The following is a 42800-nucleotide window of genomic DNA, read 5'->3' on the forward strand; positions in this document are numbered from 1 at the left end:
TTCGCGGTGATGGTGTCGCTGGCCGCGCTGTGGCGCGCCCACGGGGTCGAACCCGCCGCGGTGGTGGGCCATTCGCAAGGGGAGATCGCCGCCGCCCAGGTTGCCGGGGCACTCGACCTGGCCGACGCGGCGAAGGTGGTCGCCCTGCGCAGCAAGGCCATCCTGGCGCTGTCCGGCGCCGGTGGCATGGTCTCGGTCGCCCGGTCCGAGGACGAGATCGCCGAACGGCTGCTCCGATGGGCCGGCCGGCTGTCGATCGCGGTGGTGAACGGCCCAGGCGCGGTCGTCGTGGCCGGCGACCCGGACGCACTGGACGAACTGGTCGCCGAGTGCGAAGCCGCCGGGATCCGGGCCAAGCGGCTCCCGGTGGACTACGCGTCGCACTCGGCCCAGGTGGAGCGGATCGCCGACGAACTGGCCGGCGTGCTGGCCGGATTGGCCCCCCGCCCGGCGGCGATCCCGTTCTACTCGACGGTGACCGCCGGCCTCCTCGACACCACCGGCCTGGACGGCGAGTACTGGTACCGCAACCTGCGGCAACGGGTCCGCTTCGCCGAGACGCTCGGCGTGCTGGCCGAACGCGGACACACGGTGTTCGTCGAGGTCAGCCCACACCCCGCGCTGACCTCGGCGGTCGAGGACGTGGTGGAACACGCGGTCGCGGTCGGCTCGCTGCGCCGCGAGGACGGCGGCCTCGAACGATTCCTGACCTCGCTGGCCGAGGCATACGTGCGCGGGGTGAGCCCCGACTGGCGGGCCGTCTTCCCCGGCGCCCGGCATGTCGACGTGCCCACCTCGGTGTTCCGCCGGCGGCGCCTGTGGCTGGACCCGACACCGGCCGGCGCGTCGGCGGACGTCGAGGCGGCGGGACTGACCGCGGCGGACCACCCGCTGCTCGGCGCGGTGGTGGAACTGCCGGACTCCGGCGGCCTCCTGCTCACCGGACACCTGTCCCGGCAGGCCCAACCGTGGCTCGCGGAACACGGGCTGGGGGAGACGGTGCTGCTGCCCGGCGCGGCGTTCGTCGAACTGGCGATCCGCGCGGGCGACGAGGTGGGCTGCACCGAGGTCGCGGAACTGACCTGCGAGGTGCCGCTGGTGCTGCCCGCGCACGGCGGGGTCGCGGTGCGGGTCACGGTCGGCGAGCCGGACCAGTCCGCACGCCGCGCACTGGCCGTGCACGCCCGCCCGGCGGACGGCTCCGGCGGCTGGACCCGGCATGCGAGCGGCGTACTCGCATCCGGCCCGGCCGAGGACTTCGACCTGACCGTCTGGCCGCCGGCCGGCGCAGTCGCAGTGCAATGGGACGGCGACTACGACCGCTGGACCGCACTCGGCTACCACTACGGCCCGGCCTTTCGGGGCCTGCGCTCGTGGTGGCGGCGCGGTACGGAGATCTTCGCCGAGGTCGCGTTGCCCACCGAACTCGCGCCCACCGCCGGGCGATACGGGCTGCATCCGGCGCTCCTGGACGCCGCCCTGCACGCCGCGGTTGCGGACGGACCGCACTGCCGGCTCCCGTTCTCCTGGCAGGGCGTGTCGTTGCGGGCCGGCGGCGCATCCGCACTGCGGGTGTGGATCACGCCGGACCCGGACGGCACGGACACCGTCTCGCTGCGGCTCGCCGACGCCACCGGGGCGCCGGTGGCCTCGGTGGCGTCGCTGGCGCTGCGACCCCTCCCGGCCGGCCCGCCGACCGCCGGCCCGCCGGACGCACTGTTCCGGGTGGACTGGGTCGAGGCACACGTACCGGAAACCGCCCCCGCACCCCGGCCGTGGGCGGTCGTCGGCGCCGACGAACTCGCGGTCGGCGGGCCCGTACATCCCGATCTCGGCGCGCTGACCGCCGCCGGACCGGTGCCCGAGACCGTGTACGCCGCGCTGACCGGCGAGCCGAGCGCGGCCGGCGCGCATGCCGTGGCCGGCCGGGCACTGCGCCTGGTCCAGGAGTGGCTCGCCGACGAACGATGCGCCGGATCACGCCTGGTGCTGCTCACCCGCGACGCGGTGGTCGTGGAGCCGGCCGAGCCGGACGGGCTCGGCTCGGCCGGCGCCGCGGCCTGGGGCCTGGTCCGATCGGCACAGCGCGAACACCCGGACCGGTTCGTCGTGCTCGACCTGGACGATCACGACGCGTCGATCGCGGCCCTGCCGATCGCCCTGGCGACCGGCGAGCCACAACTCGCGCTCCGCAAGGGCCGGCCACTGGTACCCAGGCTGGCCAGGGTCACCGCCCGCCCGGCCACCCGGCCCGACCTCGCGGCCGGCACCGTGCTGATCACCGGCGGCACCGGCACCCTCGGCGCGCTGTTCGCCCGGCACCTGGTGTCCCACTACGGAGTGACCCACCTGGTACTCGCCGGACGGCGCGGGCCGAACGCCCCCGGCGCGGCCGAACTCGCCGCGGAACTCACCGCATCGGGCGCCACCGTCACGGTCGCCGCGTGCGACATCGCCGACCGCGACGCGCTGGCCGCACTGCTCGCGTCGATCCCGGCCGAACACCCCCTGACCGGCGTGCTGCACGCCGCCGGGCTGCTCGACGACAGCGTGCTCGAGGCGATGCGACCCGAGCAGCTCGAACGGGTCCTGCGGCCCAAGGTCGACGCCGCGCTGCACCTGCACGAACTGACCCGAGGGCTCGACCTGTCGATGTTCGTGCTGTTCTCCTCGGTCGCCGGCATCCTCGGCCTGCCCGGGCAGGCCAACTACGCCGCGGCCAATACATTCCTGGACACCCTCGCCCAACACCGCGCGGCCCGCGGACTGCCCGCCGTGTCGCTGGCCTGGGGCCTGTGGGCGCAGGGCAGCGGGATGACCGGGCACCTCGCCGACGCCGACCTGAGCCGAATGCGCCGAGCCGGCCTGGCCGCGCTGTCCTCGGCCGACGGCCTGGCCCTGTTCGACGCCGCGCTCTGCGCCGGCACCCCCCTGCTCGTCCCGGCCCGACTCGACCCGGCCGCCATCCGGGCACACGGCGCGGTACCGGCCCTGCTGCGCGGCGTGGTGCGCGAGCGGGTCCACCGGGCGGAGGCCGGCACCACCGGACCGGCCGCCGGCGGCGCCTCGCTCGCCGACACCCTGGCCCGGATGCCCGACGCGGACCGCGCACCGGCCCTGCTCGACCTGGTCCGCGAGCACACCGCCGCCGTGCTCGCGCACGGCACGCCCGGCACCATCGCCCCCGATCGCACCTTCAAGGAACTCGGGTTCGACTCGCTGACGGCGGTGGAACTGCGCAACCGGCTGGGCACGGCGACCGGACTGCGGCTGCGCGCCACCCTGGTATTCGACTACCCGACGCCGTCGGCACTGGCCGGCCGGCTCGGCGAAGCCCTCGCCCCCGCGCTCGGCACCGCGGCGAGCTCCGCCGAACCGGCCGCGAAGCTCACGCACCCCGCAGCCGAGCCGGGTGGACCGGATGAATCGGATGAACCGGATGGGCTGGCCGGGCTGGAGCTCGACGAGCTCTTCGACCTCATCGACGGCGAACTCGGCACGACCTGAACGGAGCCCCTGTGCGCAACGAAGACAAGCTGGTCGACTACCTCAAGCGGGTCACGGCCGAACTGCAGCAGACCAAGCAGCGGTTGCGCGACGCCGAGGACGCGAGCCGGGAACCGATCGCCATCATCGGCATGGCCTGCCGGTTCCCCGGCGACATCGACTCCCCGGAAGATCTGTGGCGACTCCTCGACGCCGGAGGCGACGCGATCGGCGAGTTCCCCGCCGACCGGGGCTGGGACGCCGAGTCGCTCTACGACCCGGACCCCGACACACCCGGCCGCACCTACACCCGACGCGGCGGATTCCTGCGCGGGGCCACCGAGTTCGACCCGGAGTTCTTCGGCATCTCGCCGCGCGAGGCGGTCGCGATGGATCCGCAGCAGCGACTGCTCCTGGAAACCTCGTGGGAGGCCCTGGAACGGGCCCGGATCCGCCCCGGCACGCTGCGCGGCGCCCGGGTCGGGGTGTTCGCCGGAGCGATGGCACCGGACTACGGCCCCCGGCTGCACCAGGCCACCGGCGGCGCCGAGGCACACCTGCTCACCGGCACTGCCAACAGCGCCGCCTCCGGACGCATCGCCTACACCCTCGGATTCGAGGGGCCCGCCGTCACCGTCGACACGGCCTGCTCGTCCTCACTGGTCGCCCTGCACCTGGCGGTCCAATCGCTGCGCCGCGGCGAATGCACCCTGGCCCTGGCCGGCGGCGCCACCGTGATGTCCACCCCGGGCATGCTCGTCGCGTTCAGCCGGCAACGCGGCCTGGCCCCGGACGGGCGGTGCAAGTCCTTCGCCGACACGGCCGACGGCACCGGCTGGGCCGAGGGCGTCGGGATGCTCCTGGTGGAGCGGCTCTCGGACGCCGTGCGGCTCGGCCACCCGGTGCTGGCCGTGGTCCGTGGCAGCGCGGTCAACCAGGACGGCGCGTCGAACGGGCTGACCGCGCCGAACGGCCCGGCCCAGCAGCGGGTGATCCGCCAGGCGCTCGACGACGCCGGCCTGTCCCCGGCGGACGTGGACGCGGTCGAGGCGCACGGCACCGGCACCAGCCTCGGCGACCCCATCGAGGCACAGGCGCTCCAGGACACCTACGGCCTCGACCCCGACCGCGAACGGCCGCTGTGGCTCGGCTCGTTGAAGTCCAACATCGGGCACACCCAGGCCGCCGCCGGAGTCGGCGGGGTGATCAAGACGGTGCAGGCGCTGCGCCACGGCGTGCTCCCGCGGACCCTGCACGTGGACACCCCGTCCTCGCATGTGGACTGGACGGCGGGCGCGGTGGAACTGCTGACCGAGCGGCGGGACTGGCCGGCGACGGGCGCGCCGAGGCGGGCGGCGGTGTCGTCCTTCGGGATCAGCGGGACGAATGCGCACCTGATCCTGGAACAGGCGCCGCAACCGGCACCCGTCGCGCAGACCGAGCCGGCCGAGCCGGCCGAGCCGCGGCAGGCACCGGCGTCGCCGCCGGCGCCGCCACTCGTGCCGCTGCTGCTGTCCGGGCACACCCCCGAGGCGCCAGCCGACCAGGCCGGGCAACTGCTGGCCACCGCAGGCTCCTTGGACCCGCTCGACGTCGCATTCTCGCTGGCGACCACCCGGACCGCGTTCGAACACCGGGCCGCGGTGGTCGCCGGCGACCGGGACGGCTTGCTCGCCGGCCTGCGGGCGCTCGCCGCCGGCGACCCGGACCCCGGCGTGCTGCGCGGCGTCGCACACCCCGGCCGTACCGCGTTCGTGTTCGCCGGGCAGGGCACCCAACGGTTCGGCATGGGCCGGGAGTTGTCCGCGGCGTTCCCGGCCTACGCGGCGGCTCTGGACGAGGTGTGCGCCGGCTTCGACGGGCTGCTCGACCGGCCGCTGCGCGAGGTGCTGGTCACCGATCCGGACTCGGCGGCGGAGCTGCTGGATCGGACCGGGTGGGCACAACCCGCGCTGTTCGCGATCGAGGTGGCGCTGACCCGATTGCTCGGCTCGTGGGGCGTGCATCCGGAGGTGCTGGCCGGGCACTCGATCGGCGAGCTGTCGGCGGCGTTCGTCGCGGGACTGTGGACGCTGGAGGACGCCTGCCGGGTGGTGGCGGCGCGCGGCAGCCTGATGGAACGCCTGCCCGAGGGCGGCGCGATGGTGTCGATCCGGGCCACGGAGGACGAGGTCGCGTCGGCGCTGACCGGCACCGCGGCCGGGATCGCCGCCGTGAACGGCCCCGAGTCGGTGGTGGTATCGGGCGAGGAGGACGCGGTGTCGCGGCTCGCCGAGCACTTCGCGGCACTGGACCGACGCACGAAGCGGCTGCGGGTCAGCCACGCGTTCCACTCCCCGCTGATGGCTCCGATGCTCGCGCCCTACCGCGCGGTGCTCGCCGAAGTGACCTACCACGAGCCGGTGTTGCCGATCGTGTCCACGGTCACCGGCGAGCCGATATCGGCCGAGTCGTTGGCTGCGCCGGACTACTGGGTGCGCCAGGTCCGCGAGCCGGTACGGTTCGCCGCCGCGGTGCGTCGGTTGCAGGGCGACGGGGTCACCCGGTTCGTCGGCGTCGGCCCGGATGCCGCGGTGAGCACGATGGCCGAGGGGTGCTTCCCGGACCGGGATTCGGTCTCGGTCGCCATACCCGTACTGCGCGCCGATCGCCCGGAACCGGCCACCGCGCTGGCCGCGTTGGCCGCGGCGCATGTGCACGGCGTGGCGGTGGACTGGCCGCTGGTGTTCGCCGGAACGGGGGCGAGTGCCGTCGAGCTGCCGACCTACGCCTTCCGGCGCGACCGCTACTGGATGGACTCGCCGGCGCAGCCAGGCGACCTGCGGGCGGTGGGACTGGCCGCCGGGGAACACCCGTTGCTCGGCGCGGTGTTGACGCTGCCGCAGTCCGGCGGGACGGTGCTGACCGGGCGGCTCTCGGTGCAGACCCAACCGTGGCTGGCCGACCACGCGGTGCTCGGCCGGGTGATCGTGCCCGGTGCGGCGTTCGTCGAACTGGCGCTGCGGGCCGGCCGTGAGGTCGGCTGCGAACTGCTCGACGAACTGACCGTAGCCACGCCGCTTGTGCTCGCGGAGCGCGGCGGGGCGCAGCTCCAGGTCGTGGTCGAGGACGCCGACGCGGCGGGACACCGGGCGGTGTCGGTGCATGCCCGGACCGAGGACGGCGAGTGGGTCCGGCACGCCGACGGGTTGCTGGCCGAGCGAGCCGAACCGGCCGGGTTCGACGCCGAGGCATGGCCGCCGGAGGGGGCCGCCGAGGTCGCGATCGGCGACGTGTACGCCGACCTCGCCGCGCGCGGCTACGACTACGGCCCGGCGTTCCAGGGGCTGACCACGCTGTGGCGGCGCGGGGACGAGGTGTTCGCCGAGGTCGCCCTGCCCGCGGAGCAGGCGGCCGACGCGGATCGCTACGGCCTGCATCCGGCGCTGCTCGACGCGGCGCTGCACGCGGTCTGGTACGGCTCGTTCCTGGACGGAACGGACGGCGCCGTACTGCCGTTCGCCTGGTCGGGCGTGTCCCTGTCGGCGGTCGGCGCGACCGCGCTGCGCGTACGGATGTCGTCCGCGGGCGCCGACGAGGTGTCGATCGGGCTCGCCGACCCGGCCGGCGTGCCGGTGGCATCGGTGGCCGGCCTGCGCTTTCGGCGGATGCCGACGAGCGGGCCCGGGACACCCGCCGAGTCGTTGTTCCGGGTGGACTGGTCGGCCGCGCCCGCCGAACCGGCCGAGCGGGTGCGCTGGGCGCTCGCGACCGGGCCGGCGGAACTGCCCGCCGACCCGGGGGTGGTGTTCCTGCGCTGCCCGACCGGGCCGGACGCCCGGCAGGTCACCGGCGCGGTGCTCACCGTCATGCAGGAGTGGCTCGCCGACGAGCGATTCGCCGCCGGCACCCTGGTCCTGGTGACCGAGGGCGCGGTCGGCGTCGAGCCGGGGGAGCCGATCGGCGGCCTGGCCCAGGCGGGCGTGTGGGGCCTGGTCCGGTCCGCGCAGACCGAGAGCCCCGGCCGGTTCGGCCTGGTCGACGTGGACGCCGAGACGGTGCCGTGGGACGCGGTCGCGGCGCTGATCGCCCGGGAGCCGCAACTGGCGGTCCGATCCGGCCGGTTGCTGGTACCCGGGCTGATCCGGGCCGAAGTCGGCGCAGCCGCCGCACCGACGGCGGCATTCGGCGCCGGCACCGTGCTGGTCACCGGCGCGACCGGCACACTCGGCGGGATCGTGGCCCGACACCTGGTGACCGCGCACGGCGTGCGGCGGCTGCTCCTGGTCAGCCGCGCGGGCGCGGATTCCCCCAAGGGCGCGCGACTGGCGGCCGAACTGACCGAACTGGGCGCCGAGGTGGTACTGGCCGGCTGCGATACCGCCGACCGGGCCGCGCTGGCCCGGTTGCTCGCCGGCATCCCGGCCGAGGCCGCGCTGACCGCCGTCGTACACGCGGCCGGCGTGCTCGACGACGGCGTGCTGACCGAGCTGACCACCCGGCGGCTCGACGCGGCGCTGAGCCCCAAGATGGTCGCCGCCTGGCACCTGCACGAGTTGACCCGCGACCTCGACCTGTCCGCGTTCGTCCTGTTCTCCTCGATGTCCGGGCTGATCGGCCCGGCCGGCCAGGCGAACTACGCGGCGGGCAACGCCTACCTGGACGCGCTCGCGCACCACCGGCGCGCGCAGGGGCTGCCCGGACTGTCCCTGGCGTGGGGCATGTGGGCCGAACGCAGCTCGATGACCGAGCAGTTGACGGATGTGGACCTGGCCCGGCTGGCCCGACTCGGGGTGACCCTGTTCTCCTCCGAACAGGGCGTCGCACTGCTCGACGCCGCACTCGGCCTGGACCAGGCGGCGCTGGTGCCGGCCGCACTGGACCTGACCTCGATGCGCGGCGGGACGGACGTACCGCCGATCATGCGGCGCCTGGCCGGCCGCGGCGTGCTCTCCCGCGCGCCGCGCCCGGTGTCGGCCGGTTCGGGCTCGGTCCGGGACCGGCTGGCCGGGCTGCCCGAGGAGGATCGCTACGAGGTCCTGCTCGACCTGGTGTGCACCCGGATGGCCGACGTGCTCCAGTACGCGCCGGGCCGGTCGGTCGATCCCGACCGGGCCTTCTCCGACCTCGGCGTCGACTCGGTCTCCGCCGTGGAGTTTCGCAACCGGCTCGGCGCCGAGACCGGCCTGCGACTCGCCCAGACCTTGGTCTTCGACCACCCCACGGCCGCCGCCGTGGCCCGCGAACTGATCCGTCAGTCGGCGTTCCGGACCCCGGGACCGACCGGTTCGGTGCTCGCCGAGCTGGACCGGGTCGAGTCGGCGCTGACCATGTCGTCGGCGACCGGACCGGACGGGGACCAGATCGCCGACCGGATCGAGGGCCTGCTGGTGAAGCTGCGGGCGTTCCGCGACTCCGCCGACCGCTCCGAGGCCGCCCGGCTCGACGTCACCGACGCGACCGACGAGGAACTCTTCCAATTCCTGGACCGCAGCTGAACCCGCCCGCGCCGGCGACGGATCGCCGGCGCGGCAGCCGGAAAACCCGAAGGGCCGGCTGGGCGACCCGCCCAGCCGGCCCTTCGGGGCTCTCGCGCACCACTCCTCGGCGCTACCCGAGCTGCACCGGCGCCGGGAAATAGCCGGCGGCCCTGAAGAACTCCGTGTACCTGCCGAACAGTTCGGCGTCGATCTCCGGACACGCGATCCCCGTGCCGGCCAACGCGGCCTCCGTCGCACTCACATCCATCCGCATGTACAACGCCTCGCCCGCGGTCATGTAGCTCCGGAAGATGTCGATCGTCGGGAAGAGCGCGTTGTCCCGGTCGGCCCGAACCCCGGCGACGAACTCGTCCCAGGACACGTCCTCCAACACGTAACCGGACTCGCGCAACCGGGCCACCATCTCGGCGTAGCCGAGCGCCACCGGATTGAACAGGTGGAAGGTCTCGCCGGCCGTCGTACGGGACAGCGCCAGGATCGCCGCGCTGACGTAGTCCACCGGAACCATCGGGAACAGCGCGTTCGCACCCACCGGCATCGCCCGCGCCTGCAGGCTGCCCTTCAGGCTCAGCCAGACGAAGTCGCGGGCCTGGCAGGCGCCGTTGGTCTGCGCGCCGGAGACCACGTCGGCGCGGTAGATCGACACGGGCAGACCGCGCTCGCGGGCCAACCCGATGATCTTCTCCGCGACGTACTTGCTCTGCCGGTAGCCGTTGGTCAACTGCTCCGGCGGCCCGGTGGGATCCTGCGGGGTCAGCCCGGCGCCGTCGGGGGCCGGCCCGGCGAAGACACCGGTGCTCGACACGTAGTGCAGCGGCACCGTGCGATGCCGCGCGGCGAGCCGAAGCGCCTCCTCCGTACCGGTCACATTGGCCGCCTTCAACGACGCATACGGATGCAACCAGTTGACCGTGGCACCGGCGTGATAGACCACGTCGACCTCGCGGGCGAGCCGGTCGAACCGCTCGGCGTCGAGGCCGAAACGCGGCGCGGCGAGGTCGCCGGTGACCACCGACAGCCGGTCGGCGTCGATCTCGTCCCAGATGCCGTACCAGGTCAGATTGGCCCGCAACCGGTCCAGCGCGATGCTCTCGTCCGCGCCGCGAATCAGGCAGTGCACGGTGGCCCCGGTCGAGCGCAGCAGATCCCGGAGCAAAAACGCGCCGACGAACCCGGTCGCCCCGGTCAGGAACACCTGCTCGGGATCGGTGACCACGGTGGTGACCTGCTCGGCCGGCAGCACATCCGCGGCGAGCCGCACCTCGGCCGCGAAGTCCACGGTGGACCGCGCGGAGGTCTCGCTGCGCCCGGCGAGCTGCACGGACAGGTAATCGATCAGCGCCGCGGGCGTGTTGTGATCGAACAGCAGTGTCGGCGGCAGCCGCAGGCCCGTCTCGCCCTCCAGCCGATTGCGCAACTCGACCGCGGTCAGCGAGTCGAACCCCAGCTCGGTGAAGACGGTGCCGTCCGTGATGTGGTCGGTACCGCTGTGCCCGAGAATCGCCGCCACCGCGGTGCGCACCAGGTCCAGCAGCAGTTCCCGCCGACCGGCCGCATCGAGCGGCGCGAGTCGCTCGGCGAGCAGGCCGCCGCTGTGCTCGGCCGCCGCGGTGACCACACGCCTGACCGACTTGCGGACCAGAGCGCGCAACACGGGCAGGACCGGGCCGGGTTGCCGCTCGATCAGCCCGACGTCGAGGTGCATCGGCACCGTCGTCGGGTGGTCCGCGGCGAGCGCCGCGTCGAACAGGGCCAGGCCCTCGGCCGGCGAGATCGGCCGCAGACCCGCCTGCGTCGCCCGGCCGCGGTCCACCTCGGACAACCGCGATGCCATGCCGCGCTCCTGCGCCCACGCCGCCCACGCGAGCGAGTCGGCCGGCCGCCCGTTCGCCCGGCGGTGCTGGGCGAGCGCGTCCAGGAACTGGTTGGCGGCCGAGTAGTTCGCCTGCCCCGGCGAGCCGACGACACCGGCCACCGAGGAGAACAGCACGAACATGGCGAGGGGTTGGTGGTGGGTGAGTTCGTGGAGGTGCCAGGCGGCGTCGATTTTGGGGCGCAGGACGGGGGTGGTGCGGTCGGGGGTGAGTGCGGTGAGGATGCCGTCGTCGATGATGCCGGCGGTGTGCACGATGCCGGTGAGGGGGTGTTCGGTGGGGATGGTGTCCAGGAGGGCGGCGAGTGCGGTGCGGTCGGCGACGTCGCAGGCCACTGTTCGTACGGTGGCGCCGAGCGCGGTGAGTTCGTCGGTCAGCTCGGTGGCGCCGGGGGCGTGGGGGCCGCGGCGGCCGGCGAGTACGAGGTGCCGGACGCCGTATGCGGTGACCAGGTGCCGGGCGAACAACGCGCCCAACGCGCCCGTACCACCGGTGACCAGAACCGTACCGTCGGGCTCGAGTTCCGGCCCGGCCGCGCCGGCGGTCCGTACCCTGGCCAGCCTGGGGGTGCTCGCCCGGCCCGCGCGGATGGCCAACTGGTCGTGGCCGGACCCGATCGCGCCGGCGAGTCGCTCGGCGCTCGCCGGGCTGCCGTCGAGGTCGATCAGCGTGATCCGACCCGGGTTCTCCACCTGCGCCGATCGGACCAGACCCCACACCGGCGCCGAGCCGAGCCGGACGTCCTCGCGGTCGTGGGTGGCGACGGCGTTGCGGGTGACCAGGACGAGCCGGGAGGTTCCGTACGCCAACGCATCCTGTACCAACTCCAGCGCCCGTACCGTGCTTTGGTGCGCGGCGGCCACCGGGTCGGCGGCGGCCGGCTCGTCCAGCACGGCCACCAGTACCTCCCCGGCGGCGTCCGCGACCCGCTCGACCCGGCGGCCGAGGTCGACCGACGGGATGTCGCCGAGCACGGCCCAATCGGTGGAGGTGAGGTCCGCCGGATCGGGGAGGGTGACCGGCGACCAGACCACGTGGAACAGCGAGTCGCCGACCGGGTCGGCGCCCTGCCCGGTGGGGGGCGCCGGGCGCCGGCGCAACGTACGGACCTCGGCGACCGGTTCGCCGGTGTCGTCGGCCAGCCACAACCGGAACGTGTCCGGCGCCGTGGGCCTGATCCGGACCCGGAGCGCGCGCGGGCCGGCCGCGTACAGGTCGAACCCGTGCCAGGACAGCGTGGTGAGGTCCTGCCCGGCGGCGAGCAACGGGTGCAGCGCGGCGTCGAGCAGCGCGGGATGGATCCCGAATGTGTCCGGGTCCGTGTCGTCGGGGAGCGCCACCTCGGCGAACAGCTCCTCCCCGCGCTGCCACAGCGCCCGCAGCCCCCGGAACACCGGCCCGTACGTGTGCCCCTGCTCGGCCGAGTGCCCCTCATCGGCCGGCCGCGGGTAGAAGTCGTCGAGTGTGGTCGGGGTCGCACCGGGCGGCGGCCAGTCGGCCAGGGAGATCGCCGGCGCCGGCGCCGACTCGGTGAGCAGGCCGGTGGCGTGCACCTGCCAGGGGGCGGCCGGGTCGTCCCGGTCCGACCGGGAGGCCACGGTGATTCGCCGGTGCCCGTCCTCGGCAGCCGCCCCGACGGTCACCTGCACCCGGACTCCGCCGCCGGCCGGGACGGTCGGCAGGGTGTCCACGGTCAGGTCGGCGATGCCGGCGCAGCCGACCTCGTCGCCGGCCCGGACCGCCAACTCGACCAGGGCCGCCGAGGGCAACGTCGCGACGCCGTCGATGCGGTGGTCGGCGAGCCACGGGTGGGTGTGCAGGGAGAGCCGGCCGGTGAGTACCGCACCGTCGTCCCCGACCAGCTCGACGGCCGTGGTCAGGAACGGGTGTCCCGGGTCGGTCAGGCCGAGCCCGGCGGTGGTCTTGCGCCCGCCCGGCGAATTGCCGTCCAGCCAGTAACTCTGGTGTTGGAAGGGGTAGGTGGGGAGGTCGATCAGGGTGGCGGTGGTGTCGGTGAACAGGTGGGGCCAGTCGACGGGGTGGCCGGTGGTGTGCAGGTGGGCGAGGGCGGTGAGCGCGGTCCGGATCTGCGGTCGGTCGCGGCGTTGCAGGGCGGTGAAGGACGCGTCGGCGACGTTGTCCGGGCCCATCGCGGTGAGGACACCGTCGGGGCCGATCTCCAGGAACCGGGTGACGCCGTGCTCCCGCAGCCGGGTGAGGTGGTCGGCGAACCGGACCGGCTCACGGATGTGATCCACCCAGTACAGGGCCGAACACACATCCTCGGTGTCCGCGGCCATCGGGATGACGGGTTCGGCGAGTTCGACACTTTTGACGACGGCGGCGAACTCGTCCAGGACGGGGTCCATGAGGGGGGAGTGGAAGGCGTGGCTGACGGCGAGCCGTCGGGTCTTGCGGCCTCGCTCGCGCAACGTGTCGGCGATGTGGGTGACGACGTCCTCGACGCCGGAGATCACCACCGACGACGGCCCGTTGACGGCGGCGATCCCGACGTGGGCCTCGTGTCCGCTCAGCAGGTCCAGGACCTCGTCCTCGGTCGCCTGGACCGCGACCATCGCGCCGCCGGCGGGCAGCGCCTGCATCAACCGGCCCCGGGCGGCGACCACCCGGCATGCGTCCGCCAGGGACAACACCCCGGCGACATGTGCGGCGGCCAGCTCGCCGATCGAGTGGCCGGTGACGAAGTCGGGCCGTACGCCCCACGATTCGAGCAGCCGGAACAGTGCCACCTCGACCGCGAACAGGGCCGGCTGCGTCCACCCGGTCTGATCCAGACCCTCGCCGCCGAACACGACATCCTTGAGCAGCCCGGGCAGGACCGCATCGAAGTGGCCGCAGACCTCGTCGAACGCCGAAGCGAACACCGGGAACGCCTCGTACAGCTCCCGACCCATCCCCGCCCGCTGCGCACCCTGACCGGTGAACAGGAACGCCGTACGACCCTCACCCGCCACCCCGGACACCACCCCGGGACCGGACTCGCCGGCGGCCAACGCCCGCAGCCCCGCCACGAGTTCGTCGCGATCACCCGCCAGCACGACCCCACGATGCTCGAACGTCGACCGCGAGGCAGCCGCCGACAAACCCACATCCGGCAACGACAGCTCACCGACCACAGTCGCCAACCGCTCCGCCTGCGCCCGCAACGCCCCGGCCGACCGGGCCGAAACCACCACCGGCACGACGGGCAACTCGGTCGATTCGGCGGGTACTTGCGGCTCGACTTCGGGCGCCTGCTCGACGACCAGGTGTGCATTGGTACCGCTGACCCCGAACGACGAGACGGCCGCCCGCCTCGGCCGCCCGGTGGTCGGCCACGGCCGCGGCTCGGTCACCAACTCGATCGACCCGGCGGACCAGTCCACCGCCGGCGTCGGCGCGTCCACGTGCAGCGTCTTCGGCACCACGCCGTGCCGCATCGCCAGCACCATCTTGATCACCCCGGCCACCCCGGCCGCGGCCTGCGTGTGTCCGATGTTCGACTTCAACGAGCCCAACAACAGCGGCTGATCGTCCGGCCGGGACCGACCGTAGGTCGCCAGCAGCGCCTGCGCCTCGATCGGGTCGCCGAGCATCGTTCCCGTACCGTGCGCGTCGACCACGTCGATCTCCGCGGGGGAGAGACCGGCGTTGGCCAGCGCCCGGCGGATCACCCGTTGCTGGGACGGGCCGCTCGGCGCGGTCAGCCCGTTGGAGGCGCCGTCGGAGTTCACCGCGCTGCCCCGGATCACGGCGAGTATCGGGTGCCCGAGCCGCTGGGCGTCGGACAGTCGGGCCAGAACCAATACCCCGACGCCCTCGGAGAATCCGGTGCCGTCCGCCGCAGCCGCGAATGCCTTGCAGCGCCCGTCCGGCGCGAGCCCGCGCTGCCGGGAGAACTCGACGAAGCCGTCCGGTACCGGGATCACCATCGCGCCGCCGGCCAGCGCCAGGGAGCACTCGCCGTTGCGCAGCGCGGTCACCGCGTGGTGGATCGACACCAGCGACGACGAACACGCCGTGTCCATGCTGACCGTCGGCCCTTCCAGGCCCAACACGTAGGAGATGCGACCGGAGGCGACACTGGTCAGCATCCCGGTCATCGCGTAACCCTCGATGCCCGTGGACGCGGAGTCGACCGTGGAGGCGTAGCCGGTGTACATCACGCCGACGAACACCCCGGTGTCGCTGCCCCGCAGCGAGCGCGGATCCATCCGGGCCCGCTCGATGGCCTCCCACGTGGTCTCGAGCAGCAGCCGCTGCTGTGGGTCCATCGCCAGCGCCTCGCGCGGCGAGATGCCGAAGAACGCCGAGTCGAACCCCTTGACGTCGCTGAGGAAGCCGCCCTCCCGGGCGTAGAACTTGCCCATCGCGTCCGGGTCCGGGTCGTACATCCCGGCCACGTCCCAGTCGCGGTCGGTGGGGAAGTCGGTGATCGCGTCGACGCCGTCGGCGGCCACGCGCCACAACTCGTCGGGCGTGGACACGTCGCCGGGGTAGCGGCAGCCCATGCCCAGGATGGCGATCGGCTCGGACCGGCTCGTCTCGAGTTCCTCGACCCGGGCCCGGGCCTTGTGCAGGTCGGCGGTGACCCACTTGAGATAGTCGAGGAGCTTCTCGTCCTTGTTCATCCGCTCACCGCTCATGAGGACACCGCCCGAATCGAGTTCTCCAGCCCGGTCCCGGTCGAGGGGGCCTGCTTTGCCAGCACCGACGAGCCGAGCCGCTCCGCCAGGTACAGCGCCAGGTGCAGGCGAAGGTGGTCCTCGCGCAGCGACTGGCCGAGCAGTTGCTCCGCCTTCTTCACCCGGTAGACCACGGTGTTCTTGGCGACGTGCAGGTGCTTGGCCGTGATGGCCACGGCCCGTTCGTTGTCCAGCAGGCAGCGCACGGTCTCGCGCAGCGCGGCCATCGACCTGTTGTCGGCGGCGAGCGGGCCCAGTTCACGGCGGACGAAGTCGCCGGTGGCCTCGGTGTCGTTGCCGAGCAGGATCACCAACTCCAGGTCGCCGTAGTCGCACAGCCCGGACGGCCCGGGTTCGGTGCCGCGGCCGACCCGCTCCGCGGTGATCGCCTGCTGGTGGGAGCGCTGGAAGCCGGCCACGCCGTCGCCCGGCAACCCGGACGCGACGTGGATGTGCGCGGGCAGCTCCACCGGCTTGTCCGAGCGCCGCAACTCGCCCGGGCGGTCGGTGGCCCGGCCGCCCCACGCCCACACCCGCCCCGGGCCGACCGGGAGCAGCAACATCGAGGAGCAGCCGACCTGGTCGAGCAGGCGCAGCGCGGTGGTCTCCAGCTCGCGACCGCTGTCCGGGGTGATCTCGTCCTGCCACAGGACCAGCGCGACGTGGTGCAGCGTCAGGTCGTAGCGCAGCCGGCGCAGCGCCTTTCTCGTGTCCACCGGCTTGCCCTGGAGAATCGCGGAGACCAGCTCGAAGCGTTCACCCACGGATCCGGCGAACCAGCGGTCACGTTCGGCGGCGAACTTCTCGGCCACCGCGGCGGAGAGGGTCTCCATTCCCTCGAACAGGTCGGCGGAAATGGACCGCATCACGGCCGGCTGATCCTCGGTGGGGATCATCGCCTCGGCGGACTCGAACAATTCGCAGGTGAAACTCGCGTGGGCGGCCCGGACGTAGCGGAGCAGCAGATCGACGGTGGTGTTGTCCGCGATGCGTTCGCGAATGGCGTCGGTGAGTTCGGCGGAAAGCAAACCGGTGATGGCGCGCACCCCGCTGAGCCGCAGGGCGACCCAGAGGGCTATCGCTTCGACGAGCCGCGTTTCACTGGATGATCTTCGATCGAAGCGGGCGTACGGCTCCTCGGCCAATTCGGCCAGCAGCAGGCGGCTTTGCTCGATCGCCCACCCGGTGGTACCGGAACCGACGCGGTCGACGACCTCCTCGATCAACTTCGGGTTCGTCGCCGGTAAGTGGAGTACGGAATCGTCCGCCGGGCGAAGTAAATGCAGGAGTGAATAGGTCGAGGTGATCTGTGCGTGCGCGGGAACAACGGCGTGCGATATCGGGTAGCTCGACACGAGTAGCCTCCGTACCGGAAAGCGGACGCAACTGGGCGTCGGCAGCCTTACACGACTGCGCGCGCGGTGGGTAATCCTCCGGTAACCGCGCGCCGATGGCGAAATTACCGCCCGGTGGCGGCCCCCGAAGCAGTCATGGGCGCCGGTTTTGCGAATGCTCCCTGCGGTGGGCGGTCGACGGCAGCGCGGCCCCGGACCCGGCAGGCGGGCCCGCCGTCACCTGGTTCGCGGCCGGCCGGTGTCGGCCGAAGCGCCGCACCAGCGGCGTCTCCACGCACCGGTACAGGATGAACGAACACACCAGGATCACCGCGAGCAGCACCGGGATCAGGAGCGCGCCGGTCAGCGGCGAGAAGGTGCGGGTCGGTCCGATCCACTCGGTGAACGACATGATCACGATCCAGTGGACCAGGTAGAACGCGAACGAGATCTCACCCAGGAACACCATCGTCGGTCGGCGGAACACCGAGGGGGTGCCCCGACGGTCGGCCACCGCGGCGGCGGCGATCAGCGGCGCGGTCCACACGCACGCCAGTCCTGCGGTGCCCGCCAGATACGGCTCGTACAGGGAGATCACATATCCCGCGACGGCAATGGCGAAAGCGGGCAGCAGGCCGATACGCGGCCACCGGCCGGCGGCGACGATTCGGGCCAGGAGAATACCAAGAACGAATTCGAGGGCGCGGACCGGCGGGAAGAAGTACACGAACCACACCTGGGTGAACGACAGATCGCCGTGCACCGCGAAGGCATTGAGCCGCGGCTGATCGGTGACCACATATGTGGCGATGAAGAACATCGCCACGATCAGCCCGAGTACCGCCGCGACGGCGGGCCACAACCATTCCTCGCGGACCCGGCGCAGCACCGGCAACAGGGCCGGAAAGGCCAGATAGAAGAAGAACTCGCAGGACAACGACCAGCTCACCCCGTTGACCGCCGAGCTGGTGCGGATGTCCGAGAACCAGGACTGCTGCATGGTCAGCGACGCGAGCCAGTCCACCGTGCGGGTGGGCCGGTCCGCCCACAACACGTAGAGGGCCGCCAGGCCGAAGGTGACCAGGTACATCGGGCCGATCTTGACCAGGCGCCGGCGCCAGAACGACGGCGCGGTGTCGTTCGACCGGGCGGTCCAGGTCAGCACGAAGCCGCTCAGGATGAAGAAGAAGCCGACGCCGTAGGAGCCGGAGAGGGAGAACGTGTCCCTGAGCTCCTTCCCGGTGTCGCCGGAGACGAGTGGGGTGTACCAGAGGATGTGCGTGGCGAAGACCAGCAGCGCCGCCACGATGCGAAGGCCCGTCAACGACGGCAGCCGGCCGAATCCGGGGGAGGCGGGCGGCTGCGTACGGCCCACGTCGCTCGGGCCGGTTTCCTTGATCACCATGAGATCACCAGGAATCGAAGTTCGTGGGATGTGATTCGTGACCGCGCAGGAATAGTCGCCTGCGATATCGGATAGCCTGACACCGAATAGCCTCCGTACCGGAGAACGGACGTGACCGGGCGGCGGCAGTTTTGCACGATCCCATCGGCGATGGGTAATGATCCGGTAATCGCGCCGAGCCGGCACGATTACCGCGCGATGGGCGGCGGCGATCGGCACTCGCGATATCGTGCGCTGCGCGGTCCACCGATACGTGGCGTGGTCCATTGACGCGTTGATTGATCCGATCGGCAGTGCAGTCCATTGATTCGCAGCGATGGGGAGTGCTCGTGACCAAGCCGGCCACACAAGACGTTCGGATCAGTGCCGGTGCCGGTGCCGGTGCCGTTGCCGGTGGCGGAGTGGGTGCCGGTGCCGGAGTTGGCGCCGGTCCGGTGCCGTGGGTGCTTTCCGGGCGCAGCGCGGCGGGTCTGCGCGGCCAGGCGACTCGACTCCTTGCCCGACTCGAGTCCGACGCGGCGCCGGACCTCGCCGAGGTGGGTCGCTCGCTGCTGGCGGGCGGCGCGGCCAATGAACACCGGGCCGTGGTGCTGGGCCACGACCGGGCGGAGTTGCTCGCCGGGGTGCGGGCACTCGCCGAGGAGCGGACCGCGCCGAACGTGGTCGCCGGCCGGGCACCTCGACAGGCGGACGCCCGGCCGGTGTTCGTCTTCCCCGGCCAGGGCACCCAGTGGGTCGGCATGGCGGTGGAACTGTTGGACACCTCACCCGTGTTCGCCCAGGCGATCGGGGACTGCGAGCAGGCGCTTTCGCCGTACCTGGACTGGTCCCTGACGGACGTGCTGCGCGCGCTGCCGGGGACCCCACCGCTGGACCGGGTGGACGTCGTACAGCCGGTGTTGTTCTCGATGATGTTGTCGCTGGCCCGGTTGTGGCGCTCGTTCGGCGTCGAACCGGGGGCGACGGTCGGCCACTCGCAGGGCGAGATCGTGGCCGCGCACGTGTGTGGCGCATTGCCGCTCGCGGACGCGGCGCGGATCGTCGCGCTGCGCAGCCAGGCCCTGACCGGGATCCGCGGCCGCGGCGAGATGCTGACCGTGATGGCCGGCAACGACTTGGTCCGCACGATGTTGGCCGACTGGGACGGCGCACTGTCGGTGGCCGCGGTCAACGGCCCGGCCACCATGACGGTGTCCGGCGACGTGGGCGCGATGGCCGAGTTCGGCGCCGCGCTGTCCGCGGCCCGGATGATGCGCTGGCGGGTGCCGGGAGTGGACTTCGCCGCGCACTCCGCGCATGTCGAGGACCTGCGGGAGACCCTGCTCGACCTGGCGGCCGGGATCGAACCGGCGCGCAGCGAGGTGCCGTTCTACTCGACGGTGACCGGCCGGCGGATCGACACCGACGAGCTGGACGCGGAGTACTGGTATCGAAACCTGCGCCAAACGGTCAGGTTCGACGACGCGGTCCGCGCCCTGGTCGCCGACGGCCACACGATCTTCGTCGAGTGCAGCGCCCAGCCGGTGCTCACGGTCGGGATGCAGGACACCGTCGAGGAACTCGGCCGCTCGGCCGTCCTGTTGGCCACGCTGCGCAACGAGGACGGCGGAATGACCCGCTTCCTCACCGGCCTGGCCGAGGCATACGTCAACGGGGCCAGGGTGAACTGGACCGCGGCCTTCGCATAGCCGACCCGGGCCCCCTGGCCGGAACCTCCCGACCAGGGCCTGCCCGCGCCCGGCCACCGACTCCGTGGTCCGCGTGGCCGGGCCCGTACCCGCGCCCGGGTACGGAGTCAGTCGACATTCAGCCCCAACGTGCGAAGCTTCGGCTCGATTACCGCCCGGCAATACGGCTCGAACCGATTTTGGTTGTAGAAGTCCTGCTGATCGGGATCCGCCACGAAGAACTGCTCGTACGGCCGAAGGTCGGTCACGATGTCCCGGCCGATTTGCCGCCGCACCAGATCCATGACCTTCTCGGCCCGCTCGCGTTGGGTCTCGTCGGCATGGAAGATCGTCGAGTGGTAGATCGAACCGCGATCCGCGCCGCTTTGATTCGGGGTGGTCGCGTCATGGCTCCGGAAGAAGAAGATCAATACCTCTTCGAACGAGATCTCCGCCGGCCGAAACGTCAGCTGAACGGCCTCGACGAATTTCTGCGGGTTGAGCCCGTGGCGCTGATAGGCCTCGTAGTCGGGCGGCGGCCCGTGATCCCCGGCGAATCCCGCGACACTCGAGGTGATCCCGGGGGTTCGGCGGGCCACCGCATCAAAAGACCAGAAACAACCAGGACCGAGCGTCAGCGTCTCGACATCCCCGTCCCCGGACATTGCCTGGACCATCGGAATCCTCCCCGGATTCTTGTCCGCATTAAGACCCGAAACCCTAGCAGAATTGAGCCCTTTCAGCTCCCGCGTCAAGCCCTCCACAACCACCCGGAAGCAAAACCGGCCAAAATCCGGTCACGCCGGACCGGGCGATGTCGAAAGCGCCGACGAGCACCGCCGGGACGGGGAAGCGAGCCCGGTCCGGTCTTGCGTCGTCCCCACGAGTGGCCGCGCCCGGCGCGAGATCGACCCGGCGAATCAGGAAGCGGCCGGTTCGACCGGGTCCACCACGACCAGTTCCTCGATGTGCTCGCCCAACTGCTCGCGCGCCTCCTGGGGCAGGCCCGTGTCCATGATCAGGGTGTCCGCGTCGCCGAGTTGGGCGATCGTGCTGATCCCGATCAGGCCCCACTTGGTGTGGTCGGCGACCACGACCAGGCGGCGGGCGGCGCGCACGAGGGCGTGATTGGTCTCCGCCTCCAGCAGGTTGGGCGTGGTGAAGCCGACCCGCGGGCTGATGCCGTGCACGCCCAGCATGAGCATGTCGACGTTGAGACTGCGCAACGCCGCGACCGCGACGGGACCCACCAGCGCGTCCGACGGTGTGCGGACGCCGCCGACGATCACCACGGTCTGGTCGGGACGGCCGGACTGGTGGAAGACGTCCGCGACCGGAATGGAGTTGGTGACCACCGTGAGTCCGGGGACGTCGACGAGTTGCCGGGCCAGCGTCCAGGTCGTCGTTCCCGCCGACAACGCGATGGCACTGTTCGGCGTGACCATCGCCGCCGCGCGTCGGGCGATCGCCTCCTTCTCCGCGGCCTGGAGACCGGACTTCGTCACGAAACCCGGCTCCGCGGTCGAGCTGCCGTCCCGCGAGGTCGCCCCACCGTGCACCTTGGCGATCAACCCCTGCGCCGCCAGCACCTCGAGATCGCGTCGAATCGTCATGTCCGAGACCCCGAATTTCCGGACCAGCGTCGCGACACGGACGGACCCCTGATCGGCGATCATTTCCAAGATCGTGTTTTGTCGCTGACGTGCCAGCATCCCCGATCCTCCCCACCCGTGGGTAACCAACAAATTCCAACATAGCAGTGTTCGTTTCCGGCACCGGACTTTGTCGTCGGGAAAGACCCGCAGGCGCGCGGCCCTTCCCGCCCGGGAGGAGGCGGCGCGGCCGGAGGTTTACCAAACCGAGGCTTGTTGGTTAATGTTGGAACTGCTAGATATATGAGTCGCATTACGAGTGAATACAGCGCATCCATGTTCGATTTCAAGATCGACGTTCGATTTCAAGATCGATGCCAAGATCGATGTCCGGATCGATTTCTCGGGCGCGAGGAGACTCCGATGCGCAGGTCCCGCCTTTTCGCAGGTCAGAGCGCTTCCGCCGGGGACAGCGAAACATCACGGCCGAACCCGTCGGACCGAGTCGTGTTCGACGCGTCGACCCTCGACCACCCGCGATCCTCCCGGACCGCCGACTTTCACAGGGGCTGATCATGACGCACCGCAGACGCGCCCGGCGAGGAGCCGCGATGGTGGCGGTATTCGCATTCGCCGTGGCGCTCACGGCCTGTTCGTCCGGAAAGAACGACACCGGGTCCGGGACGCCCTCGGGTCCACCCGCCCCCTTATCCGGCACCATCAAGATCGCTTATCTGCAGAAGCAGGGAGATCAGCAGTACTTCGTGGACGAGGCGGATGGCGCCCGCGCGAAGGCCAGGGAACTCGGCGTCGACCTCAAGGTGGTCAACCTCGGCAACGACACCAACAAGGCCGTCAGCGAGGTGCAGGCGGCGATGGCCCAGAAGTACAACGGTGTCGTGATCGTCGTACCCGACCCGGCCGTGGGACCGCAGGTCGTCGACATCGCCACGAGCGGCGGCGCACCACTGCTCGCGTCCGACGACCAGATCTGTATCGGCGGCGCCGACCCGACCAAATGCGCCAAGGACAAGCTGGTCCCGCGCGTGGGCTTCAGCGGCCCCCAAATGGGCGCGCAGGTGGGCCAACGTGCGGCCGACGAGTTCAAGAAGTCGGGCTGGACTTCCGCCGACACCGCGATCATCGCCGCCTGGAAGCAGGACGTGACGGTCTGCACGGACCGGGTCGACGCCGCCCACGCGGCCTTCAAGCAGGCGACCGGAGCGGACCTCAAGGTACTCAAGGTCGGCACCGACAACACACCGCCCGACGCCCAGAACAAGACGGCGGCCACGATGAGCGGCAACCGATCGGTGAAGCACTGGATCGTGTGGGGCTGCAACGACGAGAACGTCAGTGGCGCGGTCACTGCGCTGCAAAACGGCGGCTACGGATCCGCCGACGTGATCGGCGTCGGCCTCGGCGGCTATCTGGCGTGCAAGGACTGGGGTTCCGGCAAACCCAGCGGGATGAAGGCCGCGCTGTTCATCAACGGCCACGACGTCGGCGGCCTCGCCGTGCAGACCATGGTCGATCGGCTCAGGAACGGCAAACCCTTCCCCGCCGAGGCGTTCGCGACGACGAAGATGGTCGACCCCTCGAACTGGCGACAATCCGGCCTCGAGTGCACGTGACCGGGTCCCGCCCGCGGCCGGGTCGACCCGCCCGCCGGCACCTCTGACGGCACCGACCGCCGTCGCCGCCGAGCGCACCGCCCGCCGGCAATCCGACCGCACCGCCCGCCGGTACCTCCGACCGCACCGCCCGACGCCACCTCCGACCGCCCGCCCGGCACGAGTCGCGGCGACCCGGTGCCCGCCCGGGTCGCCGCGACCTCCCGAACGCCCCCGAGGTCCAACCATGACGAAAAGCCCATCCCTCGATCTCCCGGGCCCCGCGCTCGCCGTCGAGAACATCCACAAGAACTTCGCCGGAGTCCACGCACTGCGCGGCATCACGTTGGACTTCCCCCGCGGTACCGTCACGGCGCTCATGGGGGAGAACGGCGCCGGCAAGTCGACCCTCATCAAGATCATCAACGGCGACCATCGACCGAGCGCCGGCCGGGTCCTGGTCGCCGGCACCCCGCGCGAACTGCACAGCCCCGCCGACGCGCGCAGGCACGGAATCCGGGTGATCGGCCAGGAACCGGAGATCGTCCCGCACGTCAGCGTGGCCGAGAACGTGCACATCGGCGCACTGCCACACCGGGCGGGCCGGGTGCTCGACCGAGGGGCGCTGTACCGGCGGATGCGCGCCGACCTCGAACGCCTGGGATTCGCCCACGCCATCGCCCCCGAAACCCTCGGCTCCCAACTCTCGCCCGCGCAACGCCAACTCGTGGAGATCCTGCGCGCCCTCACCACCGAGGCCCGCGTCCTGGCCTTCGACGAACCGACCTCGTCGCTGTCCGAGCACGAGGTGGAAGCGCTCTTCGCGCTCATCCGCCGGCTCCGCGACCAGGGCCACGCCATCATCTACGTCTCGCACCGGATGCAGGAGATCTTCCGCCTCGCCGACCGCATCGCGGTGCTGCGCGACGGCGAGCTGGCCGGCGTACGCGACGCCGCGCAGGCCGACGAGGGCGAAGTGGTGCGACTCATGGTCGGACGCGACCTGTCGGCGCTGTTCGCCCGCAGGCGCGGCGCGGGCGACCGGGTCGTCCTGGCGGTACGCGACCTCACCACCGACCACGTCTCGAACGTGCGCCTCGACGTGCACGAGGGCGAGGTCGTCGCCCTGGCCGGCCTGGTCGGCGCCGGACGATCCGAACTGGCCGGCGCCCTCGTCGGCGATCTGCCGATCCGCGCCGGCGAGGTACACGTCGAGGGCCGACCGCTTCGGCTGCGCATGCCTCGGGACGCCGTTCGGGCGGGCATCGGCTACGCGCCCGAGGAACGAAAGGCCCAGGCGTTGTTCATGACCGGCTCGGTCCGCTACAACATCAGCGTCGCCGTCCTCGACCGCCTGCGGCACTGCCGATTCGTCGGCTCGCGTCGCGAAGCACGCCTCGCGCAGGAGTTCGTCGACCGCCTCGAAGTGCGCACCCCGTCCATCGACCACGAGGTGCGCAAGCTGTCCGGCGGCAACCAGCAAAAGGTCGTCCTCGCCCGCTGGCTCGCCCGTAGACCCAAGATCCTGATCCTGGACGAACCCACCCGCGGCATCGACATCGGCGCCAAGGCGGAAATCTACCGCCTGATCGACGAGTTGGCCGCAAGCGGCGTCGCCATCCTGGTCATCTCCTCCGAACTGCCCGAGGTGCTCGGTCTCGCGGATCGGATCGTGGTGATGCAAAACGGCAGGATCACCGGCGAACTCGACCGCGCGGACGCCGACGAGGAGGGCATCCTCGCCCTCGCCATGGCAGACGACCTTGCCGCATCGACCCGGGGGAAGCCGTCATGACCACCACGACCAACGCGCCGCCGCCGCTGCCCGCCACCTCCGCCGGCGCCCACGGCCGGGCGCTACCCCGCCGCCTCGCCTCGGCCGTCGGCGCGCAGAACACCAGCCTCATCGGTGCGCTCATCGTCGTCGTCGGCACCTTCGCCTGGCTCGACGACGGCTATCTCACCACCGCCAATATGACCGTGATCGGCGACACGGTCGCAGTGACCGGCCTGCTCGCGGTCGTGCAGACCGTGGTGATCATCTGCGGCGCGCTGGACATCTCGGTCGGCTCGCAGGCGGGCATCGCGTCCGTCGTCAGCGCCATGGCGTTCACCTCGACCGACGGCAACGCCGCCCTCGGCATCCTCGCCGCGATCGGCGTCGGCATCGCGGCCGGCGTGGTCAACGGCATCGTCATCGTGTACGGGCGGGTCAACCCCGTCATCGCCACGCTGGCCACCCTCGCCGCGTACAAGGGTGTCGCCCAACTGCTCGCCGGTGGCCGCGCCCAGGGCTACGTGCTCGGCGACGACTTCTTCATCTTCGTGGCACGCGGCAAGATCCTCGGACTGTCCGTGCAGATCTGGACGTTGTTCGTGGTCGCCGTCGCCGTACACATCCTGCTCAAGTACACCGACATCGGCCGCAACATCTACGCCATCGGCGGCAACGACACCGCGGCCCGCCTCGCCGGCATCAACATCAACAAGTACCTGGTCTCCGTGTACGCCCTCGCCGGCGTCGTCGCGGCGATCGCCGGCGTCATCCTGACCGCGCGCACCGGTTCCGGTCAGCCCACCTCCGGCAGCGAGGGCCTGGAACTCAAGGCCATCACCGCAGCCGCACTGGGCGGTTGCGCCCTCAAGGGCGGCAAGGGCGGCATCGGCGGCACCCTCCTCGCCGTCTTCCTGCTCGGCGCCCTGGAAAACGGCCTCAACGTGGTCGGGGTCAACTCCTTCTGGCAAAACGTCGCCCAGGGCGCGCTGCTCGTCGTCGCGGTCGTCATCCAACAACGGCGCAACGGGGAGCGCGCCGTCGGACTGCCCACGTAGGACCCACAGAGGAAACGATGTTCACGATCGAGCGATCGTCCCGAGGACCACCCACCGCGCGCCATCCACCCCGCGCCACCCACCCCGCGCCACTTACCTCACGCCTGGCGCCTCGCGCCTCGGTGACTCGAAGGTGCGCCCTCATCAACCTCGTTCAGTCCCATGCAATTTCGATCCGATCCAATCCTCGAACTCCGGAGCCGTCCGTGCACAAAGTACGAACCACCCTCACCCGCCGCCTCGCGGCCACCCTCACCGCGCTGCCACTCCTGATCCCGGCGGTGGGCACGGCCGCACTGGCCGGTGCGTCCGTCGCCGCCGCCCCGTCGGCCGCCGCCGCGCCCGACGGTCAGGCGGCGCTGCCCCCGATGGGGTTCAACAACTGGAACTCGACCCACTGCCGGGCCGATTTCAACGAGGCGATGGTCAAGGGCATCGCCGACCTCTTCGTGTCGAAGGGGCTCAAGGCCGCCGGCTATCGCTACGTCAACCTCGACGACTGCTGGGCGTTACCCAGCCGGAACGCGTCAGGCGATCTGGTCGCCGACCCGGTCCGCTTCCCGCACGGCATCAAGGCCGTCGCGGACTATGTACACGGCAAGGGTCTCAAGTTCGGCATCTACACCAGTGCCGGCACGAAGACCTGTAACACCGCCGGATTCCCCGGCGGCCTCGGCCACGAGCGCCAGGACGCGAACCTGTTCGCCTCCTTCGGCGTCGACTACCTCAAGTACGACAACTGCAACAACCAGGGCGTGGACGCCAAGAAGCGCTACACCGACATGGCGAACGCCCTGCGCGACACCGGCCGCCCGATCGTCTTCTCGCTCTGCGACTGGGGCGAGAGCAAGGCCTGGGAGTGGGCGGCCCCGATCGGTCACCTGTGGCGCACCACAGGCGACATCTCGGACAACTGGTCCTCGATGATCGACATCGCACACGAAAACCAACCGCTCGCCCCCTACGCCGGCCCCGGGCACTGGAACGACCCGGACATGCTGGAGGTCGGCAACGGCGGTATGACCGCCGCCGAGTACCGCACCCACTTCACCCTCTGGTCGATGATGTCCGCACCGCTGCTGATCGGGACCGATCTGCGCAAGGCGAGCGCCGAAACCTTCAAGATCCTCTCCAACCGCGACATGATCGCCGTCGACCAGGACCCCCTGGGCAAACAGGGCACCGTGGTCGCCAACGATGGCGGCCTGGTGGTCATGGCCAAGGAGTTGAAGAACGGAGACCGGGCCGTCTCACTGACCAACGAGACCGGGACCACCGCCACGATCTCCACGACCATGGACGCCCTGGGCATCGGCAACAGCGGCCCCTACCGGCTGAAGGACCTGTGGACCAAAGCCGTTTCCACGAACAGGTCCGGCACGATCAGCGCCTCCGTACCCGCCCACGCCACCGTCGCCTACCGAATCACCCCCGGCCGGGCTCCACTTCCGCCCGCCGGTACGTCCCACCTGTCCGACCTCCCCTGGACGGGCATGGTCAACGGCTGGGGACCGGTGGAGAAGGACCGGAGCAACGGTGAACGAGCCGCCGGCGACGGCAGGGCCCTGACCATCAACGGCACCGTCTACCCCAAGGGCCTGGGCGCGCACGCCGTCAGCAGGATCACCTATCACCTCGGTGCCCGGTGCACCGGACTCACGGTGGATGTGGGCGTCGACGACGAGAGCGGCCCGGGCGGCGCAGTCGTCTTCCGGATCTACCGGGACACCACGAAGGTCGCGGACAGCGGCGTGCTGACCACGTCGGACCCGGCCAGGACCCTCACCGCCGACCTGACCGGAGCCCGCACCCTGACCCTTGTCGTCACTCCCGGCGGCAACAACATCGACCACGACCACGCCGACTGGGCAACCCCCAGGCTCACCTGCATCTGACCCCCGACCGGGGCCTCCGCGATCCGGCCCCGTGATGTCGAGGCCGGCTGCTTCGACGGCGGGGCCCGGCCGTCGAAGCAGCCGGCCCGCAGCCCCGCTCCGTGCAGCGCCACCACCACGGCGCGGGGCTGCGTCGTGCTTCGGTGCGGGTACGCGGGCGCGGGACGGGGCGGTGGAGAACCCAGGCTCGCGGTGTGTTCAGTGCCCGCAGAGCTGTTGGAACTCCGGGTGGGTGCGGAGGAGTTCGGCGTATGTTCCGGTGGCGGAGGCCGTTCCGTTCGAGAGCATGACGACGGTGTCCGCGGCCTCGATGGTGGACATCCGGTGGGCGATGACCAGGAGGGCACATTCCTTCCGAAGGTTGTGCATGTTGACCGTCAGGGCGGCTTCGTTGGCGGGGTCGAGGTGGGCGGTGGGTTCGTCCATCAGCAGCAGGCGGGGGCGGGCCAGCACCGCTCGGGCGATGGCGATCCGCTGGCGTTCGCCGCTGGAGAGGAGTACTCCACGTTCGCCGACCTCGGTGTCCAACCCCGCCGACAGGTGGCGCACCTTCCGGGTGAGGTTGACGAGGTCGAGGATCTGCCACAGCCGGTCGTCGGTGGCCTCCGGGGCCGCGTAGCAGAGGTTGTCCCGCAGGGTGCCGTGCAGGATCGGGCAGTCCTGTTCGACCCAGCCGATGTGTGAGCGCCATTCGTCGAGGTCGAGGTCTGCGGCGGGTTGCCCGCCGATGCGGATGTTGCCGCTCCATGGTTCGTAGAACCGGTTGATCAGTGCGAAGGTGGTCGACTTGCCGGCCCCGGACGGGCCGACCAGGGCCACGAGCGCGTGCGGAGGAACGGTGAGCGACAGCCCCCGCAGGACCGGTGCATCGGGGCTGTAGCCGAACCGTAGATCACGAATCTCCAGCGAAGGGGCCGAGGTTGGGCCCTTGGTCCGTGGCCGGCACAGTGCGCCGCGGCTGATCGTGCCGGCGGTGGTGGTGCCGGCGGTGGTGGTGCCGGGGGTGGTGGTGCCGGGGGTGGTGGTGCCGGGGGTGGTGGTGCCGGCGGTGGTGGTGCCGTTCTCGGTGGGGAGTGCGTAGACCTCTTGGATGCGTTCGGTGGCGCCCTTGGCCCGGTTCACCGAGGCGATGCCCTCCATCAGCTCGGTGAGGGGTCCGGTGAGCTGGGTGGCGTACAGCAGCATTGCCACGAGGGCACCGAGTGACAGGGCCCCCTGGTCGACCCGGGCCGCGCCGATCAGCAGGACCAGGACGAAGGCGGCGTTGATCGCCAGCTGAGCCGTCGGGGCGATCACGGCCGTCAGCCGGGCGCTGCGGACCGCGGCATCGTAGGCGCGGTGGGCCAGCGTGCCGAGGTGGTCGATCTCGCGTTGTTCGGCGCGGTTGGCCCGGACGGTACGCAGGGCCGACAAGGCTCGTTCCAGTCCGGCCGAGATCGCCCCGACCGCGGTCTGCAGCGCCGTCGACGAACGGCCGATTTCCGCCGAGAGCCGGTTGATCACGGCGCCGCACGCGAGCAGCACGCCCAGGATGAGCAACATCAGGACCGGATCGATCACGAACATGGCGACGACGCTCCCCAGGGCCACGCACAGGTTGGTGGCGATCTGGACGGAGACATGCGTCAGTGCCTCGCGCAGGACGACCACGTCGGTCGAGGCACGCGCCATCAGGTCGCCGACGCGCAGGCGGTCGAAGGTGTGCATGTGGACCCGTAGCAGGTGCGAGATCAGTCTGGTCCGCATGGCCAGGACGAACCGCTCGCCGGTGCGTTCCAGCAGGAAGACGGCGACGGCGCCGATGAGTGCCTGCGCCAGCAGCAGGAGGGCGAGGACGGTGACCGGGAACAGGAGTGGTCGGTGCGCGGTGAGTGCGTCGACCACGCCCTTGGCGCCCAGGGGTTGTGCGATGCCCACGGCGGCTGCGGCCAGGGTGAGGAGCAGGGCGTAGCCCAGGGGACGCCGCTGCCCCTGGGTCAGGGCCCACAGCTGTCGAAACATCGTGTGCGCGGCTCCATTTCAAGACCGTCGCGGTCAGGACCGTGGCCCGGGGCCGTGGCGGCGAGCGTGCTCGGCAGGGGCTTGAAGACACGCCCTAGGGGCAGGGCGCCCGCGTGGTGCCGGGCACCGCGGGCCGGCCCGGCCCGGCCCCGGGGTCAGCCGGCCTCCACCAGTCCGGACGAGCGCAGTTGTTCGGTCATCGTGGTGAGGTCCTGATGTGCCTGGGCCGGTGCGATGTCGAATCGGGTCGCGAATTCTTCGGCCACTTGATCCACGGTGTGGCCGGCCAGCAGGCGCTGCAGTGCGTAGGCGCCGGTCTGGTTGAGCTGCCAGTAGTCTCCGGTGCGCCGGCTCAACAGCACGGCGCCGTCGTCCGTGTCGGTGGACACCGTGTGGGTGGTCAGGCGGAGCTTCATACGGCCCTCCGGGCGTGGTCGTGGCGCGGGTCGGTGGTCAGGCCGTACGGGTCGGCGGCTTGGGGGCGACGGTGAGCAGCGGGCGGAAGTAGCCGTCGGGGTACGGCTCGTCGATGACCCGGCCCTCCGCCTCGACCCAGGCGTGGGCGGCGAACGGCGTCGTGCGCACGCCGGCCTGCCAGGTGGGCCAGACGCCCTTGAACCGGCACAGTACGGCCGTGGCGATCGACCGTTGCAGGCAGTTGTGGACGGCGCAGCGCAGGCTGACCGCCACGACCGCGCTGCGCGCCGCGGAGGCCTGGGCGGCGGTGCCCGGGCGGGCACCGGTGCGCAACATCCCGAGGACGGCGTGTAGATACCCGGGCGGCAGTTTGGCCAGTGGCCGGGCGATGGCCACGGCGGTCAGCGGCAACAGGCGCCGGTGCAGGGGCAGTCGGGTGCCGGGCCGGAGCGCGCAGGGGGGACTGGTCACGGCGTCTCCTCGAGGTCGGGCGCGCGGCGCGGCCGGTCGGCGACGCCACGGGCGGGGCCGGCGAGTGCCGGCGGGATGGTGGGGCGGGCCGCGATCTCCCGCAGCCACAGTTCGGCGCCGATCGTTGCTTCCAGTTGGGCGGACCAGACGTCCCCGGCGCGCGGTGGGGTGATCAACGTGGTCCGCAGCCGGTCCACGTCGATCAGGCCGCGGCGGGCCAGCAGCGAATCCGCGAACAGGTCCAGCAGGTCCGGAACATGCTGCTGCAAGGCGCGATCGACGGACTCCTCGCAATCGCCCTTGGTGATCCGGCCGAGGATCACCTCGGGCACCAGCCCCTGCATCGCCGCGGCCAGCACCGGCTTGTACCGCCGGGGGTCGTAACGCTCATGGGGAAGGACCGACAACACGGCCTCGACGACCCGGTCATCCAGGTAGGGCAGCTCCAATGGAAGCCCCTCGGCGGCGTACCCGCGGCAGAGCAGCCGAAGCTCGGGACCCCCGCTGCGCAGGGCGGTGAGCGCCTCGTGTTGCCCTCGGTCCGGCGCGAGGGGAACGACCTGATCCGCCACCTCGCGGAAGACCCGCTGCGTGGTCCGCACCGCGTCTCCGGTGGCCCACGGCGTCGCCGGGATGCGTTCCCCCCAGCCGAGTGCCGAGGCCCGGGGCGGCGACGCGGTTCGGGCGAGGTCGTCGGCACACTGCCGCCACCACGCGCCGAGATCTCCCCCGCGCACCAGCCCGGCCAGGCTGGGCAGCAACGGCAGGCGGTGCAGCGCCCGATGGGCCCGCAGGTGCCGCCAGGCGGTCACCGGCCGGTGGCGAAAGAGGGTGTGCAGGTAGGCGGCGCCTCCGGTGAACAGTTCATCCGCGCCGTGCCCGGCCAGATGTCGGGTGGCGCCGTGCTCGACCAGGTGCCGGATCCCGAAACGGATCGCGTTCATCCCTCGGGTGGCGGCTCGCGGGGCCTCCGTGTCGAGCGCCCAGTACGGCGGGGCGAACACCGGGGGAGCGTCGGTGTCCGGCACGGTCAGGTGCTCGGCGGGCGCCAGCAGGAGAGCGGCTTGGCCGGCGTACAGCGGATCGTCGTTGATCGTGCTGCCGCCGGTCCAACAGAAGGTCAGCAGATCGGGACGGTGTTCGGCGGCGAGAAAACACAGCGATGTGGAATCCATGCCACCCGACAGGTCGGCCGACAGCCTGCCCTGGTCGGGTTGCCGGTGGGCCACCGCCTCCCGCAGTTTCGCGCGCACCCCGGCCGCTCCCTGCGCCAACGGCAGGCTCGGCTCCGGCGGTTGCCACCAGCGCACGGATCGGGCGGCGCCGTCGCCGGGGATCACGAGACAGGAGTCCGCGGCCACCCGGTGCACACCGCGCCACCAACTGCGCTCACTGAGCGGCGCGAACAACATCCCGTAGGTCACGCCGGCGGCGACCAGGTCCTCATCCGGCTCCGCACCGATCGCTGCGGCCAGGACGTCGGCTCGGTCGCAGGCGATCGGCACATCACCCAGACGCGCGCTGAACACGCAGCGGGTCCCGGTGACGGTGCCCTGGAACCGCACCTGCCCATGGATCGAGGCCACCACGTGCGTATTGCCGGGCAGGCGGCGGGCGAGCGTGTCCAGGTCGGACACGTCGCGCACCGACGAGACCAACGCCTCGAGACGAGCCAGCGCGACCGGGCTCGGGCCGAACACCGCCACTCGCACCGGACCCGCCGCGGACACCACCAGGTCCTCCGGCGCCCACGAGCCGACCAACCACGGCCGCCCGGAGGCATGGGTCACCAGCTGCGGCGCTGCACCGCCGATCCGACGGTGGGCCCAGGCCCCGCCCGGGGAATCCGGAAGGACCACAAGGTGGTCGTTGAGCGACCGCAACTGCCTCACCCCCAGGTAACCCGGCGGCATCCGCACCGCCGGTGCTTTGACGACACCGCACACACACTGGCCCCGGCGCCGACCGGCCGACCCCGCTCAGGACGTCGACCGGGCCGGCGCTTCGGAACGGAATCGGGCATCACCGGGTACGAAATCGTGCATCACCAGGTACGGGATCGTGCCTCACGAGGTGAAGACCACACGACCGGGCCACGTCGAATTCCCCGCGTCCCCTGGCCCCCCCCAGTCCCCAGTCCCCAGTCCCCCCGATCCCTCCGATCCCCCGATCCCTCCGGACCACGCCATTTCCATGACGATATAACCAGACCATTTCCAACTCGATAATATGAAAAGCTTAAGAGTTTGCGCTTGGTTCCGAACACTCCTGCACTCTCTGCACCCCTGCCGGAGCGGTTCCCCACTCTACTCAATACCCAAACCGGGCCGACCACACGGCGTTTCGCTCACCATCAACCCGCGTGAGGGTGAAGTCGGCTCGCAATGGCCCGAGTTGGATTATGGGGGTGGACACCGCGGCCGAGAGCCGGCTCAATGGATAAGACGCCGAACCAGGCGTCGACGTAGATGCATTGGAGAGCACCATGACCAAGAACCAGCAGCTGCCCAAGCGCTATACGCCGCCCACGGCCGCCAAGGTCGGCGACTTCACCAAGAACACGGATGGCACCGTCTACACCCAGAAAGACGCGACGACCTTCGGCTTCAAGAAGCCTCGCTAACCAGGCGATCAGGCAGAACAGCCCGCCGGCCACGCCGGCGGGCTGTTCCGCCTGGCGCGGCTCGATGCTATTGCCGACGGGCCTGCGAGAGCCCGACGAACATTCGAATTCGAACTCCGGTGCGGACTTTCCCGCGCGCGAGCGGGCCGGCGCAGAACCACCGGACTCATCGCCGCCACAGAAAACCAGAACCACCAGAGAACCCACCACAGAGCCCACCGTCGTCGGCAACCTGCTGCCGCTCCTTACGGGTTGCCGCCGCATTTTCGACCTGGGCCACATCGCCCGCGAGAACTTGAGCCGATTGGTGCGCCGGCGGTTGGTGATGCCGAAGGCAAACGCAATCAGCCCACGCGCACCTTCAAGACCAAGAACGACGCCGTCGCCGAACTCGCCCGCATCCGCCACGAGTTGAACAAGGGCGTCAGGTCGGTTCGGCTTTCCCGGGGCGACTTCGCTCCGCTATGAGCCTCGGTATCCGGCGCAACCTGTCGGTGCGCAACGTCGCCCGGTACGGACGCCATCCCTCGTGAGGCGAAGCAGCGTGCGAAGGCAGTGAAGCCCGCCGTCGAACCCTGGGACCAGGACGAGGTCCAAGCCTCGCACCATCGTCTACGACCGCGCCCTCGACCGGGGCACCCGCAACAAGGTCGTGGAGAAGGACGCCAGGACCGGGACCGAAAAACGGACCCTGCCCCTGCCTGCTCCGACCCTCAAGGGCGTGAGAGGTTGTGAGAGGCAGGCCGACAAAACGGACGGAGGCCCTGCCTCGCTTTCGCGAGACAGGGCCTCTGACCTGCATAAACACCGTCGGGATGACAGGATTTGAACCTGCGACCCCTTGACCCCCAGTCAAGTAGACGAGGCATATTCGCAGGTCAGAGATACTTTGCTGCTTGATACGACGTTTGATTTCCACCATATCGTGGCGTTTCGTGCATGGTGTGTGGTCCACGGCTGGTCCACACGAGGGGAGTCTCGGCGTCCATGCAGGTCCGGTTCCGGATGCCTCATGGGTCTGCAGGGTCGTGCGAGTGTCTGTTGGCATACTGGGGGGATGGACGCACGCGTGCGGTATGCGGATGTCCGGCCGTACACGGTGCCGGACACCTTTGCGGAGTTGACGGGCCCGGCCGAGGGCATTGTCGTGCTGCCCACGTCCTTGGATTGGACCCCGAAGCAGGCGTACGACCTGGCGGACGATGTTGATGTGCGTCTGCTGTACGAGACGGTGCTTCGTGAGGCGATGCATACCGAAGAAGTCGGTCGCCATGTGAACGGGGCCCTGCTGGTGCATATATGGCCGCAGCTGTGGTTGCCGCTGCGCCTGCGGGTGATGTGGGAGTCGAAGTTCCCGGACCTGGTGCCCGTCGCCGCATAGCATTCCGGGCATGGATCCCCTGCACGCCAGACTCGCCCGCATCGGTCTTGCCGCCGCAGCCTCCTACGGTTTCGTCCTGGCGGGTGGCTATGCGGTTCAGGCCCACGGTTTCCTCGAACGTATTTCGGACGATGTGGACCTCTTCACGAACATCGCCGACCCCGGGGCGTTCGCCGAGGCCGTGAATCGCGTGGCTGCGGCCTACCGGGTGGATGGTTTCACGGTCGACGTCGAACTCCTCGGGGATGTGTTCGCTCGTTTCACGGTGATCGACGAGGCAGGGCGCGAGGCGAAGGTCGAGATGGGCTGCGACTGGCGATCCCGCCCACCGGCACACCTCGACATCGGCCCCGTCCTCCACCCCGACGACGCGATCGCCAACAAGGTCACCACGCTGTTCGGCCGAGCCGCCCCACGTGACTACTTGGACGTGGACGCCGCCCTCGCCTCCGGTCGCTACACCCCGGAACGCCTCCTCGAACTGGCCGAAGAACACGACGGCGGCTTCGACCGACCCTATTTCGCGCTGGCCCTCCAAGCCGTCGACCGCTGGCCGGATCGCGAGTACGCGGTCTACGGAATCGACGTCGAGCAGATCGCACGCATGCGCGAGCGATTGAAGACATGGGCCGGACGCATCAGCGGTTCTTGACCGCCACGTTGGGCCGGGTGAACTGCGTTCCGTGGTCCCATGGGCTCGCTGGGACCTGACGCGACATCGACGGACCGTTCGGACGCAACAGCATCTCAAACGAGGTCGGTTGTGCATGGTCCGGGTCGTCGATGAACGCACACAATCAGTCATTTCTTCGATACGTATTGCGATGATCCCATCCCTCATAGATCCTGAAACGTTGCCGGGGACCATCAGGGGGAGCAATGCAGGTAGTGGGCCCAAGCGAGCTGAGCGCCGTCCGAGAACGGGCTGCGATGTGGATCGACAGGGTCAGAGGCTTGGATTACCGCAATGCGTGGCTCTACCACACGAGCCGACAGAGCCGCCTGTCGCTCGAAGACGCCGAGCCTGAACACCTGATGCGGTTGAGGGCAGGGTCCGAAAAGCCCATATCGCTGAGGACCCTCTTTCCGGAGGAAGCCCGGTACCAGCGGGCCGCCGAAGTTGCTCGGCTCCTTGCCCGCCGCGCCAAGACCACCCACAGCGAAACGGGTGTGGAAACGCTGCACTTGGCCTCGGGGTTGGCGACGATCATGATTCCGGTTTCAGCCGGGCAAAAGCCTCGCCCAGCCCTGTGTGCTCCGCTGCTCGTTCGAGCGGTGCGCCTGTCACGTGGCAGAGGTGCCGCCGCCGACTTCGAGCTGACCAGCGCCGAGCACCCGTTCTTCAACCCAGTGCTGCCCTATGCCTTGGCCAGAGAGTTCGGACCGAAGGTCCGGCCGGAATCGTGGCTCACTGGCATCGACGCGACCATTCGAGACCAACGCGATCTGCAGGGACAGGTTGCCTCGGCGCACGAGGCGTTGACCGAACTCCTGAGCCGCTGGCGCTGCGTTCCGAGTGTCGAATCGGCGACGTTCATCGGTGTGTTCAACTACGAATACCAGGCCATGGTGGCAGACCTCGAGAACGCCACCGATTTGATGGCCGGCCACGATGTCCTAGCGGCGATGGCGGGACACCAGGGTGCGTGGGACCGTCTACACGACGGTGCCGCCGTCACCGCCTGGATGCCGGGCGCCGATGATGTGGACCCGGTCGACGAATATCTCGTTCATGATGCCGACTCCTCGCAGACGCGGGCCATCAACCTTGTCATTTGTGGCCAACACACGCTCATTGACGGACCGCCGGGCACCGGCAAGAGCCAGACGATTGCCAACGTCATTGCCTCGCTTGCGGCGCGAGGCAAGAGCGTCCTCTTCGTGGCTGCCAAAAAGGTGGCGATCGAGGCGGTCACCGAACGCTTGGCTGACATCGATCTGGGTGACCTGGTGCTCGATCTACACGGATCCGGCAGCGACCGCCGCGGCATCACACAGCGCCTCAACGAGGCCTTCGAGCGCGCGGGGACTCGCGCGCCGGTGGACGTACAGCGCCTCCATCAAGCGCTGAAGGCGGCGCGCAGCGAAACGAACCGGCATTGCGAGGCTCTCCACCGAACTTGGGAGTTCTGGGGACTGAGCCTTTACGACGTCATGGCGGAGCTCCTGCCTCTGCGTGAAGAGGGAGCACACGTCGTCCGCATCGACCAAGCCGTGTTGCGTCGCCTCCCATCGGATCGCATGAATGAACTGGCCTCACGTCTGGCCCGGTTCGTGGCCCACGGAGGACTCGCCATCGTGCGTGGGGAGGGGCCTTGGGCCCGTGCGCGGATGAAGACCCCTGGCGACGTCGACCAGGTGCTGAGCGATCTCGACGCCGCGCTGGAACTGCTCCCGCTCACACGCCGAAAGATTCGTGAGACGGTCTCGATCGCGGGTCTGCGCGAACCCGCCGAACTCACCGACTGGGAAGATCTGTTCGAGCTCTTGAAGCGTGTAGAACAGACTTACGCGCGGTGGGGCCGCGGCATCTTCCAAGAGCAACTCCAAGAGCTTTGGTATGCGTGTGCCGACCGCACCGCGCGGGCGGGACGCGCCTGTCCCGAAGCCGCTCGCGGCTTCGTGCGCAGATACCGTCTGCGGGCCAGGGCCCGCGCATTGCGCCAGGACGATGTTCGACATCGAAGCCGCCTGTGCGATGAAATCGCGCAGGTCATCACATGCGGACAGCATTGGGCCCAATGGTCGCGCGACGGTGGTCGACCGGACACGGTGGACGGTCTCGAGTCCTTGATGTCTGACTTCGCGAAGCTCTACCGCCGTCTTGGCGCAATTGCCGCGCAGACATCCGTCGACCCCGAGCGGGTGCGAACCAGCCCGCCGGCTCTCCTGAATGGATGGTTGGGTCAGCTCGACGCGGACCGAGACCTCGTCGATCAGCTTCCAGTCGTCTTGACATTGTGGGCGGATCTGAAGGTCGCCGGACTCGGTGGTTTCGTAGCGGACCTGGCCGACCTCGACCTTGACCTCGATCGGCGGATCAGCGGGCGCGAGGCGGCTCGAACGCTGAAGACGGGTTGGCTCACTGCCCTGATGCGCCACATGCTCTCCGAGGAGCCGAATCTTGCGGAGTTCGTCGGTGAGGAACACAGCGAAGTTGTGGACCGATTTCGTACGGCGGATCAGCTTCACCTGGATCGCAACGCTGCGCGCGTCCAGCGCGTGGTTGCAGAGAATCTCCGACAGGCCATGGACGAGCACAGGACGCAGTGGCGAAGACTCCATGGCCAACTTCAAGGGCGCAATCGTGTGCCCCCGTTTCGCACATTGATCACAGAGTCGCCCGACGTGCTGCTCGCCCTGCATCCATGCCTGGCGATGTCTCCCCTGATGGTCAGTCAACTCTTGCCTTCGGAGCAACTGTTCGACGTCGTCATCTTCGACGAGGCCAGCCAGGTCCAACCACATCATGCGATCACCTCGATCATGCGTGGCCGGCAACTTGTGGTGGCAGGAGATGACCAACAACTCCCGCCCACGGACTACTTTCAACGGGCGTTCGAGGACCGAGAGGAGGAGTACGAGGACGTCGACGATCGAATCGAGTACGAGTCACTCCTCGGAGCGGTCAAGGCCCTCCTGCCTCACCAAGCGCACCAACGGCTTCGATGGCACTATCGCAGCCGCGATGAACGACTGATCGCCTTCTCCAACGTCGAGTTCTACCGCGAGGAACTGATTACTTTTCCCGGCACCGTCCAGGGAAAGCCGATTCGCCTTGAGGTGGTTGACGGCACAGCCGTTCCCGGGCAAAAGGGATCGACACCCGAAGAGATTCAGCGGGTGGTCGACCTGGTGTGTGAGCACGCCCCCGCGACCGCCCCGAAAAGTCCCTGTGCGTCATCGCTATGGGGGAGCCGCACTCAGACCGCATCGACCTGGCGCTCAGCGACGCACGTCGAAGCGATCCGGAGCTCGACGCCTTCCTGGCCCGAGAGGTGCCGGCTCGGGACGAGTTCTTCGTCCATGCGATCGAAGCTGTCCAGGGTGACGAACGCGACGTTGTCATCTTCAGTATCGGGCACGCCAAGCAGGCCAACGGCAGGGTGAACCGAAACTTCGGTCCATTGAACCGACGCTACGGTGCACGGCGACTCAACGTCGCGATCACTCGGGCCCGAGAGCGGATGACCGTCGTCAGCTGCTTCTCGGCCGGCGACATTGCGCCGGCGCGAACCACGGTGGACCGCCACCACGGCGTGGAAGTCTTGCGTCGCTACCTGGTGTACGCCGCCGCGCACGGTGGTGGCGACATGCCTCCGAGAGCCCTCGATGTTCCGCTCAACGGCTTCGAGGAATCAATCCTCGACGCTCTCCGTGAAGCCGGCATTGAAGTGATCCCGCAGTGGGGCGTATCGGAGCTCCGCATCGATTTCGCCCTCTTCCATCCTCGGCTGCCGGGTCAGTCGGTACTGGCAGTCGAGGCCGACGGAGCCAGCTACCACAAGGGCCACAGCGCGCGCGATCGCGATCGCCTGCGCCAACGCCACCTCGAACGACTCGGATGGAAGTTCCACCGCATCTGGTCCACCGACTGGTTCCGCGATCCCGATCGGGAACTCGGGGCGACCGTCGCCGCCTGGGAACGCGCCGTCCAAGCCTTCGACGCAGCGGAGCCGATGACGGCCTCCTCGCCCAGGGCCCGTGACGTTCCGGCGTTCGGGGCGGATGCAGCCACCAGAAACGTCCGACTTCCGCGGCCGTCGATTGCACCTCGGGCCTCAATCGAGGACTACCCCGAACAAGAGCTCGTCGCTTTGATGTGTTGGCTGATGACAGATGGCCTGCCACGCGATGGCGAGTATCGCGTCAGGGAAGCCATGCGTGAACTCGGACTCAGTCGACGGGGGAGACGCATCGATCAAAGGCTGACTGACGCCTACGATACCGCCCGGAATTCCAACGAGCATTGGGAATGAGCAATGTCGCAGCTGGATCCTCGAACGCTCGAACGGCTTGCAGAATTCATTGTTGACATCGACGGCCCCTACAATCGCAGCGGATGGGAACTCGAACGGCTCTTGGAGCACAGCGGTTGGGATCCCGTGCCGCCCTACGACGGATCATGGCGGGTTTCATGGCTTCTCCGGGAGATGAACCGGCGCGACAGCAACAGCGACGACGTGCGGAGACTCGTATGTCGTCTTTGCGATGCACGCGAGTATGACGACGGCATGAGTACGGCCAATGCCGTCCGCACATGGCTCAACGACACTGTGCTCAAGTCCGAGCAGCTCGCGGTGACTTACGTCTCCGGGTTTCCCGTACTCGGTCCGCTGGCCCTCAATACAACGGTGTACACCCACATGCCGGAAAAGCTTGCCGAGCGGTTGCCTCGCCTGATCGCAGACCCCCAGGTGGTCGACGTACTGACCGAACGCGCGCGACAGGCGGAAGTGTGCATGGAATACGGTGCCCCTCTTTATGCGGTGATCGGGATCGGTAGCTTTGTGGAAGGTCTACTCTTTGCCGTGCTCAGGCAACACGAGGAAGACTTCGCCGAGCAGTTCCATCAGAACGGCAAACCGATGGCGGACACGCGGGTGTCCTTGAGCTATCTACTGGATACGGGTCAGGAACGCGGCTACGTGGACGTCGACGCAACGGAACTGATGTCCATCGTCCGGACCTATCGCAACTTCGTTCATCCGCGTGCCCAGATCAGTTACGGCCTTACTCCCGACGAGGACACAGTGAAGATGTGCTGGACACCGGCCCACGCTGTCCTCAACGACCTGGAGCGGCGTGTCCTGAAGGCGGGGCCAGGGACGTGAAGTAGACCCGGCGTATTCGCGAGTCACCAAGGGTCCGAGGCGCTGCCGTCCGGTTCCAAGCCGTACGTGACCATCGTTGGCAGGTTGTGTTCAGGGAGCCGCTCGTAGTTCAACAGTCGTAGGGCGTGAACTGCCCTCTGGTCGGCCGCCGCTCGCGCGAAGTCTTCGGCATCGGCCGCTCGTCCCTCTTCTTTCCACAGGCTCACGAGGTCCGCCGCAGCCATTGGATGCCCCCGAGTCGCCCATGACCCCTCCAACAGGCTTCGTTCCGTTCCTGGAACTGGTTGAAGCCGCCGGCGATGTCGTTGCGGCGCGCTTCTTGCTCCGCTGTGTCTGCGACGGGTACCGCAGTGCTTGGATCGATCTGCGGCAGGGGCGAGTCGCCTGCGGAGCGGGACACGCGGACAACCGGCGGTACTCGATGCGCGCGCGAAGGGCCCGGCAGCGGGTTGCCAGTCGGGTGCGCGATCGCCTGTGTCGATACCCGACTGCAGGAGGGTGCTCGCGCCAAGTGAACAACCCGACGTCGTAGGTGGCCCGTAATCTGTCCGGGTGAACCTTCAAGCGCAGATCGAACTCGTGACCGTGCCACAGGAATTCACCCGCCTGTGCAACGCGGTCCTGCGCGCCGAGCACGGAGCGGACTTCCTGCCGATCGACGATGATCGCTCCGACCGAGGGAATGACGGCTACCTCAAATCCGAGCAACGGATGTTTGCCATCCACTGCTTCAAGCGACCGCAGAAGCGTCTCATCGACGCCGAGATCCAGGCGAAGATGCTCGGTGATCTCCGTAAGGCAATCGTGCTGGCTCAAAGTGGCGACTGGGCAGTCCAAGCCTGGACCTTCCTCTCCAACTACCCTATCCCGGAGGGACTTGGGGCCAAGGCAGTGCAGATGGGCCGATCGGTCGGCATCGATGTCAGTTGGCGAGGCCCCGACTACTTCGCCGAAGCGCTGCAGCGGCACCGCCCTGTCCGAGAACTGTTCCCAAGTCTGCTTACCAACGACGTCCTGGAGCGGCTTGACCGCATCTACAACCGAATCGATGCCCAGGCTCGTCCACCAGAGGGGATTGGCGGGTTCCAGGCAGTCCCGACGTCCGAAGCCGAGAATCAAGCCCTCGTCACATGCGCGCCAGTTGGTTGGGAGTACCTCCTGTTCGCCGGTGCCCTCGTCCAAGGCAAGCATCGCCTCGAGCCAAAGTGGCGTGACTACGTACTTGGATACGCCCGCCCGAACGGACGCCGCGTCCAGGAGCACGACGTCGAGCACGAACTCCGAGGTCGGCTGACAGATTTGTTGCAGGTCTCGCAAACCGTCATGATCATCCTTTCCCCCGATGCGCAGGAGCGAGCTTTCGGTGCCCCAGGGGTTGCCGGTGACTCGGACGCCATTGTTCACTTGGCCGAGCGGCTCGTCTCGTGTTACGAGGAGCTACTTGATTGGTCCGCCGACATTCGTGGCGCCGTGTACCCGATCTCCATGAAGCACGCAGCACAACTGGCCGCATCCGTCGTTGGCCAACCAGCCAAGGAGATGCGCGCGTTCTTCGACCAGGCCGCAGCGACAATGGACGGATTGCCGGACGCAGTCGCTGCGGGGCGGCGATTGGATTTGGTACTGCGCCTCACGCTGACGGTGGACGACCGTGTCATCGCCGACTTCAACAGACAGTTCTCCCGAAGATGGGGCCGACGACGACTTCGGTAGGAACGGCACCGAAAACCTCTCCTCGCACAGCGCAGTTTCTACGCGAGGATGGTTGGAGGAAAACCCCGGTGCCCACCGCGCGTGCATTCTCCGTCGGCACCTGTCGGCTCAACGGCGTCAGGGAAGGCCAGTGGCTCACTTTGTGCAGCTGACACCTCGGCAGGCCACTTCCTCGCGGACCTTGCAGAGAGGTCGCAGAGCACCGTCAGGCAACCGCACAATTCAAGGATTGCGCCGAGTCACCCAGACGAGGGCATGGCAAGACGCTGTCGGGCCGACCGAGCTTTCTCATTGAGATGCCGTCCCGTCGAGGGACCTTCGACGAGACGGCGATCCGTGGTTAATCCTGGTTGTCGTCCGGAGAACTCTGCATGGATCGTCGGAGGCGAACGGCACGGTGTTTGAGCTTGCTCCGCTTTGACGGACACCGTCGTTGTGGTGGTCAGGCCGCGAGTGTGGCTTCGTATTCGACGGGCGTGCGGTAGCCGAGGCTGCTG

23 protein-coding genes (1 of these 23 only partly in view) are annotated in these 42800 nt (G+C 69.7%); 14 read left to right on the forward strand and 9 right to left on the reverse strand.

Translation table 11 applies throughout. From position 1 onward, the window contains the following. Together ABIA38_RS34185 and ABIA38_RS34190 are read left to right on the forward strand one after the other, a co-directional pair. On the forward strand, positions 1 to 3507 hold the final stretch of the coding sequence (locus ABIA38_RS34185) for an SDR family NAD(P)-dependent oxidoreductase (RefSeq protein WP_424642808.1). The gene continues 4791 nt to the left of window position 1, outside the view; the window shows 3507 of its 8298 coding nt (coding positions 4792-8298); its start codon lies beyond the left edge, outside the window; its stop codon occupies positions 3505 to 3507. An 11-nt stretch (positions 3508 to 3518) separates the two neighbouring features. Next, positions 3519 to 8963: an SDR family NAD(P)-dependent oxidoreductase gene (locus ABIA38_RS34190; protein ID WP_424642809.1), complete on the forward strand. Its 5445-nt coding sequence runs from the start codon at positions 3519 to 3521 to the stop codon at positions 8961 to 8963. Positions 8964 to 9075: 112 nt separating this feature from the next. Here the strand turns inward: ABIA38_RS34190 and ABIA38_RS34195 are convergent, their stop codons facing one another. The 3 genes from ABIA38_RS34195 to ABIA38_RS34205 all read right to left on the reverse strand — a co-directional run bounded on the left by ABIA38_RS34195 (position 9076) and on the right by ABIA38_RS34205 (position 18264). Further along, entirely contained in the window at positions 9076 to 15486 is a 6411-nt protein-coding gene (locus tag ABIA38_RS34195) for a thioester reductase domain-containing protein (RefSeq protein WP_424642810.1), read from the reverse strand. Further along, complete coding sequence (locus tag ABIA38_RS34200) at positions 15483 to 16880, reverse strand: PucR family transcriptional regulator (protein WP_424642811.1); 1398 nt, start codon at positions 16878 to 16880, stop codon at positions 15483 to 15485. Before ABIA38_RS34200 ends, ABIA38_RS34195 begins: the two co-directional genes overlap by 4 nt. 133 nt (positions 16881 to 17013) lie before the next feature. Further along, positions 17014 to 18264 (reverse strand): acyltransferase family protein, encoded by a 1251-nt coding sequence (locus ABIA38_RS34205; RefSeq protein WP_424642812.1) that lies wholly within the window; start codon positions 18262 to 18264, stop codon positions 17014 to 17016. A gap of 443 nt (positions 18265 to 18707) precedes the next feature. On the opposite strand from ABIA38_RS34205, the gene ABIA38_RS34210 reads away from it, so the two are divergent. Then, the gene (locus ABIA38_RS34210) at positions 18708 to 19952 is read left to right on the forward strand and encodes an acyltransferase domain-containing protein (protein WP_424642813.1); all 1245 of its coding nucleotides are present in this window, start codon (positions 18708 to 18710) and stop codon (positions 19950 to 19952) included. A gap of 107 nt (positions 19953 to 20059) precedes the next feature. On the opposite strand, the gene ABIA38_RS34215 is transcribed toward ABIA38_RS34210, so the two are convergent. After that, positions 20060 to 20608, reverse strand: coding sequence for a peptide-methionine (S)-S-oxide reductase (locus ABIA38_RS34215; RefSeq protein WP_424642814.1), 549 nt, complete (start codon positions 20606 to 20608; stop codon positions 20060 to 20062). Between the two features lie 243 nt (positions 20609 to 20851). Continuing rightward, positions 20852 to 21643 (reverse strand): DeoR/GlpR family DNA-binding transcription regulator, encoded by a 792-nt coding sequence (locus ABIA38_RS34220; protein WP_424642815.1) that lies wholly within the window; start codon positions 21641 to 21643, stop codon positions 20852 to 20854. 266 nt (positions 21644 to 21909) lie between these two features. Between ABIA38_RS34220 and ABIA38_RS34225 the strand changes: the two genes are divergently transcribed. The 4 genes from ABIA38_RS34225 (at position 21910) to ABIA38_RS34240 (ending at position 27863) form a co-directional block, all read left to right on the forward strand. Next, positions 21910 to 23157 (forward strand): substrate-binding domain-containing protein, encoded by a 1248-nt coding sequence (locus ABIA38_RS34225; protein WP_424642816.1) that lies wholly within the window; start codon positions 21910 to 21912, stop codon positions 23155 to 23157. Between the two features lie 226 nt (positions 23158 to 23383). Then, positions 23384 to 24931 carry a sugar ABC transporter ATP-binding protein gene (locus tag ABIA38_RS34230; protein ID WP_424642817.1) on the forward strand — a complete coding sequence of 516 codons (1548 nt, stop codon included), beginning with the start codon at positions 23384 to 23386 and terminating at the stop codon, positions 24929 to 24931. Beyond that, the gene (locus ABIA38_RS34235; RefSeq protein ID WP_424642818.1) at positions 24928 to 25968 is read left to right on the forward strand and encodes an ABC transporter permease; all 1041 of its coding nucleotides are present in this window, start codon (positions 24928 to 24930) and stop codon (positions 25966 to 25968) included. The genes ABIA38_RS34230 and ABIA38_RS34235 overlap by 4 nt, the downstream gene beginning before the upstream one ends. Positions 25969 to 26174: 206 nt before the next feature. Further along, a complete protein-coding gene (locus tag ABIA38_RS34240) occupies positions 26175 to 27863 on the forward strand; it encodes an NPCBM/NEW2 domain-containing protein (protein ID WP_424642819.1) in 1689 nt (562 codons plus the stop codon). Between the two features lie 198 nt (positions 27864 to 28061). On the opposite strand, the gene ABIA38_RS34245 is transcribed toward ABIA38_RS34240, so the two are convergent. From ABIA38_RS34245 to ABIA38_RS34260, 4 genes are all read right to left on the reverse strand, one after another. Beyond that, complete coding sequence (locus ABIA38_RS34245) at positions 28062 to 29864, reverse strand: ABC transporter ATP-binding protein (RefSeq protein WP_424642820.1); 1803 nt, start codon at positions 29862 to 29864, stop codon at positions 28062 to 28064. Between the two features lie 155 nt (positions 29865 to 30019). After that, on the reverse strand, positions 30020 to 30280 hold the full coding sequence (locus ABIA38_RS34250) for a lasso peptide biosynthesis PqqD family chaperone (protein WP_424642821.1): 261 nt from the start codon (positions 30278 to 30280) through the stop codon (positions 30020 to 30022). A gap of 37 nt (positions 30281 to 30317) precedes the next feature. Next, a complete protein-coding gene (locus tag ABIA38_RS34255; protein WP_424642822.1) occupies positions 30318 to 30752 on the reverse strand; it encodes a lasso peptide biosynthesis B2 protein in 435 nt (144 codons plus the stop codon). Beyond that, the gene (locus ABIA38_RS34260; protein ID WP_424642823.1) at positions 30749 to 32542 is read right to left on the reverse strand and encodes an asparagine synthase-related protein; all 1794 of its coding nucleotides are present in this window, start codon (positions 32540 to 32542) and stop codon (positions 30749 to 30751) included. Before ABIA38_RS34260 ends, ABIA38_RS34255 begins: the two co-directional genes overlap by 4 nt. A gap of 695 nt (positions 32543 to 33237) precedes the next feature. Between ABIA38_RS34260 and ABIA38_RS34265 the strand changes: the two genes are divergently transcribed. From ABIA38_RS34265 to ABIA38_RS34295, 7 genes are all read left to right on the forward strand, one after another. Next, positions 33238 to 33375 carry a hypothetical protein gene (locus tag ABIA38_RS34265; RefSeq protein ID WP_424642824.1) on the forward strand — a complete coding sequence of 46 codons (138 nt, stop codon included), beginning with the start codon at positions 33238 to 33240 and terminating at the stop codon, positions 33373 to 33375. A 1057-nt stretch (positions 33376 to 34432) separates the two neighbouring features. Next, positions 34433 to 34756 (forward strand): hypothetical protein, encoded by a 324-nt coding sequence (locus ABIA38_RS34270; RefSeq protein ID WP_424642825.1) that lies wholly within the window; start codon positions 34433 to 34435, stop codon positions 34754 to 34756. 10 nt (positions 34757 to 34766) lie between these two features. Next, positions 34767 to 35408 carry a nucleotidyl transferase AbiEii/AbiGii toxin family protein gene (locus ABIA38_RS34275; protein ID WP_424642826.1) on the forward strand — a complete coding sequence of 214 codons (642 nt, stop codon included), beginning with the start codon at positions 34767 to 34769 and terminating at the stop codon, positions 35406 to 35408. A 302-nt stretch (positions 35409 to 35710) separates the two neighbouring features. Further along, positions 35711 to 38866: an AAA domain-containing protein gene (locus tag ABIA38_RS34280; RefSeq protein WP_424642827.1), complete on the forward strand. Its 3156-nt coding sequence runs from the start codon at positions 35711 to 35713 to the stop codon at positions 38864 to 38866. Further along, the gene (locus ABIA38_RS34285) at positions 38755 to 39735 is read left to right on the forward strand and encodes an AAA domain-containing protein (RefSeq protein WP_424642828.1); all 981 of its coding nucleotides are present in this window, start codon (positions 38755 to 38757) and stop codon (positions 39733 to 39735) included. The genes ABIA38_RS34280 and ABIA38_RS34285 overlap by 112 nt, the downstream gene beginning before the upstream one ends. Before the next feature lie 3 nt (positions 39736 to 39738). Then, positions 39739 to 40590: a hypothetical protein gene (locus ABIA38_RS34290; RefSeq protein WP_424642829.1), complete on the forward strand. Its 852-nt coding sequence runs from the start codon at positions 39739 to 39741 to the stop codon at positions 40588 to 40590. 552 nt (positions 40591 to 41142) lie between these two features. After that, positions 41143 to 42303 (forward strand): hypothetical protein, encoded by a 1161-nt coding sequence (locus ABIA38_RS34295; RefSeq protein WP_424642830.1) that lies wholly within the window; start codon positions 41143 to 41145, stop codon positions 42301 to 42303. Positions 42304 to 42800 lie beyond the last annotated feature (497 nt).

The sequence above is a fragment of the Embleya sp. AB8 genome, assembly GCF_049739465.1.
GTDB lineage: Bacteria > Actinomycetota > Actinomycetes > Streptomycetales > Streptomycetaceae > Embleya.

Excerpts from the sequence above, each read along its gene's own strand:
- ABIA38_RS34195 (WP_424642810.1), bottom strand. The coding sequence starts at position 15,486 with ATGAGCGGTGAGCGGATGAACAAGGACGAGAAGCTCCTCGACTATCTC.
- ABIA38_RS34205 (WP_424642812.1), bottom strand. The coding sequence starts at position 18,264 with ATGGTGATCAAGGAAACCGGCCCGAGCGACGTGGGCCGTACGCAGCCG.
- ABIA38_RS34215 (WP_424642814.1), bottom strand. The coding sequence starts at position 20,608 with ATGGTCCAGGCAATGTCCGGGGACGGGGATGTCGAGACGCTGACGCTC.
- ABIA38_RS34220 (WP_424642815.1), bottom strand. The coding sequence starts at position 21,643 with ATGCTGGCACGTCAGCGACAAAACACGATCTTGGAAATGATCGCCGAT.
- ABIA38_RS34225 (WP_424642816.1), top strand. The coding sequence starts at position 21,910 with ATGTCCGGATCGATTTCTCGGGCGCGAGGAGACTCCGATGCGCAGGTC.
- ABIA38_RS34230 (WP_424642817.1), top strand. The coding sequence starts at position 23,384 with ATGACGAAAAGCCCATCCCTCGATCTCCCGGGCCCCGCGCTCGCCGTC.
- ABIA38_RS34235 (WP_424642818.1), top strand. The coding sequence starts at position 24,928 with ATGACCACCACGACCAACGCGCCGCCGCCGCTGCCCGCCACCTCCGCC.
- ABIA38_RS34245 (WP_424642820.1), bottom strand. The coding sequence starts at position 29,864 with ATGTTTCGACAGCTGTGGGCCCTGACCCAGGGGCAGCGGCGTCCCCTG.
- ABIA38_RS34250 (WP_424642821.1), bottom strand. The coding sequence starts at position 30,280 with ATGAAGCTCCGCCTGACCACCCACACGGTGTCCACCGACACGGACGAC.
- ABIA38_RS34265 (WP_424642824.1), top strand. The coding sequence starts at position 33,238 with ATGACCAAGAACCAGCAGCTGCCCAAGCGCTATACGCCGCCCACGGCC.
- ABIA38_RS34270 (WP_424642825.1), top strand. The coding sequence starts at position 34,433 with ATGGACGCACGCGTGCGGTATGCGGATGTCCGGCCGTACACGGTGCCG.
- ABIA38_RS34275 (WP_424642826.1), top strand. The coding sequence starts at position 34,767 with ATGGATCCCCTGCACGCCAGACTCGCCCGCATCGGTCTTGCCGCCGCA.
- ABIA38_RS34290 (WP_424642829.1), top strand. The coding sequence starts at position 39,739 with ATGTCGCAGCTGGATCCTCGAACGCTCGAACGGCTTGCAGAATTCATT.